52 protein-coding genes and 1 pseudogene (1 of these 53 only partly in view) are annotated in these 56,808 nt (G+C 65.0%); 22 read left to right on the plus strand and 31 right to left on the minus strand.

Going from position 1 to position 56,808, the window contains the following annotated elements:
- Positions 1–117: 117 nt before the first annotated feature.
- From U1737_RS18025 to U1737_RS18040, 4 genes are all read right to left on the minus strand, one after another.
- Positions 118–729 carry a septation protein A gene (locus U1737_RS18025; RefSeq protein WP_332797730.1) on the minus strand — a complete coding sequence of 204 codons (612 nt, stop codon included), beginning with the start codon at positions 727–729 and terminating at the stop codon, positions 118–120.
- 183 nt (positions 730–912) lie between these two features.
- A complete protein-coding gene (ftsY, locus tag U1737_RS18030; RefSeq protein WP_248521755.1) occupies positions 913–1,848 on the minus strand; it encodes a signal recognition particle-docking protein FtsY in 936 nt (311 codons plus the stop codon).
- A complete protein-coding gene (gene mtaB, locus U1737_RS18035; protein WP_332797731.1) occupies positions 1,845–3,092 on the minus strand; it encodes a tRNA (N(6)-L-threonylcarbamoyladenosine(37)-C(2))-methylthiotransferase MtaB in 1,248 nt (415 codons plus the stop codon). The genes ftsY and mtaB overlap by 4 nt, the downstream gene beginning before the upstream one ends.
- 312 nt (positions 3,093–3,404) lie before the next feature.
- Entirely contained in the window at positions 3,405–5,030 is a 1,626-nt protein-coding gene (locus U1737_RS18040; RefSeq protein ID WP_248521753.1) for a putative bifunctional diguanylate cyclase/phosphodiesterase, read from the minus strand.
- Between the two features lie 311 nt (positions 5,031–5,341).
- Between U1737_RS18040 and ffh the strand changes: the two genes are divergently transcribed.
- The 4 genes from ffh to rimM all read left to right on the plus strand — a co-directional run bounded on the left by ffh (position 5,342) and on the right by rimM (position 8,301).
- Complete coding sequence (gene ffh / locus U1737_RS18045; RefSeq protein WP_248521751.1) at positions 5,342–6,883, plus strand: signal recognition particle protein; 1,542 nt, start codon at positions 5,342–5,344, stop codon at positions 6,881–6,883.
- Between the two features lie 116 nt (positions 6,884–6,999).
- The gene (gene rpsP, locus U1737_RS18050; RefSeq protein WP_187504196.1) at positions 7,000–7,446 is read left to right on the plus strand and encodes a 30S ribosomal protein S16; all 447 of its coding nucleotides are present in this window, start codon (positions 7,000–7,002) and stop codon (positions 7,444–7,446) included.
- Between the two features lie 236 nt (positions 7,447–7,682).
- Positions 7,683–7,823: a hypothetical protein gene (locus U1737_RS18055; RefSeq protein WP_168371615.1), complete on the plus strand. Its 141-nt coding sequence runs from the start codon at positions 7,683–7,685 to the stop codon at positions 7,821–7,823.
- Complete coding sequence (gene rimM / locus U1737_RS18060; RefSeq protein ID WP_332797732.1) at positions 7,801–8,301, plus strand: ribosome maturation factor RimM; 501 nt, start codon at positions 7,801–7,803, stop codon at positions 8,299–8,301. Before U1737_RS18055 ends, rimM begins: the two co-directional genes overlap by 23 nt.
- Before the next feature lie 98 nt (positions 8,302–8,399).
- Here the strand turns inward: rimM and U1737_RS18065 are convergent, their stop codons facing one another.
- A complete protein-coding gene (locus U1737_RS18065) occupies positions 8,400–9,305 on the minus strand; it encodes an NAD(P)/FAD-dependent oxidoreductase (RefSeq protein ID WP_248521747.1) in 906 nt (301 codons plus the stop codon).
- Positions 9,306–9,413: 108 nt separating this feature from the next.
- Between U1737_RS18065 and trmD the strand changes: the two genes are divergently transcribed.
- A complete protein-coding gene (trmD, locus tag U1737_RS18070; protein ID WP_332797733.1) occupies positions 9,414–10,145 on the plus strand; it encodes a tRNA (guanosine(37)-N1)-methyltransferase TrmD in 732 nt (243 codons plus the stop codon).
- Positions 10,142–10,534 (plus strand): 50S ribosomal protein L19, encoded by a 393-nt coding sequence (gene rplS / locus U1737_RS18075; protein ID WP_055878492.1) that lies wholly within the window; start codon positions 10,142–10,144, stop codon positions 10,532–10,534. Before trmD ends, rplS begins: the two co-directional genes overlap by 4 nt.
- Before the next feature lie 335 nt (positions 10,535–10,869).
- Here the strand turns inward: rplS and U1737_RS18080 are convergent, their stop codons facing one another.
- The gene (locus U1737_RS18080; protein WP_332797734.1) at positions 10,870–11,409 is read right to left on the minus strand and encodes a pseudouridine synthase; all 540 of its coding nucleotides are present in this window, start codon (positions 11,407–11,409) and stop codon (positions 10,870–10,872) included.
- Between the two features lie 331 nt (positions 11,410–11,740).
- On the opposite strand from U1737_RS18080, the gene U1737_RS18085 reads away from it, so the two are divergent.
- Positions 11,741–12,796, plus strand: coding sequence for a DUF5677 domain-containing protein (locus U1737_RS18085; RefSeq protein ID WP_107961788.1), 1,056 nt, complete (start codon positions 11,741–11,743; stop codon positions 12,794–12,796).
- 141 nt (positions 12,797–12,937) lie between these two features.
- Here U1737_RS18085 and rpoD read toward each other — a convergent pair whose 3' ends face one another.
- From rpoD to U1737_RS18105, 4 genes are all read right to left on the minus strand, one after another.
- On the minus strand, positions 12,938–14,965 hold the full coding sequence (gene rpoD, locus U1737_RS18090; protein WP_332797735.1) for an RNA polymerase sigma factor RpoD: 2,028 nt from the start codon (positions 14,963–14,965) through the stop codon (positions 12,938–12,940).
- Complete coding sequence (gene dnaG / locus U1737_RS18095; RefSeq protein ID WP_332797736.1) at positions 14,965–16,827, minus strand: DNA primase; 1,863 nt, start codon at positions 16,825–16,827, stop codon at positions 14,965–14,967. The genes rpoD and dnaG overlap by 1 nt, the downstream gene beginning before the upstream one ends.
- On the minus strand, positions 16,818–17,234 hold the full coding sequence (locus U1737_RS18100; protein ID WP_332797737.1) for a GIY-YIG nuclease family protein: 417 nt from the start codon (positions 17,232–17,234) through the stop codon (positions 16,818–16,820). Before U1737_RS18100 ends, dnaG begins: the two co-directional genes overlap by 10 nt.
- A 210-nt stretch (positions 17,235–17,444) precedes the next feature.
- Positions 17,445–17,897, minus strand: coding sequence for a GatB/YqeY domain-containing protein (locus U1737_RS18105; RefSeq protein ID WP_332797738.1), 453 nt, complete (start codon positions 17,895–17,897; stop codon positions 17,445–17,447).
- Between the two features lie 141 nt (positions 17,898–18,038).
- Between U1737_RS18105 and carA the strand changes: the two genes are divergently transcribed.
- From carA to U1737_RS18130, 5 genes are all read left to right on the plus strand, one after another.
- On the plus strand, positions 18,039–19,340 hold the full coding sequence (carA, locus tag U1737_RS18110) for a glutamine-hydrolyzing carbamoyl-phosphate synthase small subunit (protein WP_332797739.1): 1,302 nt from the start codon (positions 18,039–18,041) through the stop codon (positions 19,338–19,340).
- A 40-nt stretch (positions 19,341–19,380) separates the two neighbouring features.
- Positions 19,381–19,974 carry a hypothetical protein gene (locus U1737_RS18115; protein ID WP_332797740.1) on the plus strand — a complete coding sequence of 198 codons (594 nt, stop codon included), beginning with the start codon at positions 19,381–19,383 and terminating at the stop codon, positions 19,972–19,974.
- Position 19,975: 1 nt separating this feature from the next.
- Entirely contained in the window at positions 19,976–23,308 is a 3,333-nt protein-coding gene (gene carB / locus U1737_RS18120; RefSeq protein ID WP_332797741.1) for a carbamoyl-phosphate synthase large subunit, read from the plus strand.
- A 75-nt stretch (positions 23,309–23,383) separates the two neighbouring features.
- On the plus strand, positions 23,384–23,860 hold the full coding sequence (gene greA / locus U1737_RS18125; RefSeq protein ID WP_056052861.1) for a transcription elongation factor GreA: 477 nt from the start codon (positions 23,384–23,386) through the stop codon (positions 23,858–23,860).
- A gap of 5 nt (positions 23,861–23,865) precedes the next feature.
- On the plus strand, positions 23,866–24,516 hold the full coding sequence (locus tag U1737_RS18130; RefSeq protein ID WP_332797742.1) for a rhomboid family intramembrane serine protease: 651 nt from the start codon (positions 23,866–23,868) through the stop codon (positions 24,514–24,516).
- Between the two features lie 640 nt (positions 24,517–25,156).
- On the opposite strand, the gene U1737_RS18135 is transcribed toward U1737_RS18130, so the two are convergent.
- The 5 genes from U1737_RS18135 to U1737_RS18155 all read right to left on the minus strand — a co-directional run bounded on the left by U1737_RS18135 (position 25,157) and on the right by U1737_RS18155 (position 27,185).
- The gene (locus U1737_RS18135; RefSeq protein ID WP_332797743.1) at positions 25,157–25,387 is read right to left on the minus strand and encodes a DUF4170 domain-containing protein; all 231 of its coding nucleotides are present in this window, start codon (positions 25,385–25,387) and stop codon (positions 25,157–25,159) included.
- Between the two features lie 81 nt (positions 25,388–25,468).
- A complete protein-coding gene (locus U1737_RS18140) occupies positions 25,469–25,948 on the minus strand; it encodes a hypothetical protein (protein WP_332797744.1) in 480 nt (159 codons plus the stop codon).
- Positions 25,949–26,051: 103 nt separating this feature from the next.
- Entirely contained in the window at positions 26,052–26,324 is a 273-nt protein-coding gene (locus U1737_RS18145) for a phosphatase (RefSeq protein ID WP_332797745.1), read from the minus strand.
- The gene (locus tag U1737_RS18150) at positions 26,321–26,671 is read right to left on the minus strand and encodes a phage holin family protein (protein WP_248521721.1); all 351 of its coding nucleotides are present in this window, start codon (positions 26,669–26,671) and stop codon (positions 26,321–26,323) included. The genes U1737_RS18145 and U1737_RS18150 overlap by 4 nt, the downstream gene beginning before the upstream one ends.
- A 4-nt stretch (positions 26,672–26,675) precedes the next feature.
- Positions 26,676–27,185: a hypothetical protein gene (locus tag U1737_RS18155; RefSeq protein WP_332797746.1), complete on the minus strand. Its 510-nt coding sequence runs from the start codon at positions 27,183–27,185 to the stop codon at positions 26,676–26,678.
- Between the two features lie 175 nt (positions 27,186–27,360).
- Here U1737_RS18155 and eno point away from each other — a divergent pair, with 175 nt between their 5' ends.
- Both eno and U1737_RS18165 read left to right on the plus strand, forming a co-directional pair.
- Positions 27,361–28,641, plus strand: a complete 1,281-nt coding sequence (eno, locus tag U1737_RS18160) for a phosphopyruvate hydratase (protein WP_107961796.1) — start codon at positions 27,361–27,363, stop codon at positions 28,639–28,641.
- A gap of 131 nt (positions 28,642–28,772) precedes the next feature.
- Entirely contained in the window at positions 28,773–29,099 is a 327-nt protein-coding gene (locus U1737_RS18165; protein ID WP_055878455.1) for an FtsB family cell division protein, read from the plus strand.
- A gap of 7 nt (positions 29,100–29,106) precedes the next feature.
- On the opposite strand, the gene U1737_RS18170 is transcribed toward U1737_RS18165, so the two are convergent.
- Complete coding sequence (locus U1737_RS18170; protein WP_248521715.1) at positions 29,107–29,760, minus strand: hypothetical protein; 654 nt, start codon at positions 29,758–29,760, stop codon at positions 29,107–29,109.
- 148 nt (positions 29,761–29,908) lie between these two features.
- Positions 29,909–30,733 (minus strand): alpha/beta fold hydrolase, encoded by an 825-nt coding sequence (locus U1737_RS18175; RefSeq protein ID WP_248521713.1) that lies wholly within the window; start codon positions 30,731–30,733, stop codon positions 29,909–29,911.
- 123 nt (positions 30,734–30,856) lie between these two features.
- On the opposite strand from U1737_RS18175, the pseudogene U1737_RS18180 reads away from it, so the two are divergent.
- Positions 30,857–32,599: pseudogene (locus U1737_RS18180) on the plus strand (DUF885 domain-containing protein).
- Positions 32,600–32,912: 313 nt separating this feature from the next.
- On the opposite strand, the gene U1737_RS18185 reads toward U1737_RS18180, so the two are convergent.
- On the minus strand, positions 32,913–34,307 hold the full coding sequence (locus tag U1737_RS18185) for an MFS transporter (RefSeq protein WP_332797747.1): 1,395 nt from the start codon (positions 34,305–34,307) through the stop codon (positions 32,913–32,915).
- Positions 34,308–34,527: 220 nt separating this feature from the next.
- On the opposite strand from U1737_RS18185, the gene U1737_RS18190 reads away from it, so the two are divergent.
- Positions 34,528–36,582: a prolyl oligopeptidase family serine peptidase gene (locus U1737_RS18190; protein ID WP_332797748.1), complete on the plus strand. Its 2,055-nt coding sequence runs from the start codon at positions 34,528–34,530 to the stop codon at positions 36,580–36,582.
- Positions 36,583–36,735: 153 nt separating this feature from the next.
- Here U1737_RS18190 and U1737_RS18195 read toward each other — a convergent pair whose 3' ends face one another.
- From U1737_RS18195 to U1737_RS18215, 5 genes are all read right to left on the minus strand, one after another.
- On the minus strand, positions 36,736–37,287 hold the full coding sequence (locus U1737_RS18195) for a glycine zipper 2TM domain-containing protein (protein ID WP_132740412.1): 552 nt from the start codon (positions 37,285–37,287) through the stop codon (positions 36,736–36,738).
- Between the two features lie 104 nt (positions 37,288–37,391).
- Entirely contained in the window at positions 37,392–37,685 is a 294-nt protein-coding gene (locus U1737_RS18200; protein WP_332797749.1) for a hypothetical protein, read from the minus strand.
- Positions 37,686–37,829: 144 nt separating this feature from the next.
- Positions 37,830–38,396 (minus strand): DUF6680 family protein, encoded by a 567-nt coding sequence (locus U1737_RS18205; RefSeq protein ID WP_332797750.1) that lies wholly within the window; start codon positions 38,394–38,396, stop codon positions 37,830–37,832.
- Entirely contained in the window at positions 38,393–38,716 is a 324-nt protein-coding gene (locus U1737_RS18210; protein WP_332797751.1) for a hypothetical protein, read from the minus strand. Before U1737_RS18210 ends, U1737_RS18205 begins: the two co-directional genes overlap by 4 nt.
- A 55-nt stretch (positions 38,717–38,771) precedes the next feature.
- Complete coding sequence (locus U1737_RS18215; RefSeq protein ID WP_332797809.1) at positions 38,772–41,063, minus strand: ATP-dependent helicase; 2,292 nt, start codon at positions 41,061–41,063, stop codon at positions 38,772–38,774.
- Positions 41,064–41,281: 218 nt separating this feature from the next.
- On the opposite strand from U1737_RS18215, the gene U1737_RS18220 reads away from it, so the two are divergent.
- From U1737_RS18220 to U1737_RS18230, 3 genes are all read left to right on the plus strand, one after another.
- Complete coding sequence (locus U1737_RS18220; protein WP_332797752.1) at positions 41,282–41,608, plus strand: UrcA family protein; 327 nt, start codon at positions 41,282–41,284, stop codon at positions 41,606–41,608.
- 152 nt (positions 41,609–41,760) lie between these two features.
- Positions 41,761–43,431: an inorganic phosphate transporter gene (locus U1737_RS18225; RefSeq protein WP_248521704.1), complete on the plus strand. Its 1,671-nt coding sequence runs from the start codon at positions 41,761–41,763 to the stop codon at positions 43,429–43,431.
- A gap of 259 nt (positions 43,432–43,690) precedes the next feature.
- Positions 43,691–44,557: a glycosyltransferase family protein gene (locus U1737_RS18230; RefSeq protein WP_332797753.1), complete on the plus strand. Its 867-nt coding sequence runs from the start codon at positions 43,691–43,693 to the stop codon at positions 44,555–44,557.
- Here U1737_RS18230 and U1737_RS18235 read toward each other — a convergent pair.
- Complete coding sequence (locus tag U1737_RS18235) at positions 44,473–45,705, minus strand: glycosyltransferase family 4 protein (RefSeq protein WP_332797754.1); 1,233 nt, start codon at positions 45,703–45,705, stop codon at positions 44,473–44,475. The genes U1737_RS18230 and U1737_RS18235 overlap by 85 nt on opposite strands.
- Positions 45,706–45,846: 141 nt before the next feature.
- Here U1737_RS18235 and U1737_RS18240 point away from each other — a divergent pair, with 141 nt between their 5' ends.
- Together U1737_RS18240 and U1737_RS18245 are read left to right on the plus strand one after the other, a co-directional pair.
- Entirely contained in the window at positions 45,847–47,949 is a 2,103-nt protein-coding gene (locus tag U1737_RS18240) for an HAD-IIB family hydrolase (RefSeq protein ID WP_332797755.1), read from the plus strand.
- Complete coding sequence (locus U1737_RS18245; protein WP_248521696.1) at positions 47,946–48,803, plus strand: glycosyltransferase family 2 protein; 858 nt, start codon at positions 47,946–47,948, stop codon at positions 48,801–48,803. The genes U1737_RS18240 and U1737_RS18245 overlap by 4 nt, the downstream gene beginning before the upstream one ends.
- 72 nt (positions 48,804–48,875) lie before the next feature.
- Here U1737_RS18245 and U1737_RS18250 read toward each other — a convergent pair whose 3' ends face one another.
- The 7 genes from U1737_RS18250 to U1737_RS18280 form a co-directional block, all read right to left on the minus strand.
- Positions 48,876–49,976: a glycosyltransferase gene (locus tag U1737_RS18250; protein ID WP_332797756.1), complete on the minus strand. Its 1,101-nt coding sequence runs from the start codon at positions 49,974–49,976 to the stop codon at positions 48,876–48,878.
- Positions 49,973–50,731, minus strand: a complete 759-nt coding sequence (locus tag U1737_RS18255; RefSeq protein WP_248521694.1) for a hypothetical protein — start codon at positions 50,729–50,731, stop codon at positions 49,973–49,975. The genes U1737_RS18250 and U1737_RS18255 overlap by 4 nt, the downstream gene beginning before the upstream one ends.
- A 133-nt stretch (positions 50,732–50,864) precedes the next feature.
- On the minus strand, positions 50,865–51,203 hold the full coding sequence (locus tag U1737_RS18260) for a hypothetical protein (protein ID WP_332797757.1): 339 nt from the start codon (positions 51,201–51,203) through the stop codon (positions 50,865–50,867).
- A 180-nt stretch (positions 51,204–51,383) separates the two neighbouring features.
- Positions 51,384–52,043 carry an alpha/beta fold hydrolase gene (locus tag U1737_RS18265; protein ID WP_332797758.1) on the minus strand — a complete coding sequence of 220 codons (660 nt, stop codon included), beginning with the start codon at positions 52,041–52,043 and terminating at the stop codon, positions 51,384–51,386.
- A 40-nt stretch (positions 52,044–52,083) separates the two neighbouring features.
- Positions 52,084–53,385, minus strand: coding sequence for a CitMHS family transporter (locus U1737_RS18270; RefSeq protein WP_332797759.1), 1,302 nt, complete (start codon positions 53,383–53,385; stop codon positions 52,084–52,086).
- A gap of 236 nt (positions 53,386–53,621) precedes the next feature.
- Positions 53,622–55,103, minus strand: coding sequence for an OprO/OprP family phosphate-selective porin (locus U1737_RS18275; protein ID WP_248521690.1), 1,482 nt, complete (start codon positions 55,101–55,103; stop codon positions 53,622–53,624).
- A complete protein-coding gene (locus tag U1737_RS18280; protein ID WP_332797760.1) occupies positions 55,100–56,179 on the minus strand; it encodes an ABC transporter substrate-binding protein in 1,080 nt (359 codons plus the stop codon). The genes U1737_RS18275 and U1737_RS18280 overlap by 4 nt, the downstream gene beginning before the upstream one ends.
- Positions 56,180–56,270: 91 nt before the next feature.
- Between U1737_RS18280 and U1737_RS18285 the strand changes: the two genes are divergently transcribed.
- Positions 56,271–56,808 carry the 5' portion of a response regulator transcription factor gene (locus U1737_RS18285; protein ID WP_187502981.1) on the plus strand. The gene runs 128 nt beyond the window's last position, so the window shows 538 of its 666 coding nt (coding positions 1–538); its start codon is at positions 56,271–56,273; its stop codon lies off the right edge, out of view.

The raw sequence follows: 56,808 nt of genomic DNA on the forward strand, positions 1-56,808 counted from the left end.
GAAAACCATCCGTACCGCCCGCTCGCGGACTTCGGGCGCAAACTTGTTCGTCGTCTTGCTCGTCATGGCTCCACCTTCTCAGGAGTTGGAGCCTCCGACAAACCCGGCGCGGTTCAGTTACCCTTCGGGCGGCAGGTCGGTCACGGCTTTGTCGCCCGTTTGCAATCCGTGCTTCAACAGCATCGGGATGTTGGCGAATGCGAACAGCAACGTCAGCGGGATCGCACCCCAGAGCTTGAAGCCGACCCAGAAATCCCAGGTCGTGTTGCGCCACACCGCTTCGTTCAGCACCGCCATGAAAACGAAGAACACTGCCCAGTTGCGCGTCAGCTTGCGCCAGCCATCGGCGGATAGGCCGGGATAGGCGGTGCCGAGCAGCGACTGGAGCAGCGGGCGGCCGGTGACGAGCCCGAAGGTCAGGATGGCGGCGAACATCGCGTAGATGATCGTCGGCTTCATCTGGATAAAGCGCTGGTCGTGGAAATAGATCGTCAGCCCGCCGAATACGACGATCAGCGCGCCCGACAGCCACAGCATCGGCGAGATATGGCCCGCCTTCACCTTCGACACGATCATCGCGGCGACGGTGGCAATGATGAACGCGGTGGTCGCGGCAACGACACGAACGATCGGCAGGCCAGGGGTGAGGAAGTTCACCGCGAAGAAGATCGCCAGCGGGCCATAGTCGATGGCCATGCGGAGGCCGGGGGATAGGGGGGGCTTGGTCACTGGGTTTTTGGTTCCTGGCGGAGAGGTGTGCGTGCGGGCATGTACCTCGATACAGGCTCTCGACAAGCTCGATCCTTACTCAGCACGAACGGGATGGGGGTAGGCATGTGAGTCCAACCACCCGTTCGTCCCGAGTAGCCGTCGAGCTTGTCGAGGCGGCGTATCGACGGACAGTTCCGCGCGTTACTTCCGAACGCTTTCGACGCCCGCGATGATCCGGCTGACCTCGTTGGCATCGAACGGCCGCAGATCCGTCATCCCCTCGCCGATGCCGATCGCATGGATCGGCAGGCCGTATTTCTCCGCCGCCGCGACCAGGACGCCGCCGCGCGCGGTGCCGTCGAGCTTTGTCATCACGAGACCGGTGACGCCCGCGACCTCCTTGAAGACCTCGATCTGCTGGAGCGCGTTCTGGCCGGTGGTGGCGTCGAGCACCAGGACGATATCGTGCGGGCTCTCCGGGTTGATGCGGCCGAGGACGCGGCGGATCTTGGCCAGTTCGTCCATCAGCTCGCGCTTGTTCTGGAGGCGGCCGGCGGTGTCGACGATCAGCACGTCGATGCCGGTTTCGGTCGCCTTCTTGACCGCGTCCCACACCACGCCCGCCGCGTCGCCGCCCTCGGGGCCGGTGACGATCGGCACGCCGACGCGCTCGGCCCAGGTGCGGAGCTGGCCGATCGCGGCGGCGCGGAACGTGTCGCCCGCGGCCAGCATCACACCGTAATCCTGCTCCATCAGCAGATGCGCGAGCTTGGCGATCGTCGTGGTCTTGCCCGATCCGTTGACACCGATGACGAGGATCACCTGCGGGCGCGGGAAGGCGTCGATCTCGATCGGCTTGGCGACCGTGGCGAGGACCTTCTCGACCTCTTCCGCGACGATCACGCGGATGCCGAGTTCCTCCATGTTGCGCTCGAACGTGTCTTCGGCGAGGCGGTGGCGGATGCGGCCGGCGGTCTCGGGGCCCAGGTCCGACGCGATCAGTGCTTCCTCGATGTCGTCGAGCGTCGCGTTGTCGAGCCGCGCGCCGCCGAGGCCGGCGAGGTTGCCGACGAGCCGGTCGGAGGTGCGCTTGAAGCCGCCGATCAGCTTGTCGTGCCAGGTTGGGGTGGTGCTCATGATGGTTCTCGTGTTGCGCGGAGGCGGTCGGATGTGGCGCCGGTGATCGTGATGCGGACGATGTCGCCGGGTATCGAGGGTTCGTCCAGTACGACTTCTGCGAAATTGCCGATATGGCCGCGGTCGCCGGGGCGTTCGACGAGCATGTCCTGGTGGGTGCCGACCAAGGTTTGCAACCAGGTGGTTCGCGATCTTTCGCCGGCCTCCCGGAGAAGCGCAGCGCGGTGGCGGCGAACTTCGGGCTCGACCTGCGGCATCCGTGCGGCGGGGGTGCCGGCGCGGGGCGAATAGGGGAAGATGTGCGGGTGGACGATGTTGCAGTCGTCGATTAGCGCAAGCGTGTTGGCGAACATCGTCGCGTCTTCGGTCGGGAAGCCGGCGATCAGGTCCGCGCCGATCGCGATATCGGGGCGCGCGGTCTTGAGGCGCTCGACCAGAGCGACGCTTTCTGCACGCGAATGCCGCCGCTTCATCCGCTTGAGGACCATGTCGTCGCCGGCCTGGAGCGAGAGATGGACGTGCGGCATGATCCGCGGCTCGCCGGTTAGCAGGGCGAACAGGCGGTCGTCGATCTCGATGCCATCGAGCGAGGATAGGCGCAGGCGTTCGAGCTTTGGCACGTGGTGCAGGATGCGCTCGACCAGCTGGCCTAGCGTTGGCGTACCGGGAAGGTCGGGGCCATAGCTGGTGAGGTCGACGCCGGTGAGGACGATCTCGCGGTGCCCGGCGTCGACAAGGCCCGAGATCCGATCGACGACCGCGCCGGCGGGGACCGAGCGGCTGGGGCCGCGGCCGAACGGGATCGCGCAAAAGGTGCAGCGGTGATCGCAACCATTCTGCACCTCGACGAAGGCGCGGGCGTGCGCGGAGAAGCTGGCGGCAAGATGCGGCGCGGTCTCGCGGACCTGCATGATGTCGGACACGACCACCGCGTCGCGGGTCTGCCATGCCGAAGACTGCAGCTTGTCCGCATTGCCGACGACGCGGTCGACCTCGGGCATGGCGGCGAAGCTGGCGGGGTCGATCTGCGCGGCGCACCCGGTGACGACGATCTGGGCCTCGGGGCGGTCGCGTTTCGCACGGCGGATCGCGACGCGCGTGGCTTTCACGGCGGCGTTGGTTACCGCGCAGCTGTTGACCACGACCATGTCCCGCCCGGCGACGAGCGCGCGAATGGTCTCGCTTTCGGCGATGTTGAGGCGGCAGCCGAGGCTGATGACCTCCGGCAGCGGGGCAAATGGCATGGAGCGCGATTTAGGAGGGGTGGGGGGCGAAGTCCACGCTTTGCGTTGCGGCGCCAGGGTGTCGGACTTTCCGTTCTCCTGCGAACGCAGGAGCCCAGGGTACCAACCGGACCACTGCTTGGCCCTGGGCTCTCGCCTGCGCGGGAGAACGAGAATTAGGGAGCAGCTTTATACACGGCACACCACCCCGGCGGAGGCCGGGGCCCAATTGGGAGACAATGGTGGTGAAGGACGGTCCTTCGTTACTGCGACCTGTCCAACTGGGGCCCGGCCTCCGCCGGGGTGGTGGCGTGTGAGAGGGCGAAAAAAACCTTACCCCGCCAATCGCGGTGCAGTCCCCCGGGGCGGCGGTACATCGCGATCCGGCCGCTGCGCCAGCAGGCGCTTCTCTGCCAGCAACCGCCGGACCTGCGCCGCGCCGAGCGGTCGCCCGTAGAGATACCCCTGGCCCTTCGCGCACCCGATCGCGCGCAGGCGTTCCTCGATTGCGGCGTCCTCGATGCCCTCTGCGGTGGTCGGTAGGTTGAGGCTGTCGCCGAGCCGCGCGATGGTGTTCACGATCGCCATGCTCTCCGGATTATCCAGAATCGAGGTGACGAAGCTCTTGTCGATCTTGATCCTGTCGAATGGCAGTGCCCTCAGATGCGCGAGGCTCGAATAGCCGGTGCCGAAATCGTCGAGCGCGAGGCGGATGCCCTGGTTCTTCAGGCTGCCCACGATCGACTGCGCCAGCGGAAGGTTGTCGAACAATGCGCTCTCGGTGATCTCGATCTCGAGCCGGCTGGCGGGGAAGCCCGTCTCGACCAGCGTCTTGATGATCTTCTGCGCCAGCCACGCATCGCGCAGTTGCAGCGGCGAGACGTTGACCGACAGGCTCAGTCCCGCGTCCCAGTCCCGCGCGGCGGCAAACGCCTGGCGCATGATCGACAGCGAGAGATCGCCGATCAGCCCGATCTCCTCGGCGATGGGAATGAAGACGTCGGGCGCGATCGTGCCCCGTGTCGGATGTTCCCAGCGTGCGAGCACTTCGAAGCCGGTGATGCGGCCGGTGGTCAGGTCGACCTGCTGCTCGAAATAGGGGACGATTTCCTGCGCAGGGATGGCGTTGCGCAGGCCGGATTCGAGCTCGCCGCGCAGTTGCAGCGAGCGCTCCATCGAATGGTCGAACCAGGCATGGCGGCTGCGTCCGGCGGTCTTGGCGGCGTGGAGCGCGATGTCGGCGTTTCGCAACAGCGCGTCGACCGAGGCGCAGTCGACGTCCGAGCGGGCGATACCGATCGACACGCTCATATGGATGTCGACGCCGTTGGCGCGGAACGGGAGCGCGAGGCCGGTCACCATGCGCTCGGCGATCCGGTCGGCGACGTTCTTGTGCGCGGCGTCGAACACGAAGGTGCAGGCGAATTCGTCCGCGCCGAGCCGTGCGAGCAGGCTGGCGCCCGGCGCGATCGCCGCGATCGTCTCCGCGACATAGGCGAGCAGCAGGTCGCCGACCGCATAGCCGTGCAGGTCGTTGACGCCCTTGAAGTGATCCACGTCGATCGTCAGCATGGCCATCGCCTTGCCGCGGCGGCGGGCACTGGCGAACAGTGTTGCGCCGTCCTCGGACAGGCTGCGGCGATTGAGGAAGCCGGTGAGCGGATCGCGTTGCGCCAGGGCTTGCGCGCGGTGGCCGGCGTCGGTGAGATCGCTCAGTTCCTCGGCGAGTGCACGGTAGCGGAACCAGCCGAACAGAATCAGCGCAATGTTGAGAAGCATCGCCGCGATCAGCGTCCGGTCGATGACCGCGGTGCTGCCGTGCAGGTGCGCGATCGCTTTGCCCAGGACCGCTCCGCCGGTGCCGACGAGTAGCAGAACCGCGGCGCCGGTTACGGCGCCGGTCATGAATTCCCGACTGATGTTGCGGGGCGCACGCGTCGCCGCCGACTTTGCGGTCATTGGGGTGTCCGGTCCTTGATTGGTTGCCGGTGTGCCATGCGAGAGGTGTAGGAGATGTTAAGGCGGCGTTAGCGCGGGACAGGGCGTGGCGTGGCTGCGATTGGTTGATCACGTCGCGGGAGAACAAGGAAGTGAGCGCTCGATAATTCTAACCCACGCCCCGATCTTGCATCTCCGGCGGCATTCCAGTAAGTGGCCCATCACGTTCCGTTACGGAGCGCATAGGACGAGCATCCAAGGATGCACGCTGGCCGGCGAGGTTTCGCCCGCCGGCGCTTTTGCGTTTGGTAGCGGTGTATGGGAGTATTTCGATGTTCGAAAGCCTGAGCGATCGACTTGGCGGCGTCTTCGACCGCCTTCGCGGCCGGGGTGCGCTGACCGAAGCGGACGTGCGTTCGGCGATGCGCGAGGTGCGCGTCGCGTTGCTCGAAGCCGATGTCGCGTTGCCCGTGGCGCGCGAGTTCGTCGACAAGGCGACCGAGAAGGCGATCGGCCAGAATGTCCTCCGCTCGGTCACGCCGGGGCAGCAGGTCGTCAAGATCGTCAGCGATGCGCTGGTCGAGATGCTCGGTTCCGAGGCTTCCGAGCTGGAGCTGGGCGTCACCCCGCCGGCCGTGATCATGATGGTCGGCCTCCAGGGCTCGGGCAAGACGACCACTACCGCCAAGATCGCCAAGCGGCTTGCGGCAGGACAGGCCAATTTCGGGCAAGGCAGCCGCGAGCGTAAAAAGGTGCTGATGGCGTCGCTCGACGTCAACCGCCCGAACGCGCAGGAGCAGCTGGCGACGCTCGGTACGCAGATCGATGTCGCGACGCTGCCTATCGTGCAGGGCCAGCAGCCGGTCGATATCGCCCGCCGCGCGATGCAGGCGGCCAAGTTGCAGGGCTATGACGTCCTGATGCTCGACACCGCGGGTCGACTCCATGTCGACCAGGCGTTGATGGACGAGATGAAGGCGGTCGCCGACGTCGCGAAGCCCGCCGAGATCCTGCTCGTCGTCGACTCGCTGACCGGTCAGGACGCGGTCAACGTCGCGCAGAACTTCTCGGATCAGGTGCCGCTGACGGGTATCGTGCTGACCCGCATGGACGGCGATGCCCGCGGCGGCGCGGCGCTGTCGATGCGCGCGGTCACTGGCAAGCCGATCAAGTTCGCGGGCACCGGCGAGAAGCTCGATGCGCTCGAGGCGTTCCATCCCGAGCGCGTCGCCGGCCGCATCCTGGGCATGGGCGACGTCGTCAGCCTGGTCGAGCGCGCCGCGGAGTCTATCCAAGCGGAAGACGCCGAGCGGATGGCCGCCAAGATGGCCAAGGGTCAGTTCGACATGAACGACCTGCGTGCCCAGCTGGCGCAGATGCAGCGGATGGGCGGGCTCGGCGCGCTGGCGGGGATGATCCCCGGCATGAAGAAGGCGCAGGGCGCGGTCGCGTCGGTCGGTGGCGAAAAGGTGCTGGTGCACATGGACGCGATGATCGGATCGATGACGATCAAGGAGCGCAACAAGCCCGAATTGATCAACGCCAAGCGCAAGATCCGCATCGCCAAGGGCTCCGGGACGACCGTTCAGGAGGTCAACAAGCTGCTCAAGATGCACCTCGAAATGTCGACCGCCATGAAGAAGATCAAGAAGATGGGCGGCATGAAGGGCATGATGGCGATGCTCGGCAAGGGCAGCCTCGGCGGCGGCCTTGGCGGCATCGGCAACGCGATCGGCGGGCCGCAGATGGGCGACATGCTCAACAAGGCTGGCGCTGGTGGCCTTCCGGGCGGTAGCGGCGGTTTGCCAGGGCTTGGTGGCCCCAAGATGCCGCAGATGCCTGCCGGTTTCGAAGATTTTCTGAAGAAGAAATAACCTGCCCATGTCCGTCATCCCAGCGAAAGCTGGGATCTCATGCGGATAGGGCGCGACACCAACCACAAGACCCCAGCTTCCGCTGGGGTGACGAAATCCAAGAAGGAATTACGACAATGGCAATCAACATTCGCCTCGCGCGCGGTGGCTCCAAGAAGCGTCCTTACTACAAGATCGTCGTTGCCGACGCGCGCAGCCCGCGTGACGGCCGCTTCATCGAGAAGATCGGCAACTACAACCCGCTCCTCGCCAAGGACAACGAGCAGCGCGTGCAGCTCGACGCCGATCGCGCGAAGCATTGGCTGAGCGTCGGCGCGCAGCCGACCGACCGCGTCGCACGCTTCCTCGACCAGGCTGGCGTGCTCGAGCGTTCGGCGCGCAACAACCCGAACAAGGGCAAGCCCGGCGAGAAGGCCACCGAGCGCGCCGAAGAGCGTGCGACCAAGGCGGCTGAGGCTGCCGAGGCCGAAGCGGCTGCAAAGGCTGCACCTGCGACCGGCAGCAACGAAGAGACCGAGCAGGTCGCCGCTGCTGAGATCGAAGACGCTACGAGCGCTTCGTAAGATCCGGGGGCGGGGGGCTTAATCCCTCCGCCTCTCTTCTCTGTCATGCCGGGCTTGTTCCGGCATCCACCGGTCAGCGAATCCGAGAGCATTGGGTACGCGGAACAGTGGACCCCGGAACAAGTCCGGGGTGACGCAGGGCGGGAGGCTTCTCCCGTTCCTACTACGGGTAGCCAACCGCACCCGATCGGCGCGTCATGCGTTCTCCTCTCGGTAACCCCGAGCAGGAGCGCATGATGGCCCCCGAATCCGACCCCCGCACAGCCCCCGCACCCGAGGACATCGAAGATGCCACCAACCAAGGCGTCTCCGCCGACGACCCCGCCGAAGGCTCCGACGACACCCCCGGCCGCGATGAAGGCTCCGCGCAAGGATGACGTGACGCTCGCCGTCGTCATCGGTGCGCACGGTATCGGTGGCGAAGTGCGGCTGAAGGTCTTCGCCGAGAATTTTGGAAGCTATAAGAGCTTCAACAATGGCGCGCTGTCGCTGAAGTCCGCCCGCAGCGGCAATAACGGCATGATCGCGCGCTTCGGCGAAGTCGCCGATCGCAATGCCGCCGAGGCGATGCGCGGGACCGAGCTGACCGTGCCGCGATCATCGTTGCCGCCACTCGACGACGGCGAATATTATCACACCGACGTGATCGGGCTCGATGTCGTGTCGACGGATGGTGAAGCGATCGGCCGAGTCGTCGCGATCGACAATTTCGGTGCGGGCGACGTGATCGAGATCGAACGCCTTCCCGTGGACGACAAGCCCGGCAAGCGCTTCATGGTGCCGATGCGGGTCGAAGCGGTACCGAAGTGGGATGCCGACCGTCTCGTCGTCGAAGCGTCTTTCGCAGCCGAATAACAGGCTTTAGCGACCGCTTCCTTGCTCTCCCGCGAAGGCGGGAGCCCAGTCTGGGTCCCCGCCTTCGCGGGGAAACAATCCTCCGTTGTAGTGTCTGACTACCGCCGCAGCGGCCGCTGGTCGGCAAGCATGTTCCGAATCGTCGTGGCGGCGACGCCGGCCTCGCCCATCGCATGGCTGATCTGGTCCAGACCCTTCACGACGTCACCGGCGGCGAACAGGCCGGGGATCGAGGTGCGCTGGTGCGAGTCGACCTCCAGGCACCCATCCTCCGAAGCCCTTGCGCCGGCCGCGACGGCCAGTTCCGACCGGATGACCGAGCCTAGCGCCGGATAGACGCTGTCGAACGCCAGCCGCCCCTCGACCGTATCGAGAGCCAGCTTGCCCCCTTCGATCGCATAGTTGCCGCACGGGCCACCGACCCGGACGATCCCGGCGTCGTCGAGCGCCGCTTCGCACTTCGGATCGAGATCGTGCCCACCTTCAGGCGCGATCAGCGTCACGTCCTTGGTATATCCGCGCAGGAACAGCGCCTCGCGCATGCCGTGGTCGCCGGTGCCGATCACCCCGACGCGCTTGTCGGTGACCTCGTAACCGTCGCAGATCGGGCAATAGCGGAAGAGGCCGGCTTCGAGTGCTTCGTCGTGGATAGCGTCGGGCATGTCCGGACGATTGTTCACGACCCCGGTTGCGAGCAGGACACTTCGGGCTCGGGCGCGGCGATCGCCCAGCCGCACGGTGAAGCCGTCGTCGTCGACCTCTATCGCATCGACCCGCACGCCTTCGCGCACCGCTCCATAATTCTCCGCCTGCGCCAGCATGCGCGCAAGCAGATCTGTCCCGCGGATACCTTCCGGATATCCTGCATGATTATGCGTGCACGGGATCAACGCTGCGCGGCTGCTGCCGCAATCGAACAGCCGGATCGAGAGATGGAATCGCGCAAGATAGATGGCCGCGGTCAGCCCCGCCGGGCCGGCGCCGATGATGATGCAATCGTCCATTCGCCGCGAGCGTTTCGCCAGCGTAATTGTTCCACTGCGCCGATCCGTATAGGTGCTGGGGGCATTCGGCGCTGCACGCTGGCGCAAACGCATAGAGAATTGGACGCTGTGACTTTCGCTGCCACGATATTGACGCTGTATCCCGAGATGTTTCCTGGGCCGCTGGGGACGTCGCTTGCCGGGCGCGCATTGGGCGAGGGGCGGTGGTCCTGCTTGCCGGTGCAGATCCGGGACTTTGCTACGGACAAGCACAAGTCGGTGGACCATACGCCGGCGGGGGGCGGGGCTGGGATGGTGCTGCGGGCCGATGTGGTGGCCTCCGCGATCGACAGCGTTGCGGACGGGCGCCCGGTGCTGGCCATGACGCCTCGGGGGAAGCCTCTCACCCAGGAGCGGGTTCGCGAGCTCGCCAAGGGGCCTGGCGTCACCATTCTTTGCGGCCGGTTCGAGGGGTTCGACGAACGGCTGTTCGAGGCGCGCAATATCGAGGAAGTCTCGATCGGCGACTACATCCTGTCGGGTGGCGAGATGGGGGCGCTGGTGTTGCTCGATGCTTGCATTCGGCTGCTGCCCGGCGTAATGGGCGCGGCTTCTAGTGGGGATGACGAGAGCTTCGAAACAGGGCTGCTCGAATATCCGCACTATACCCGACCTCAGATATGGGAAGGGCGCACGATCCCGCAGGTGCTGCGATCGGGGGATCATGCGAAGATCGCGGCATGGCGCAAACGCCGTGCGGAGATCGATACACGGTCACGGCGACCGGACCTTTGGGAGCGCCATGAGGGTGCTCGGGTTCAGTCGCCCTCTGGCGCGCAGCGACACGAGGACGAGACATGAACCTGTTGCAGACGATCGAAGCCGAGAACATCGCGAAGTTCCTGGCCAACAAGACGATCCCCGATTTCCGCCCTGGCGATACGCTGAAGGTCGGCGTGAAGGTCGTCGAAGGCGAGCGCACGCGTATTCAGAACTACGAGGGCGTTTGCATCGCGCGCTCGAACAAGGGCATGGGCTCGAACTTCACCGTGCGTAAGATGAGCTTCGGCGAGGGCGTCGAGCGCGTCTTCCCGCTCTACTCGCCGAACGTCGATTCGATCGAAGTCGTCCGCAAGGGCGCCGTGCGTCGCGCCAAGCTGTATTACCTGCGTGGCCGCACCGGCAAGGCAGCGCGTATCGCCGAGCGTCGCGACACGCGCCCTGCCAAGGGCACCGCAGCCGCCGAGTAATCGGACGCTGTTAGAGTTGAAGAAGGGCGCGGGGGCGATGGTCCCCGCGCCCTTTTTCGTTGTGCGCGGGGGGGGGGGGGCAGTCAGCGCGGCACGAGCAATTGCAAGCGATCGGTGCCTAGCGCTGGCCGGGCATGACCCAACCCCACTCCGTCATCCTGACGAACGTCAGGACCCAGGGTCACGAACGTTGCGCTGTTTGGCTCTGGGTCCTGACTTTCGTCAGGATGACGGAGTGTGTGAGGGGGGCGATCGCGATCGCGAATATCGCGCCTGAAGGGGCGTACCGGTGTCTGGTGGCCCGCAGGCCGCCGTCAGCCCGCCTCAACCGCCCGTCAGGCGTCGCGCCATGTCCCCGGTGCCAGATCCGCCAAGGTCCACTCGCCGATGCTCCACCGGACCAGCCGCAGCGTGGGGTGGTCGATCGCGGCGGTCATGCGGCGGACTTGGCGGTTGCGGCCTTCGCGGATCGTTATCTTCAGCCAGCAATCGGGGATGCTCGCGCGGACCCGGATCGGCGGCACGCGCGGCCAGAGGTCGGGCGCGTCGATCCGCTCGACGTCGGCGCGGGCAGGGCCATCCTTCAGCACGACGCCCTGTCGCAACCGGTCGAGCGCGGCGGGATCGGCATCGCCCTCGACCTGCACGAGATAGGTTTTCGGCAGCTTGAACTTCGGGTCCGCGATCCGCGCCTGAAGGCGACCGTCGCCGGTCAGCAGCAACAGACCTTCGCTGTCCCGGTCGAGCCGCCCTGCCGGATAGACGCCCGGCACATCGACGAACTGCGACAGCGTCGCGCGCGGCGTCGGACTGTTCACGTCGGTGAACTGGCTGAGCACGTCGTACGGTTTGTTGAACAGGATTACCCGGGGCATGGTGAGGCTTTATGCCAAAGCTGACGTTGGGGTCGAGTGGTTACGTTGAAGCGAGCGTCTTGTTGCAGTTTAAAGCCTGCTTGCTCATGAGCCAGCCATAGCTCAGTTTAGAGCAACTGGCTGGAGGTCACTAGATTAAATTCAGATTTACTCTCTATTGTGACGCCAGTCCCGTCTCCTAGGGTTGGCGAAGCGGCACATCGTCACCTAGACGTGAGTGGAGTTGTCAGATTCAGAAAGCGAAACAGGTTGTGACTGAACGTTATTACGAGGCCACGTCGTTTTGAATGGCCGGGCTCAAGCACAAAAGCCGTACGATGCACCTTGGGCTATGGACGAAATTCAGCGTGGTTTCGAGCGCATTATTCAAGACGCCGAAAAAAGCGGACACGTACTGACCGCGAAGAAAATCGAGCGCATTGCCGAAAAGACGGTGAGAAGCGCAGGGCGTTCCGTTTACCGAACATTGATGGAAAACGCTCCGAAGATGCTCTTGGAGCGTCGGAAAGACGGGCTTGGCTTTGAGCGGCGGAACATCCGCCGGTGGCGCAAGGCTTTTGACCTGATTGAGACGATATGGGTGTCGTGTGAGGAGCTTGGTCGTGCCTTTAACGAACACTATCGCCCTGAAGCGGTAGAGGAGCAGGATTACGTCTTCGAGGCCATGACACATCTTCACGCGAAGGCGTTGCTCGTAACCTCGGAAATCATATGCCTACTAAAAGGTGGCTTCGCGGATGGAGCGTTGACACGATGGCGGACTCTTTACGAGGTCAACGTTGTCGCTGCACTTATGGTGCAGGAAGGGCAGGAACTCGCGTTGAGGTATCTCGCGCATTCTCGGGTACAAGCCTGGAATGACGTAAAAGATGATGTTCTTGAAGCAGGAGAATCGGAAGAGGATCGCGATTACCTCAGGGGCCAGGCGGAATATGCAATCGCAAGATTTGGTACAGAGCTGAACAAAAGGAATGGATGGGCTTGCGGTATAACTGGCAAGAAAAGCCCGACATTCGATAATCTTATAGAGCTTTCTGGGCGATCCGACGGTAGATCGCTATACAAGCACGCGTCACTTCATATTCACAGTAATCATCGTGGGCTAGACGAGCTTCTAGGAGTATGCGAATCTAAGAGTAGCGTTCTTCTCGTCGGGCAGAGTAACTCAGGAATGGTTATGCCTTTGACGATGGCTGTGTATAGCATCGTGGAAACTACGACGATGCTTATTCTAACTAAGCCAAACCTGGATCGCGGGGTATTGCTAAATTCGATTTTGCGTATGGCAGGGCGGATGAACCGGCTCGCGGGTGGCATTGAACGCCGAACATTTGAAGCGGCTAAAAAGCGCGAGAACGGTAAATCTGACGATCTGGCGGCAAATTGATCGCCTAATTGGCTGGATCAAAATGTGCTCATGCAAGGTAAACTCTAGCCGCTAGACAAGTTGTAAGGCACAGTCTTATTGCAAAAATGGGCTGCGTTATTAATCAACGCAGCCCATTCAACGATATTTACTTTCAAGTCATTACTGGTCGAGGAAGCTCCGCATTTTCCGTGACCGGCTCGGATGCTTCAGCTTCCGAAGCGCCTTCGCCTCGATCTGGCGAATGCGCTCGCGCGTCACCGAGAACTGCTGGCCGACTTCCTCGAGCGTGTGATCGGTGTTCATGCCGATGCCGAAGCGCATGCGGAGCACGCGCTCTTCGCGCGGGGTCAGCGATGCCAGCACCCGCGTCACCGTCTCCTTGAGGTTCGCCTGGATCGCGGCATCCACCGGGATGATCGCGTTCTTGTCCTCGATGAAGTCGCCGAGATGCGAATCCTCCTCGTCGCCGATCGGCGTTTCGAGGCTGATCGGCTCCTTGGCGATCTTCATCACCTTGCGCACCTTCTCCAGCGGCATGGAGAGGCGCTCGGCCATCTCCTCCGGGGTCGGTTCGCGGCCCTGCTCGTGGAGGAACTGGCGGCTGGTGCGGACCAGCTTGTTGATCGTCTCGATCATGTGGACCGGGATGCGGATGGTCCGCGCCTGGTCCGCGATCGAGCGGGTGATCGCCTGGCGGATCCACCAGGTCGCGTAGGTGCTGAACTTGTAGCCGCGGCGATACTCGAACTTGTCGACCGCCTTCATCAGGCCGATATTGCCCTCCTGGATGAGATCCAGGAACTGCAGGCCGCGGTTCGTGTATTTCTTGGCGATCGAGATCACCAGCCGCAGGTTCGCCTCGACCATTTCCTTCTTGGCGATACGCGCCTCGCGCTCGCCCTTCTGGACCATGTTGACGATCCGGCGGAACTCGGTGAGCGCCATGCCGGTCTGCTGCGTGATGTCGGCGATCTCGGCGCGGATGCGCTCGACCGCCTCGCCCTCGTTGACGACGAACGCGGTCCACTTCTTGTCGACCTTGTTGACCGTCGTCAGCCAGTTCTCGTCGATCTCGTGACCGATATACCGGTCGAGGAAGTCCTTGCGCGGCACCTTGTGGCGCTCGGCGAGGCGCAGCATCTGGCCGCCCAGCGCGGTCAGACGACGGTTATAGGCATAGAGCTGATCGACCAGATATTCGATCTTGGCGTTGTGGAACTGGACGCTCTCGACTTCCGCCGTGAGTTCCTCGCGCAGCTTCTGGTATTTGCGCTCGTCGGCCGCAGAAAAATCGCCGCCGATGCCCATCGCGTCGACGCGGCTCTGCTGGATTTTGCTGAACTTCTTGTAGAGCGCGGTGATGCTGGCGAACCGCTCGAGCGCGATCGGCTTGAGCTGTTCCTCCATCTGCGCGAGGCTGAGGGTGTTGTCCTCCTCCTCGTCGTCCGATGCGCGCGGGGCACGGCGCTCGCCGTCCTCGTCCTCGTCGGCGGACGGCTCTTCGGGCTCGGCCTCTTCCTTGAACGAGGGGCCGGCGTTCTTCTCGCTGATCTCGCCGTCGTCGGCTTCGCCGTCCTCGGCCATCGCCTCGGGCGCAGGGTCCTTCGACAGCATCGCGTCGAGATCCATGATCTCGCGCAGCTGCATCGTGCCCTCGTTCAGCGCGGTCGACCAGTCGATGATCGCGTTGAAGGTGATCGGCGATTCGCACAAGCCGAGGATCATCGTGTCGCGACCCGCCTCGATCCGTTTGGCGATCGCGATCTCGCCCTCGCGGCTGAGCAGCTCGACCGCGCCCATCTCGCGCAGGTACATGCGGACCGGATCGTCGGTGCGATCGATCGTCTCTTTCTTCTTCTCGATCGCGGGGCCTGTGTCGGCATCCGCGTCGGCGGCCTCCGGCTCGTCCTCGTCGTCCTTGGCGGGCTCGGTCTCGCCGTCCTCACCGGCTTCGTCGTTCTCGACGATGTTGATGCCCATCTCGCTCAGCGCGGCGCTGATGTCCTCGATCTGGTCGGACGACATCTCGCCTTGCGGCAGCGCTTCGTTGAGCTGCTCATAGGTGATGTAGCCGCGCTTCTTGGCGCGCGCGATGACCTTCTTGATCGACGCATCGTTCATGTCGATCAGCGGCGCATCGCCGGTTTCGTTCGTCTCGGCGGGTTCCGCCATGTTCGCCTTAGCCATCAATCGCCCTCGGTACCCAACGCTCGGGCGTCTTCGTTCGACTGTACAAGATTTGCAAGTCGGACTTCCAACGCCTGTTTCTCTCTTACCATAGCCACTTGTCGTTCGAACGCCTCTTCGGTGAAGTGCGTCTGCATCGCCGCGGTCGCCTGCTTCAATGCCGCGTCGACCTCAGGCCGCGCGACCATGATCGCGATCGCCTCGTCGAGGTCGGCACGGACGCGGGCTGGATCGGCCGTGGTCTGCGTGAACGAGTAGGGCATCGTATCGGCTCTCAACAGGTCACTCGCGACTGAATTGAAACCGGACCTCCCCAATATGGTGAGCAAGCGCCCGCTATCAAGCTTCTGGTCCTCAAGTGCAACATCTACGACGGCCTCGAACAATCGCCCGAGCGCGCCGTCGATCATTTGGAGCGAGCCGAGCACCTCCATGTGGCGGGCGATCTCGACCGGGTGGCGGATCAGGCCGGCGAGGACTGCCTTGGCCAAGACGCGGTCGATGCCGGTGGCGAGGAAGGCCTTCGCGTCTTCGGTGACGGGTGCGGCAGGGGGCTTCCACCCGCCCTTGGGGCGCTCGCCTCGGGGCACGAAGGGGGCGCGGACGGGTTTGAAATGCTCGTAGAAGCGGTTCTTGAACTCGGAATGATATTGCTGCTTCACCGACGGGTCGGCGATGCCTTCCGCGAGTTCGTGGAGGCGGCGCTTGAGACCGGCGCGCTGTTCGGGGGTGTCGAGTGCCTCGGCGGCGACTTCGGACGCCCAGAGGCGGTCGACGAGCTGTTCGGGGGTTTTCAGCAACGCCTCGAACGCGGCGGGGCCGCCCGAGCGGACGAGGTCGTCGGGGTCGTGGCCTTGTGGGAGCGTCACGAAGGCGAGGCTGCGGCCGGGCGCCAGTAGGGGGAGTGCGCGGTGTGCGGCTCGGAGCGACGCCTTCTGGCCGGCACCGTCGCCGTCGAAGCAGAGCAGGGGGACGTCGACCATCCGCCACAGCCGTTCGAGCTGCGCTTCGGTGAGCGCCGTGCCGAGCGGGGCGACCGCTTCGCCGAAGCCGGCCTGGGCGAGCGCGATGACGTCCATATAGCCCTCGACGACCAGCACGCGGCCGGATTTGCGCGAGGCGGGGGCTGCTCGATCGAGATTGTAGAGCGTGCGGCCCTTGTCGAAAAGCGGGGTGTCGGGCGAGTTGAGGTATTTCGGCTCGCCACCGTCGAGTACGCGCCCGCCGAACGCGATCGTCCGGCCGCGGGGGTCGCGGATCGGGATCATCAGGCGGCCGCGGAACCGGTCGTACGGGTCTTTGCCCTCGACCGATATGAGCATGCCGGACTCGACCAGCATCGGGTCGCCGTAATCCTTCAGCGCGGCCTTGAGCTTGCCGCGGCTGTCGGGGGCGAACCCCATCCCGAACGCGCGCGCCGTCTCGGGCTTGATGCCGCGACGGTCGAGGAGCGCGCGGGCGTCGGTGCCGGGGAGGCCGTTGAGTTGCTCGGTGAACCAGTCGGCGGCGTCGGACATGACCTCGTGCAGGCCCTTGGCGCGTTCGGCCTTGGCGGCGGACTGGCGGTCCATCGCCGGCATGTCCATCCCGGCGGCCTGCGCGAGTTCCTTCACTGCGTCCATGAAGGGGAGGCCGCGCTGGTCGGTCATCCACTTGATCGCGTCGCCGTGGGCGGAGCAGCCGAAGCAGTGGTAGAAGCCCTTGTCGTCGTTGACGTAGAAGCTTGGGGTCTTTTCATTGTGGAACGGGCAGCAGCCTTTGTGCTCGCGACCGGCCTTGGTGAGCTTTGTGGTCTTGCCGACGAGGGCCGAGAGCGAGGTGCGGCCGCGGAGCTCGTCGAGGAATTGTGGGGTTAGGGCCATGGGGTGAGCGGTTTCTCGACTTCGCTCGAAACGAACGACTTAGATATGTCAGCGGTAGGTAAGGTCGACGGAACGGTCGTATCACCCACCCCACCGTTCGTTTCGAGCGAAGTCGAGAAAGCCCGCTCCTTGGGGGGACGCGCGAGATGGGAGGCCAGCGACCAGTTCCCCGCGATCAGCGCCTCCTTCTTGCCGCGCGACCAGCCGCCGACGATGCGCTCGGCCTCCAGCGCTTCGAGGCGTGAGGGGAAGTATTCGCTCCAGACCAAGTTTATCGGACGCCTTGACGAGGTGAAACCGCAATGGCCGCCTGCGTCGTGCTGACTGATACGCCGCTCCAGATTATCGGTGTGGCCCGTGTAATACAGGCCGTCGGCGCATCGCAGCATGTATGTCCAGAAGACCATCTGTCGTCGTACCAAAATTGGGGGTGGTGGTCGACCGGTATCAGAGGGTTGGAACGAGTCGTCCGCCCGTTTTCAGGGTTTCTCGACTTCGCTCGAAACGAACGGGAAAAGAAGCGGCCGGTTGCGAGCGGGAGCGGCGAAGAAGGTGCCCACCCCTCGGTCCCCTCCCGCTTGCGGGAGGGGAGGAAGTGAGGGCTCGCCCTTATCCATTTACGACAGCGCTGCCTTTACCAGGCCGCTCGCCTTACTCATGTCCAGTTCGCTCGCGTGGCGTGCCTTCAGTTCGGCCATCACGCGGCCCATGTCTTTCATGCCGGTCGCGCTGAGTTCCGTCTTGATCGCCTCGATCGCCGCCGATGTCTCCGCCTCGCTCATCTGCTGCGGCAGGAAGCGTTCGATCACCGCGACCTCGGCCGTCTCCGCATCGGCGAGCTCCTGGCGGCCGCCCTTCGCAAACATCTCGATCGACTCGCGGCGCTGCTTCACCATCTTCTGGAGCACTTCGATCACCAGCGCGTTGTCGCTCTCGGGCGCTTTCCCCGTCCGCGCCTCGATGTCGCGGTTCTTGATCGCGGCCTGGATCAACGAGATAGCGTTGCGGCTCTGCTTGTCGCCGGCCTTCATGGCGGTCAGCTGCGCAGCCTTGATGTCGTCGCGAATCATGTACTGGTCTTTCAGGTGGTTCGTGCGTAGCCCGACGGGATAGCGCGTCCGCCGCCCGTTTAACAGATTGACGCTGCGGCACGCCGGCCTTAGCGGACACCACTTAGCGACATCGTCAACGTAAAGAGAGTGCCCAGCCTGATGGCCGACACCAATCCACTAGCCATGCCTGCTGGAGCGACCGGCGTCCTCGTCCTCGCCAATGGCGACGTGATTTGGGGTCGCGGGTTCGGCGCAGAGGGCAGTGCGGTCGGCGAAGTGTGCTTCCACACCGCGATGACCGGCTATCAGGAGGTGCTGACCGACCCCTCGTTCGCCGGGCAGATGATCTGCTTCACCTTTCCGCACATCGGCAATGTTGGCGCGAACCCCGACGACGTCGAGGCGGACGACCCGCACGCGCTGGGGATCATCGTCCGCGAGGACGTGACGCAGCCGTCGAGTTTTCGTGCGGTCGAGGGGCTGGATGGGTGGATGAAGCGGCATGCGCGGATCGGCCTGTCCGGGGTCGACACGCGCGCGCTGACGCGGCGGATCCGGGTTGCGGGGGCGCCTAATGGCGTGATCGCGCATTCGGCTAGTGGCGAGTTCGATGTGGCGGCGTTGCTGGCGATGGCGCGGGCGTGGCCGGGGCTTGAGGGGATGGACCTCGCCAAGGACGTGTCGACCGAGATGCATTATGGCTGGGGTGATGAAGCACCTGGCGGCACGTGGCGGCTAGGCTTCGGCTACGGGGACAGCTCGCAAGCAGGAAAGGGCGCTTCTGCTCCCCTCCCGCTTGCGGGAGGGGTCGGGGGAGGGGCTGACCAATCAGCGCCGACCCCGCCTGAGGCCATGCCCTCCCCCAACCCCTCCCGCGATGCGGAAGGGGAGCAGAGGGCCCGCCCCCACGTCGTCGCGATCGATTACGGCTCGAAGCGCAATATCTTCCGCAACCTTGTCGCGGCCGGCGCGAAGGTGTCCGTCGTCCCCGCCACCGCCAGCTTCGACGACGTGATGGCGCTCGCCCCCGACGGCATCTTCCTGTCGAACGGCCCCGGCGACCCCGCCGCGACCGCCGAATACGCCGTCCCGGTGATCCGCGAGTTGCTCGAAACGGGCAAGCCGCTGTTCGGCATCTGCCTCGGCCACCAGTTGCTCGGCCTCGCGGTCGGCGCGACCACGACCAAGATGTTCCAGGGCCACCGCGGCGCCAACCACCCGGTCAAGCGCCTCTCCGACGGCGCGGTGGAGATCACCAGCATGAACCACGGTTTCGCGGTCGAGCGGGAGAGCCTGCCGGCCAACGTCCGCGAGACGCATGTGTCGCTGTTCGACGGGTCGAATGCGGGGCTCGAGCTAACCGATAAGCCGGCGTTTTCCGTGCAGTATCATCCGGAAGCGAGCCCAGGCCCGCAGGATAGTCTGTACTTGTTTGAGCGGTTTGTCGGCATGCTGAGCTAGATGCGTGGAAAACAGGGAATTCCTTGTACTCAGCATATTGTTGACGCTCGTCGACAACCGCATTGGTACATTTCGCGACGTTGAAGATATGGAGCGGGCATTTATTTCCGCTGACGAAATTGAAGATTCACTTTTCCACTTGGAAAAAGATAAGCTGATTACTGCGTCGATGATCTCAAGCGTAGACGAGCCGCTCGCCGAGTCTGACATGATCGAGCTTACGCCACGCGGTTTAGGATACTGCATAGCGAACGAAGCTCGCGTGTTGTCCGCGGCGCTTGGCGGCAGTGTAGAACACATTGAAGAAGTTCGGCGTGCCTACCAATATATCCGCGACGAGCAGGGGCTCTCGATAGATAGCTCTAGATGGACTGGACTTACCGAGCGACTCGGCCCGCTAAAGATGGCCCAAATCCGGAGCGGTGCAAAAGTGTTGCTGCAAGTGGTCGAGCAGTCAGGACTAGATGGCGATGAGCGGGAAAACGCTTTGGCGTGCGCACGCGCTGTTGAAGAACTAGTTGGCTGTCCTGACCCGTTGTGGGGGCAAGTCATAAGCATACTCACGTCGAAGCCGCTGACTGCGTTCCTAAACGCGTCTGCACTGCTTACAATTATTCTGGGGTTCGGAAACTAAAATGCCAAAACGCACCGACATCTCCTCGATCCTCGTCATCGGCGCAGGACCCATCGTCATCGGCCAGGCGTGCGAGTTCGATTATTCGGGCACGCAGGCGATCAAGGCGTTGAAGGAGGAGGGCTATCGTATCGTCCTCGTCAATTCGAACCCCGCCACGATCATGACCGATCCAGAGCTGGCCGACGCGACCTATGTCGAGCCGATCACCCCCGCGATCGTCGCCAAGATCATCGAGAAGGAGCGCCCGGACGCGATCCTGCCGACGATGGGCGGGCAGACCGCGCTGAACACGGCGCTGGCGCTGTTCCATGACGGTACGCTGGAGAAGTTCGGCGTGACGATGATCGGGGCGGATGCCGATGCGATCGACATGGCGGAGGACCGGCTGAAGTTCCGCGATGCGATGGACCGGATCGGGCTGGAAAGCGCGCGCTCGGCTATCGCACATACTGTTGAAGAAGCCTTGGAAGGGCTTGAGAAGACGGGGCTTCCGTCGATCATTCGGCCGAGCTTCACGATGGGCGGCTCGGGCGGCGGCATCGCGTATAATCGCGAGGAGTTCATCGCGATCGTCCGCAACGGGCTCGATCTGTCGCCGACCACCGAGGTGCTGATTGAGGAATCGCTGCTCGGCTGGAAAGAATACGAGATGGAGGTGGTGCGCGATCGCAACGACAACGCGATCATCATCTGCTCGATCGAGAACGTCGATCCGATGGGCGTCCACACCGGTGACTCGATCACGGTCGCGCCGGCGCTGACGCTGACCGACAAGGAATACCAGATCATGCGCAACGCATCGATCGCGGTGTTGCGTGAAATCGGTGTCGAAACAGGCGGTTCGAACGTCCAGTTCGCAGTGAATCCGAAGGACGGCCGGCTGGTCGTCATCGAGATGAATCCGCGTGTTTCGCGCTCGTCCGCGCTGGCGTCGAAGGCGACCGGCTTCCCGATCGCGAAGATCGCGGCGAAGCTGGCGGTCGGCTACACGCTCGACGAGATCGAGAACGACATCACGGGGGCTACGCCCGCCGCGTTCGAGCCGACGATCGATTACGTCGTCACCAAGATCCCGCGGTTCGCGTTCGAGAAGTTCAAGGGCGCGTCGAACACGCTCGGCACCGCGATGAAGTCGGTCGGCGAGGTGATGGCGATCGGCCGCAACATCCACGAGTCGATGCAGAAGGCTTTGCGTGGGCTCGAGACGGGTCTGTCGGGCTTCAATCAGGTCGATCATCTGGTCGGCGCGCCGCGGGCGGAAATCGAGGCGGCTCTGGCCGTCGCGACGCCGGACCGGTTGTTGGTGGCGGCGCAGGCGCTGCGCGAGGGCTTCACGGTCGCCGAGGTGCACGCGATCGCGAAGTATGATCCGTGGTTCCTCGAGCGGATCGCCGAGATCATCGCGGCCGAGGCCGAGGTGATGAAGGACGGCCTGCCGATCGACGCGCCCGGCATGCGGCGGCTCAAGAGCATGGGGTTCAGCGACAAGCGGCTCGCGTGGCTGGCGCTGCAATCCGCCAATCTGCGCGGCATGAACCGCGGGATCGCGCGCGGATCGGGGCTGATCCACGAGGTCGTTAAGGCGATGACCGGTGGCGTGACCGAGGAGGAGGTGCGCCAGCATCGCCTGAAGCTCGGCGTGCGGCCGGTGTTCAAGCGGATCGATACATGCGCGGCCGAATTCGATGCGAAGACGCCGTATATGTATTCGACCTACGAGGCGCCGAGCTTCGGCGAGCCGGAGAACGAGTCCGAGCCGACCGACCGGAAGAAGATCGTCATTCTCGGCGGCGGGCCGAACCGGATCGGGCAGGGGATCGAGTTCGACTATTGCTGCTGCCATGCGTGCTTCGCGCTGGCGGATGCGGGCTATGAGACGATCATGGTCAACTGCAATCCGGAGACGGTGTCGACCGATTACGACACCTCGGACAGGCTGTATTTCGAGCCGCTGACCGCCGAGGACGTGCTGGAGATCCTGCATGTCGAGCAGCAGAACGGCACCTTGGTCGGCGTGATCGTGCAGTTCGGCGGGCAGACGCCGCTGAACCTTGCGCGTGCGCTCGAGGCTGCGGGTATTCCGATCCTGGGGACGACGCCGGACGCGATCGACCTGGCGGAGGACCGTGAGCGGTTCGCGGCGCTGATCACCAAGCTCGGGTTGTTGCAGCCGGCCAATGGCCTGGCGCGGAGCCGGGACGAGGCGGTCGCGGCGGCGGAGCGGATCGGCTATCCGGTGCTGATGCGGCCTTCGTACGTGCTCGGCGGACGGGCGATGGAGATCGTCGATACGATCGGGCAGCTCGAGCATTATATCGCGACCGCGGTGCAGGTGTCGGGCGACTCGCCGGTGTTGATCGACCAGTATCTGCGCGATGCGATCGAGGTCGATGTCGATGCGATCTGCGACGGCACCGATGTCGTGGTCGCGGGCGTGTTGCAGCATATCGAGGAGGCGGGCGTCCATTCGGGTGATTCTGCGTGCTCGATCCCGCCTTACTCGCTGTCGGCGGAAATCATCGCCGAGATCGAACGGCAGACGGTGGCGCTCGCGCATGCCTTGTCGGTGGTCGGCCTGATGAACATCCAGTTCGCGGTGAAGGACGGCCTGGTCTATCTCATCGAGGTGAACCCGCGCGCGTCGCGCACCGTGCCGTTCGTCGCCAAGGCGATCGGTGCGCCCATCGCCAAGATCGCCGCGCGCGTGATGGCAGGCGAGAAGCTGGTCGATCTGCCCAAGATCGACCGGCATATCGACTATTATGCGGTGAAGGAGGCGGTGTTCCCCTTCAACAAGTTCCCCGGCGTCGATCCGGTGCTGTCACCGGAAATGAAGTCCACCGGCGAAGTCATGGGAATCGATCCCGATTTCACGATCGCGTTTGCGAAGGCACAGCTTGGCGCGGGGACGATCCTGCCGACCAAGGGCAATGTTTTCGTCAGCGTGAAGGACGGCGACAAGGCGATGATCGTCGAGGCGGTGAAGGCGCTGGTCGACACCGGCTTCTCGATCGTCGCGACCGGTGGGACGGCGGATCATCTCGCGCTTGCCGGTTTGCCGGTCGAGAAGGTCAACAAGGTCGCGCAGGGGCGGCCGCATATCGTCGACCGGATCAAGGACGGCGATATCGCGCTGATCTTCAACACCACCGAGGGGTGGCAGAGCCTGAAGGACTCGCAGCCGATCCGGGCTTCGGCGCTCGGCCAGCGCATTCCGTACTTCACGACCGCACCCGCTTCGCTCGAGGCGGCGAAGGCGATTGCCAAGCTTTCGACGCACAGCCTTGAAGTACGGCCCCTGCAATCCTATTATTCGCAGTCGCACAACTGATCCCGACATAAGCGTGATGTGTGGGCGGGGCCGTTATGGCGCCCCGCGCGGGGAAATGAATTTGGGGACGAGATGATGGCGACCGTCGAAAAGATGCCGATGCTGCAGGAAGGCTATGAGACGCTCAGTGCGGATCTCAAGCGCCTGAAAGCCGAACGTCCGACGATCGTCGACGCGATCGAAGAGGCGCGCGCGCATGGCGACCTGAGCGAGAACGCGGAATATCATGCCGCGAAGGAGCGTCAGGGGCAGGTCGAGGCTTCGATCTCCGATATCGAGGACAAGCTGAGCCGCGCGCAGATCATCGATCCGAAGGACCTTTCGGGCGACAAGGTGGTATTCGGCGCGACGGTGACGTTGCTCGACGAGAACGACAAGCCGGTTAAGTATCAGATCGTCGGCCAGACCGAGGCTAACGCCAAGACGGGGCGGATTTCGTACAACTCGCCGCTGGGTCGCGGGCTGATCGGGCGGAAGCTCGACGAAGAGGTCGAGGTGACGGTGCCCGCTGGCGAGCGTTACTACGTCGTCTCCAAGATCGAGTTCATCTGAGCCTTATGCAATTCTTTGAGACGCGGGCGACGGCGATCATCACGATCGTGACGGTCATCGTCTCGGGATTCCTGGTGCTGAGCGGGTCGCTTGGCTACTGGGCGGTGAACGCCGGGTTCATTCCGTTGCGGATGACCGATATCGGTATTCCGAGCGATCATATGTTTGTCGTGCCATCCTGGGCGACGCCGCTGACCGCGACGTTGATCCACGGCGGCTGGGCGCATATCGCGCTGAACCTGGTGATGCTGGTGTATTGCGGGCAGTTCGTCGAGAAGGCGCTGGGGACGGTCGGTTTGGTCGTTCTGTATGTGCTGGGCGCATATGCGGCGGCGGCGGGGCATTGGGCGTTCGGGCCTGAGTCTACTGCGCCGATGATTGGCGCTAGCGGTGCGATTTCGGCGGTCGTTGGGGCTTATGCGCTTTTGTATGGCGAGCGGCGGGCGCAGGCGATCGGGCCGGTGCCGGCTGGGGTCGTGCATGTGGTGTGGCTGGCGGCGGCGTGGATCGGGATCCAGTTGCTGATGGGGCTGGCCGGGTTTGGCGCTTCGGTCGGGGCTAGTGGGCCGATTGCGATCGGCGCGCATATCGGCGGGTTTCTGGCGGGGCTTGTGCTGGCTCGGCCGTTGCTGCTCTGGCATTACCGGGCGGCTTGAGCGCTGGCGCTACGCGGATTCACCTCACGCGTCCGCGGGCGTATCTTGTCCCTCTCATCACATCCTCCTCGACATATTACTCCAAACCCCGTTCCTCCTGAGTAGCTGCTGGGCTTGTCGAAGCGGCGTATCGAAGGATGGGTTGGCGTGCGAAACCTGTGCTTCGATACGAGCCCTCGATACGCTCCTGACGGAGCTACTCGGTCTCTACTCAGCACGAACGGGGTGGGGAGGGTACGCTTGTGCGCCTTCGTCGGCTGTGTCGGCGTATCTCTACCCTATTCGGGCGGGCACAGCGCTTGAGCGGAATGCTTCAGTCAACTAGCCAGCGCGACGGATGCCGGGAGCACTGCTCGCGTGCCCTCACCCCTCGCCGCCTTCGGCGTCTCTCCCTCTCCCGACGGGAGAGGGAAGTGGCCCGCGGCTGCTCTGCCGTGGGAAGGGTGAGGGCAAGTTGTTTCGCCCTATGCTAGTTTCGCTAGTTTCGAGCACAAGCTTGAATCGACGAAGGCAGATGTGCTGTCGCTCAATATCGTCATCCCCGCGCAGGCGGGATCCATAGCCTATATCGCTGCTATCAGTTCGCGACGTTAGCCAATATGGGTTCCCGCCCCCGCGGAAAAGACGGCTCAGGGGTAGCTCAGGCCGCGGTCGAACCCGACAGGTTCGGCTCGAGCATGCGGTGCAGGTGCACCACGACGAACTTCATCTCCGCATCGTCAACCGTGCGCTGCGCCGCAGCACGCCAAGCCTTTTCGGCGCTGGCATAGTCCGGGAAGACACCAACGAATTCGATCGCGTTCAGGTCGTTAAAGTCCAGGGTGCGCGGGTCGCTGACGCGGCCGCCGAAGACGAGGTGGAGCTTGCTCATGCGCTGCTGTTCCTTGGGAGGGAGGTTGCAGATGCCCTAGCGTGTTCGACCCGCGCTTTGAACCCTTAGTCGGTGGTTCTTTTAGACCGCCGGCTTCTGCGAAACGGCCTTCGCACCTGCGGTACCCGCCGTGCTGAGCGCCTTCACCACGCCTTCGAGCAGGCCCTTTGCCTGACCGCGCGCATTGTCCTTCGTAAGGCCGAGCTCGCCCAGTTCCGACTGGCCCGCGGCCTTGGCGGCGGCGGTGGCGGCGACGACGGTCTCGCTGAGACGCTTGCCGACCGGCGCGAGCAATTCCTTCTCGCGCGCCGAACGCGGGATCAGCGCGCCAGCAAGCGCACCAACGGCGAGACCGCCGACGAGGATGCCGAGCGGGTTGGATTCGAGGTTGTTGACGACGCGCTTGGTCTTCTCGCGCGAGACTTCGAGAACCTCGGAGGCCTTGTCGCCGGCGTCGTGATAGACCTTCGATGCGGTCTCGCGGACGGTGTCGAGGCCTTCGCGCAGGCGGCTTTCAGTCTCGTGGGCGGTTTCGTTTGCGGTGGTCTTTGCGTCGGTCATGGAAATGTCCTTCTGGTGGCAAGCTGCTCGCCGTTCAATTCAATGGGGGTTCAACGCGAGCCGGGACTTCAAGGTTTCAATGCGGTGACCGCAGTCAGTGCAGTCAGCGCCCGCGGCGGAAGAGTCCGACGATCCGGTGCCGCGCGAGGAACAGCCCGGCAACCGCGGCGAACCCTGCGGTCGGCCCCGGATTGCGCTTCACCGTCTCCACGCTCGCGGTCAGCGCGGCGGTGCCGGCATCGGCGACGTCGCGGCTGGCGTTGAGCGCGAGCTTCCGCGGGTTGAGCCGGTCCTGCAACTGCCCGACCGTCATCATGACGCGCTGGCGGGCGATGGCGGCTTCGATCTCTGCGGCGGCGACTTTGGCGGATGTCATGATACGGGCTCGCTTTTGGTCTGAAGCTTCGACTTGCCGATCATCGCCAGGATGCCGGCCAGCGCCAGCACCGCAACGACGACGATCACGGTCGACCATCCAGGCCCTACCAGCGTTGCCAGCGTCAAGATCGCACCGACCAGCAGTGCGATCAGCGCGGCCAGCGCCAGCACGCCGGCGACCGCGAAGAACATCGCCGCCGACTTGTACGCGCTGGCGGTCTCGCCGAACTTCGCCTTGTAGACAGCGACTTCCGCGGTCGCGAGACTCTTCGTCTCGGTCGCCAGCCGGCCGACGATCGACGAAAGGCTCTCGTCTTCGCCGGTCAGCATCACGGGATCGGACAAGGCGTCAGGCCTTCGGGTTGGCGTCGACGCCCGACTGGACCAGTCGCGCGATGACGAAGCCGATGGCCGCTGCTGCGCCGACTGCGATCGCCGGCGACTTCCGTACGAGTTCACGGGCGTCGTCGACCAACTCGTCGATGTCCTTCGCCTTCACTTGGTCGGCGAAACCCGAGACGCTGTCGGCCGCGCTGCGGGCATAGCCACCGTATTGCGAGCCGAGCTTCTCGTCGACCTGGCCGGCGGCGTCGTTGAGAAGCTGCGCGATCTGCTCGAGCGCGCCGCTTGCACGGGCCTTGCCGTCCTCGGCGAAGGTGCGCGCCTTGTCGGCGGCCTGCGCGCTGTACTTGCTCGCGCCTTCCTTGATCGCCTGCTTGGCGTCGGCGGTCTTGGCCGAGAGATCGCTGGTGCCGTTGTCGCCCATCTTGTTATCGATCGTCTTGCTCACCTCGGTACCAACCTCGTTCGCGGTCGTTTTCAGGTCGTTGACGGTATCGTTTACGCTGGAGTCGGCCATGACGGTCCCTTTCAGAATTGTTACGCCCTCAACACCGCCGCCGGAGCACGGTTCCCGAACCGTCGCGCGATTGCACGACACTGTTCTCGGGTGTCCGCGCGATTGCCCGATATGGCGTGAGACGGTAGAGGCGGCGCGAACGACCCGGCACCGGGATTTGTAGGAGCATCGTTACGTGACCGCAATCATCGACCTTCATGCACGCCAGATCCTCGACAGCCGCGGCAATCCGACCGTCGAGGTCGACGTGCTGCTCGAAGACGGCAGCTTCGGCCGCGCGGCTGTCCCGTCGGGCGCCTCGACCGGCGCGCATGAGGCGGTCGAGCGCCGCGACGGCGACAAGACCCGCTGGGGTGGCAAGGGCGTCGATGGCGCGGTCGACGCGGTCAATGACGAGATCACCGACACCGTGCTCGGCATGGACGCGGAGGACCAGTCGGACCTCGATCGCGCGATGATCGAACTCGACGGCACCGAGAACAAGGGCAGGCTGGGCGCGAACGCGATCCTCGGCGTCAGCCTCGCCGTCGCCAAGGCCGCGGCCGAAGCGCGTGGCCTGCCGCTGTACCGCTATGTCGGCGGCGTGCAGGCACATCTGCTGCCGGTGCCGATGATGAACATCATCAACGGTGGCGAGCATGCCGACAACCCGATCGATTTCCAGGAATTCATGGTCGTCCCGGTCGGCGCATCGAACATCCTCGAGGCGGTCCGCTGCGGCTCGGAGATCTTCCACACGCTGAAGAAGGGTCTGAGCGAGAAGGGCCTGTCGACCAGCGTCGGCGACGAGGGCGGCTTCGCACCCAACATCGGCAGCACCACCGAAGCGCTCGACTTCATCATGTCGAGCATCGAGAAGGCGGGGTACAAGCCCGGCGAGGATGTGATGCTGGCGCTCGATTGCGCGGCGACCGAGTTCTACAAGAACGGCAAGTACGACATCTCGGGCGAGGGCCGGATCCTCGAGAGCGCCGAGATGGCGGAGTATCTCGCGGATCTGACGCGGCGCTATCCGATCTTCTCGATCGAGGATGGCATGGGCGAGGACGATTGGGAGGGCTGGAAGACGCTCACCGACCTGATCGGCGACAAGGTCCAGCTGGTCGGCGACGATCTGTTCGTGACCAATCCGAAGCGTCTGAAGCGTGGGATCGACCAGGGTATCGCCAACTCGCTGCTGGTGAAGGTCAACCAGATCGGCACGCTGACCGAGACGCTGGAGGCGGTGTCGATGGCGCAGCGGGCGAAGTATACCGCGGTGATGTCGCATCGGTCGGGCGAGACCGAGGATGCGACGATCGCCGATCTGGCGGTCGCGACGAACTGCGGGCAGATCAAGACGGGCAGCCTCGCGCGGTCGGACCGGTTGGCGAAGTACAACCAGCTGATCCGGATCGAGGAAGAGCTGGGCGACGCGGCGCGCTACGCGGGTCGCGACATCCTGATCGGCGGCTGATTGACCCACCCCATCCGTCATGCCGGGCTTGTTCCGGCATCCACGGTCCCGCATATTCGAGAGACTCGAGTGTGCGGAGCGGTGGACCCCGGAACAAGTCCGGGGTGACGGAGAACTACCGAAGGACGAGCATGGCACGCGTGACGACGAAGACCAGCAAGCTGCGGAAGACAATGCGCAAGGCCGCGTGGCCGGCGCTGGGGCTGACGCTGATGGCGTTCTTCGGCGCGTATGCCGTGCTCGGACCGAACGGGATGTTCGCCTATGGCGACTATAAGCGCCAGCTTGCGAAGCGCGAGCAGGACTATGCCGCGCTCGATCGCAAGCGCGAGGTTTTGAAAAACCGGGTCGCGTTGCTAAACCCGGATCATGCCAATCCGGACATGGTCGACGAGATGGTCCGAAAGGAACTGAACGTGGCGCATCCGGACGAGGTGATCGTCCCGCTCGGTAATTGACGACGGCTTACCACCACTGCGCATAGGACGGGCACGGGAATACCGTTTGTGGCCCGGAACGGCGTGAACGGGGTCGCCATACGCGAACCGCCTCGTAATTCGCCTGGCGCTTGAGGGCGATGCAATAGCGCCACGGCCGGCGGAGGGGGGCCCCGGTCCTCAGTACGTCATAGTCGCGTTTGGAGATGCGAATATCGTCGCGCTCACCCTCCGATCCGATCGATAGGAAGGGCGTCGCCTTGGCAAGGCCCACCGCGTGGATGGGGAAAATGGTGGTGACGACCGGCTCGTCGGATCGCCAGAAAAGGGCGACGTCGACCATTCGATAGGCGACCGTCGCGCCGACGATCACGCCAAAGACAAAGCCGATCGTCGCCATCAGACAGCGGACCACCCAAGGTCGCGCCTTCGCTTTGTGGCGGCCGACCGCGCCTTCGACCACACCGATCACGATGCCGGTCCGAAGCCCCGCCATACCGCCGAGCACGCTGATCGCGGTGACGAACCAGATGTTGATGGGTGAGACGACGATCGTCGAGGTGGCGTTAATCGTGACGACCCAGCCGAGGAAAGCCGCAACGGAAACACCAATGGCGGCTCGATAGGCTTGGCGTGTCGGCAAGACGCGACGAGGCGCGCGAGTTTGGTACGAGAGGGCCACGCGGATGTCGTAGCTGGGAAACTGTAAACAAGTTAATTGAGCGCGACCGAGGCTGGTTTCCGACCCTCGTTCCCGGTTCCACCCTAATCCAGGGTTACTGGCGAGCGCCAGAACCCTGGATCAGTACGATGTGGAGACCCGGAAAGCGTTACTTGCCCAGGAACGTCAGCAGATCGTTGGTAAAGCGATCGCTCTCCGTGATCGTCAGGCCGTGCGGTGCACCATCATATTCGACGAGCTGCGAGCCGGCGATGCCCTTGGCTGCGGCGCGCCCGGTGGCGTCGATCGGCACTGTCTTGTCGCTCGTCCCGTGCACGATGAGTGTCGGCACGCGGAACGCGGCCAAGTCACCGCGGAAGTCGGTGTGGCCGAACGCCTCCGCACAGCGCAGCGTCGGATGCAGACCTGCCTGCATCGCCAGACTCCAGGCCCAGTCGACGACCTCGTCGCTGACCGGCGAGGTGATGAACCCGACGCCGAGGAACTGCTGGAGGAAGGTCTTGAAGAACGCCGGGCGGTCGTCTTCGATGCCGGCGCCGATGCTCGCCAACGTCTCCGCGTCGACGCCATCGGGATTGTCGTCGGTCTTGAGCATGTACGGCACCACCGACGCGATCAGCCCGGCGGCGACCACGCCCTTGCCGTCGTAGCGGCTCATGTAGCGCGCGATCTCGCCACCACCCATCGAGAAGCCGACGATCGTCGCGTCGGTGTTCGCGCCGGTCGCTTCCATCACGTCGGCGAGATCGTCGGTGAGCGTGTCGTAGTCGTAGCCACTCCAGGGCTGGCCCGAGCGACCGAACCCGCGACGGTCATAGGCGATCGCGCGGAAACCGGCCTGTGCGAGCGCCATCGCCTGCGCGTCCCAGCTGTCGGCGTTGAGCGGCCAGCCATGCGTGAGGATCACCGGGCGGCCGGTGCCCCAGTCCTTGACGTAGATATCTGTACCGTCACGGGTTTTTATATAGGGCATCGGTGTCTCCAGTCGGTCGAAACAGGTGCGCAATCAACGGCTCAGCCTGGGCGCCGTTCCGCGCACTGGCGCAGCGGCGCTTCGACTGGCAGCATGGCGTCACGAATCGGAATTGGAGACGAGATGCGGATCGGACTTCTGGCCACGGTGGCGGCGGCTGCGCTGACGCTGAGCGCGTGCGGGCCTGCACAGACTACCTCGAACACACAGGCTGCGGCACCTGCGCCGACCCCTGCTGCGAAGAACGACTGGGCCGGGTTCCGCGACGGCTTCATCGATGGCTGGTTCAAGATCGATCCGGCCAACGCGGTCTATCAGGGCAAGCACGAGTATGATGGCGGGCTCGGCGATTGGAGTGCTGCGGGGCTGAAGCGACAGGCGGACTTCCTGCACGCCGCGATCGACAAGGCGGGGGCGTTCAAGGATTTGAAGCCTGCCGAGGCGTTCGAGCGCGATTATCTGGTGCAGGTCGCCAAGGGCAAGTTGTTCTGGCTCGAGGATGCCGACCAACCGCATCATAACCCCGCCTGGTATGTGAGCGCGGGGCTCGATCCGAACACGTATATCGCGCGCAACTATGCCGATGCGCCGACGCGGATGAAGGCGCTGACCGCGTTTTTCCAGAAGATCCCGGCGGCGGCGGGCAACATCAAGGCGAACCTGAAGGCCCCGATGCCGCTGAGCTATGTCAATTAAGGGACGGCGGCGTTCAACGGTTTTGCCGACTATTATGCGGGCGACGCGGTGAAGGCATTCGCAAGCGTCAAGGATGCGGCGGCGCAGAAGCAGTTGGCCGATGCGGCGAAGGCGGCAGCGGCGGCGATGCGCGATCTGGGGACGTGGACCGAGGGCCAGCGTGCCACCGCGACGCAGGATTTTGCGCTCGGGGCGGACAAGTTCTCGCGGATGGTGGCGATGACCGAGGGCGTCGATACGCCGCTCGACCAACTGGAGGCGGCGGGTGTTGCCGATCTGAAACGCAACCAGACGGCGCTGGCGCAGGCGTGCGGGGTGTTCGCCAAGGGGCTGTCGATCACGGCGTGCATGGACAAGATGAACGCGAACAAGCCGGTCGGCGGCCCGGTCGCGGAGGCGCGGCGGCAGATCCCGACCTTGCGCAAGTTTGTGGTCGATCACGACCTGCTGACGATTCCGGGGACCGAGCAGGCGCTGGTCGAGGAATCGCCGCCGTACAACCGGCAGAACTCGGCCTATATCGATCCGCCGGGGCCGTTCGAGAAGGGCGTGCCGTCGATCTACTACATCTCGCCGCCCGATCCGAGCTGGAGCAAGGCGGTGCAGGACGCGTTCGTGCCGGGCAAGAACGACCTGCTGTTCACGTCGGTGCACGAGGTGATGCCGGGGCATTTCGTCCAGTTCCTGCATGCGAACCGCTCGCCGTCGCTCTTCGGGCGGTTGTTCGTGGGATATGCGTTCGCCGAGGGGTGGGCGCATTATGCCGAGGAGATGATGTTCGAGGCTGGGCTGAATAACGGTGATCCCGAGACGCATGTCGGGCAGATCTCTAACGCTCTGCTGCGCGATTGCCGGTACCTGTCCGCGATCCGCATGCACGCGAAGGGGATGACGCAGGAGCAGTCGTTCCGGATGTTCGTCGACGAATGTTACCAGGACGAGGGGAACGCCAAGCAGCAGGCGGCGCGCGGGACGTATGATCCGGCGTATCTGAACTACACGATGGGCAAGCTGATGATCCGCAAGCTGCGCAGCGACTGGACCGCGACGCGGGGCGGCCGGAAGGCTTGGAAGGCGTTCCACGATCAGTTCCTGAGCTATGGCGGCCCGCCGATTCCTTTGGTGCGCAAGGCTATGATGTGGGAGGCTGAGGCGAGCGCGGCGTTTTGAGTTTGGGCTGATCCTCCCCGGAACGGGGAGGGGGACCAGCGAAGCTGGTGGAGGGGGCTCTCCCCGCCAGATACGGTTGTGATGCTCCGAGTTGCGTTCTACCATCGGCAGTTCTCGCCGAGTTCGCTCTTCGAGGCGGTACGCTCCGGGTGATCCCCCTCCACCCCCGCTCTGCGAGCGGCGGTCCCCCTCCCCGTGCCGGGGAGGATGGGTGTCCCCGCGACGGCAGGGACGCAGACTGGGCACCCGCCTTCGCGGGTGAACATGCTTTTTCCTGTTACTCCCTCTCTCCTGCGGGGAAAGGAAACAGAAATCACCGCGTCTGTTGCGCCGGCTGGACGTCCTGCGTTTCCTCGCTCGGCGGGTTGCGGATCGAGGGGCGGAGTCGGCTCAGGCTGCATAGGCCCGCCACCAGCGCGAGACCCGCGGCGACCAAAGGCGGGGTCATGCCGGCACCTACGCCCATCGCCAGCAACGCCGCGACCAAGGTGGCGCCGGTCGTCTGGCCGACCAGCCGGACGGTCGAGACGAGGCCGCCCGCCGCCGCCGCCCGCTCCCGCGGCGCACTCCCGATGATCAACCGCGCATTCGGCGCCATGAACATCCCGAACCCAGACCCGCACAACGCCATCCGCCACGCGATATCGAAATACCCAGGGTCCGCCGGCATGTAGGCGAGCAGCAGCAGCGCGCAGATCGAGACGCTCATCCCGATCCCGCCGAGCAGCCCCGCCGGATAGCGATCCGACAACCACCCCGACAGCGGCGCCACGACCATGTTCGCCAGCGGCCACGGCGCGATTGCCGCGCCGACTTCGGCGGCCGAGAACCCATACGCATGCGTCAACCGGAACGGCGTCGACAGCAACAACGTCATCTGCGCGATGAACGCGGTGTACGCACCGATCGCCGACAGCGCGAGCACCGGCCGGGCGAGCAGATCGATCGGCAGGATCGGCTTGGTCTCGCCCTGTTCGCGCTTCACGAAGAACCAGCCGATCACCGCGCCGGTCAATACGATCGCGGCCGAGACGATCGGACTGTCGCCGTGGACCGCGCTCTCCGCGCCGCCGATCACGAGCCCGATCATCGCCGCGCACATCACCGCGCCAAGCACGTCGAACGGCTCGTCACGCCGGTGCGGCTCGGGCAGCGCGCGGCCAAGTAGCAGCGACGCGATCGCGAACGGCACCGCGCTCGCGAACACCCAGGGCCACGGTGCGATCGCGAGCACCAGTCCGCCGATCGTCGGAGCCAGCGCCGCCGAACTCGACACCACGACCGAGTTGATCCCGAGCCCGCGGCCAAGCTGCTTGGTCGGATAGATCGAGCGGATCAGCGCCGACGAGACGCTGAGCGCCGCCGCTGCGCCCAACGCTTGCGCCGCGCGGACGACGAGCAGGAACGGCAGGCTCTTCGCGAAGAAACATAGCAGCGTCGCGACCGTGAACAGCAGCTGGCCATATTGGTACATCCGCTTCAGCCCGATCCGGTCGCCGAGCCCCGAGAACGGGAGCAGCGCCATCGCCAGGATCAGCTGGTACACCGTGACCACGGTCACCACCGCGCTGTTGCCGACGTGCAGGTCGCGCGCGATCGTCGGCAGCGCGACGGTGGCGATGCCGCCATCGATGATCGTCAGCGCCGTCCCCGCCGAAATCGCGGCGATCGCCATGAAGCGGCGGGGCTTGGGCAGGCCGTCCTGCATTTTCTTCAGCTCACTTCGTCACCCCGGACTTGTTCCGGGGACCACCGTGCCGCACAATCGACGCGATTTGTTATGCGGATCGGTGGACCCCGGAACAAGGCTCTCCTGAGCGAAGTCGAAGGGTCGGGGTGACGGTAGGGAGTTGGGTATGCGTGGTTTTTGCTTTTCGGCGGCAGCAGTGATGCTTGCGGGTACGTCGGCCATTGCCCAAGTCGCAACGATGACCAAAACTAATACCACCAAAACCGACACTGCCGCCGATCCGTATATCTGGCTCGAGGACAAGGATGGCGCGAAGCCGCTTGCCTGGGTCGAGGCGGAGAATGCGAAGACGCTCCCGCGGCTCCAGAACGATCCCCGCTACAAGACCTTTTACGCCGAGGCACTGGCGATCGCGTCGGCCAAGGATCGCATCCCGATGCCGAACCAGATGTTCGGGCGGATCTACAATTTCTGGCGCGATGCCGATCATCCGCACGGCCTGTGGCGCTGGACCAGCGCGGCGGATTACGCATCGGCGACGCCCAAGTGGACGACCGCGCTCGATCTCGATGCGCTGGGCAAGGCCGAGGGCAAGCAGTGGGTGTGGAAGGGCTCGACCTGCCTCGAGCCCGAGCAGCGGCTGTGCCTGGTCGCGCTGTCCGAGGGCGGCGAGGATGCGGTGACGTATCGCGAGTTCGATCTGCAGACCGGCGCGTTCGTCGCGAACGGCTTCATGCTGCCCAAGTCGAAGCAGGACGCGACCTGGGTCGACAAGGATACGCTGCTGGTCGCGCGCGACTGGGGTGCGGGCACGACGACGCAGTCGGGCTATGCATTCGTGATGAAGCAGCTGAAGCGCGGCCAGCCGCTCGCCGCCGCGACCGAGGTGTATCGTGGTGCCGCGACCGACCAGGGCGGCACTGCGGCTAATGTGCTGACCGACGAGAAGGGCAACCGCCTGATCGTGATCCAGCGCCGGAAGACGTTCTTCGGCGCGGACAAGCTGGTGTGGACGCCAGCCGGTGCGCGGCCGCTTGCGCTGCCTGACCGGACGTTCCCGGCAGGGATGATCGACGGGCAGGTAATATTCTCGACCAGCGATCCGTGGGGCAAGATTCCTGAAGGCGCGATTGCGTCGGCGCCGCTCGCCGAGGTGGAGAAGGGGGCGATCAACCCGACGATCGTGTTCGCGCCGGGGCCGCGCCAGTCGGTCGACGGTATGGGGCTGACGAAATCGAAGCTGTTGCTGGTCGTGTCGGACAACGTCCGCGGCCGCGCGTCGGTCTATACGCATGGGGCGGGGGGCTGGAGCGCCAAGCCGATCGCGCTGCCGGACAACGCCTCGATCGACGTCGTCAGCACGACCGATCGCAGCGACGACGCCTATCTGACGGTGACCGGGTTCCTGACGCCGACCTCGCTGTATGCGCTGGATGCGGCCTCGTCCGCTGCACCAAAGCCCATCAAGACCTTGCCGCCGAAGTTCGACGCGTCGAACGACGTCGTCGAGCAGTTCGAGGCGACGTCGACCGATGGGACGAAGGTGCCGTATTTTGTGGTCCACAAGAAGGGCATCGCGCTAGACGGCACTACGCCGACGATCATGACCGCCTATGGCGGGTTCGAAGTGTCGATGACACCGAGCTATTCGGGGAGCACCGGCAAGCTGTGGCTGGAGCGCGGCGGGTCCTACGTGCTCGCCAACATCCGCGGCGGCGGCGAGTTCGGGCCCAAATGGCATGACGCCGGGCGGAAAACCAAGCGGCAGGTGATCTATGACGACTTCGCCGCGGTGGCGAAGGACCTGTTCGCGCGGAAACTGACGAGCCCGGCCAAGCTCGGCATCTATGGTGGGTCGAACGGTGGTTTGCTGATGGGGGTCGAGTTCAACCAGCATCCCGACCTGTGGAAGGCAGTGACGATCCAGGTGCCGCTGCTCGACATGATTCGCTACGAGGGGATCGCCGCAGGGGCGTCGTGGGTCGACGAATATGGCTCGGTCAGCGTGCCCGAGGAGAAGGCGTTTCTCGAAAAGATCTCGCCGTATCAGAACATCAGGAAGGGCGTCGCGTATCCGGAGCCGTATATCTGGACGACCACCAAGGACGACCGCGTCGGGCCGCAACATGCGCGCAAGTTCGCGGCGCGGCTGAAGGAGTACGGCCTGCCGTATCTCTACTACGAGGATACCGCGGGCGGTCATTCGGGCGATGCGGACATCGAGCAGGGGGCCCGGTTGCAGGCACTGCAGATGACCTACTTCACGCAGAAGCTCGTCGGGCCGGCAAAGTAGGGATGGGGCAGAAGGTTCTGCAATCCTCCCCCGCCAGGGGGAGGTGGCAGGCGTCAGCCTGACGGAGGGGGAGGGCGCGACAACCTGCGTTCCGTGTCCTCCCCCTCCGTCACCTCCGGCGATACCTCCCCCTGGCGGGGGAGGATCAAGCCATCAACGGCAGCGAACCTGGTTGTTGCTCTGCTCCACCGCACGCCCCGCAAGACCACCCGCCGCGGCGCCCAGCAACGAGCCGACGATCCGCGAACGGCCACCGTCGATCACGTTGCCGAGGATGCCGCCACCGGCCGCACCGATGATCAGCCCGGTCGTGCCGTCGTTGCGCTTGCAGTAATAACGCCCATCCTGCCCCGCATAGACGCGGTCGTTGGTCGCCAGCGTACGCTCCTGGTAGTTCGGACCCGCACGATAATAGCGCGAGGGATCATAATTTCCCTCGTCGCGCTCGTCCGGATACGCCTCCTGATAGCCGCCGCTGCGATCGGGCGCGGTACGATAGCCGGTCTGCGGCGCATAACCGCCGCGATTGCCGCGGACCGACTGGTAGCGATCGAATTCCGTGCGGAAGATCTGCAACTCGCTGTCGAGCCGCGCCTGCGCCGCCGCGAACCGCGCATCGTCGGCCTGCGACTGGGCGAGTGCCGGCGTGGCAACGGAAAGGCACGTCGCCGCAATCACCGCAGCCGTACCGAAGAAACGCTTCATGATCCAAATCCTCGTCAAAGGGTCACATGCAGGGACGGATGGTGGCGTCATGCCACCGCCCGCCTGGTGCCGACGCACCATAGTACGCGCCGGCTCGGCTTACATCAGCGGCAGATCTGCACGCGACGATGGTTGCGCCATTCGGTGCGGCAACGGCGACTGTTGTTCCAGCTGCGACGATCGTTGCCGCGGCCGCGATAGCGCCGGTCGTCATGGCGATCGCCACGATGATCGTTGCCGCGGAAATCGCGCCGATCGCCACGGTGATCCCCACGATGATCGTTGTCGCGATACTGCTGGCTATACCCGCGATCGCGCTGCGCCTCGGCAGGAGCGGCGGCACCGAGGCCGAGCGTTGCAAAGGCCAACCCGGCCGCGATGAGATGCGTAAACTTCATGAGATGTCCTCTCGAACCCGACGATCGGGATGCGCCGGTGATACGGCTGTCGAGAGACATCGTTCCTGAACGGGGTTGTCGGCTGCGGTACAGGTTTGGGGGCGACGTCGCCCGGGGCTATACCGAAAAGAGAATATGAAAACGCTACAGAGGTTTTGGAGGCCACTTTTGCAGTTCCGTCGAGACTTCAGCGCTGTTCGCCGCAGGTGATATGTTGCCAGTAAGTCTGGCTAATGCTGCTTTCCGTTCAAGTTGGCGAACGTTTCGCTCTTCTAGCAGAGCTGTTGGGAAGTATACGCGACCGAAGTCGTCCTGCCGTAAAGAGTCTGATAACCCAAGATTTAGCGACATGGCTTTCAGAAGGCGCCTAAGCCTTTCATCAATCACGTGGTCAGGAGCCACTGGCGATAATGCTTGAAAGAGTTCGGACCAGCACTCGCGCACTTTCGTATCGTCTGAAAAGGCTACATCAATAAAATTTAGAGCTCTAACTGTGTCTTCGGAATATATCTCGGCTCGTCCCTGCATTATCGTAGCAAATACGTTCAGTCTAATTTGCCTTGAATTTGCAGACTTATCAGAGTTTACGCGCAACGCATCGGACATTTTTGCAGCGGTCAAAGGGCCGCGCCAGGCTGCAACGGCGGCGGCAATGGCTGCAACGGCGCTAAGAAATGCAGCAGATTCAGCGGGATCAGACCACGACGTCATATATCCACCCCGTAATCGTCCAATTTTTCTAGCTTGTAATTTACCGGACCTAAAGGCGTCTCAAGTCGAATGTAGTCGTTATCCAGCGAAGCGCGCGATACAAATAATTTTACTTCGTATGTCAGGCCATGGACGCCGGCGGTAACGCCTTGGACAACAGTATCTGACGAGGGAACGGTAACACGCACAGTGCCGTCCAACGACCCGTCATCGTCGACTTTATACAGTCCGCTAAAACGAACTCCCAAAGGATCCGCGCCGTGAATCTTGCCCTCGCGAAAGCTGAACATGGCAAAACCCTGTCCTTCAGTGCCGCTCATATACACGGCATAAATGCCATCCCACGAGTTCATAATAGCGCCCCCCAACAAGAGCCTATCCTAGAGTCACGAAGCTATCCATCACCCGTTTGCGCCCCGACTGCTCGAAGTCTATCTCCAGCTTGTTGCCTTCGATTTCGGCGATCGCGCCATAGCCGAACTTCTGGTGGAACACGCGCATGCCGAGCGACAGGTCGTCGCGGCCCTTGTTGCCGAGGCTGATCGCGCTGGAGCGGCTTTCGACGATGCGGGCAGGCTTGGTGGAGAAACTGCTTCCGGTGCCGGCGGTGCTGCCTGACGCGCGCTGCCAGCCGGGGCCGCGGCCGGTGGCGCGGGCGACGTCCGCGAAGGGATCGGCGCGGTCGGACCAGTTGGCCTGCCAAAGGCTTGCGCCGCCGGACATCGTCGTTTCCGTATCGATATGCTCGGCGGGGAGTTCGGCGACGAAGCGCGAGGGGATCGACGAGTTCCACTGGCCGTAGATGCGGCGGTTGGCGGCGTGGATGATCACGGCCAGACGTCGGGCGCGGGTGATCGCGACATAGGCGAGGCGGCGTTCCTCCTCGAGGCTCTTCACGCCGCCCTCGTCGAGCGAGCGCTGCGACGGGAACAGGCCTTCCTCCCAGCCGACTAGGAAAACCGTGTCGTATTCGAGGCCCTTGGCGGCGTGGATGGTCATGATCGTGACCTGCGGGTCCTGCGCGCCACCCTCGTTGTCCATCACCAGCGACACATGTTCGAGGAACGCGCCGAGCGAATCATACTCCTCCATCGCGCGGACGAGTTCGCTGAGGTTCTCGAGGCGGCCGGTGGCTTCGACCGACTTTTCGGCCTGGTACATCGCGGTGTAGCCGCTCTCGTCGAGCAATTGCCGCGCGAGCTCGGCGTGCGGCAGGCTGGTCGCCATGTCGCGCCAGCGGGCGATATCGCCGACCAGCCGGCCGAGCGACTTCTTCGCCGCCCCGGTCAGTTCGTCGGTGTCGAGGATGCGCGCGGCGGCGGTGGTCAGCGGGGTGCCGGTGGCGCGCGCGAGCTGGTGGATGCGCGCGACCGCCTTGTCGCCGAGTCCGCGTTTGGGGACGTTGACGATGCGTTCGAAGGCGAGGTCGTCCGCCGGCTGGTTGACCACGCGGAGATAGGCGAGCGCGTCGCGGATCTCGGCGCGCTCGTAGAAACGGAAGCCGCCGACGATCTTGTACGGCATGCCGATCGCGATGAAGCGGTCCTCGAACTCGCGCGTCTGGTGCTGCGCGCGGACCAGGATCGCGACCTCGTCGAGCGACTTGCCCGAGCGGCGGACGATGTCGATCTCCTCGCCGACGCGGCGCGCTTCCTCCGGGCCGTCCCAGACGCCGATGACCTTGACCTTTTCGCCGACGTCGCGCTCAGTCCACAGCTGCTTGCCCAGCCGCCCGCCATTGTTCGCGATCACGCCCGATGCGGCGCCGAGGATGTGCGGCGTGCTGCGGTAATTCTGTTCGAGGCGGATGACCTTCGCGCCCGGAAAATCGCGCTCGAACTTCAGGATGTTCTCGACCTGCGCGCCGCGCCACGAATAGATCGACTGGTCGTCGTCGCCGACGCAGGCGATGTTCTTGCGCTCCTGCGCTAGCAGCCGCAGCCAGAGATATTGCGACGAGTTGGTGTCCTGATACTCGTCGACCATGATGTATTTGAAGCGCTGCTGATACTGCGCCAGCACATCGCGGTGCGTCTTCAGAATGACGAGCATGTGGAGCAGCAGATCGCCGAAATCGCACGCGTTCAGCGCGATCAGCCGGGTCTGGTATTGCTGGTACAACTCGCCGCCGCGGCCGTTGGCGTAGCGTTCGGATTCGCCCGCATCGATATCGGCGGGGACGAGCCCCTTGTTCTTCCACTGGTCGATCAGCCCGGCGAGGCTGCGCGTCGGAAAGCGCTTCTCGTCGATGTCCGCGGCGAGAATGAGTTGCTTCAGCAGCCGCAGCTGGTCGTCGGTATCGAGGATCGTGAAGTTCGATTGCAGCCCGACGAGCTCGGCGTGGCGACGCAGCATCTTCGCGGCGATCGCGTGGAACGTGCCGAGCCACGGCATCCCCTCGACCGCATCGCCGACGAGCCGGCCGACCCGCTCGCGCATCTCGCGCGCGGCCTTGTTGGTGAAGGTGACGCTCAGGATTTCCGACGGCCACGCCTTCCTGGTGAAGATCAGGTGCGCGAGCCGGGCGGTGAGCGCCGCAGTCTTGCCGGTACCCGCGCCGGCGATGATCAGGACGGGGCCATCGGTGGTCAGCACCGCCTCGCGCTGCGGCGGATTGAGACCGCGGAGATAGGGAGGCTCTGCTTGCGGCGCGGACGTTTGGGCGATCTGGTTCACCGGTGAACAGGTAGGGAACGGGGGGCGATCGGGCAACCTTTGAAACGTCGCTGAACCGTCGCGCGGACGTCACGAAGCACGTCTAGGGGATGCGCAGCGACGAGGTTCGTCGTCGGAGATGCCGCAACCAGAAAGGCGTCCCGACGCACTGGCGCCGTCGCCCGCAGGCCGGGGCCTGCGGACCGCAGGACCAATCGAGGAACATCATCATGAAGCTTTTCATCAGCGTCGCTTCGGCGGCGATCGTCGGCGCGTGCCTGTTCTCGGCGGGCGCATCGGCCAGTTCCGTGCGCGAACCGGTGTCGGTGCGCGTATCGCTAGCCGGACTCGACCTCACCAGCGACGCCGGACGAACCGCGTTCCAGCGCCGGTTGCGCTCGGCGATCGCCAGCGCCTGCCAGCCGCGTACCGGTGGCCTCGACGCGCTCGCCGATTCGCACCAGTGTCGCAAGGAGATGACCACGGATGCGAGCGTGAAGCTGGCCGCGTTGCTGAATAGCGGGACGCAGCTCGCCAGCATCGACGCGGTGCGCTGAACTAGCGCGCTGATCGGGGAAGGACGTCGGTTTTTATTGATCCTCCCCCGCAAGGGGGAGGATGGTTAAGGCGGCTCCCAAATCAGGCCGAGCCATCGCTTGATCTGCATCTGTCATAAGATTGTCATCGTAAGGGCCGACTGCACATTCCCATGGCAACCTCCACATTTGCACCCGACGCGCTAACGGCTGATTCGAGCGCTGCGGCGTCGGCACCGCACACTGGTCCCAGGCTCGACCATGCGCTGCACCCGGCGGGGCGCTGGCTGTTCCTCGCCGTGCTGATCGGTGGGCTCGCCTATGCCGGGTTCAGCATCGCCTTCGACACCGCGCAGGTCGGCGAGAGCCTGGCGGGCGGCGCCTTCGCGTTCCTCGCGCTCGCGCTGCTGATCGCGCTCGGGTTCGAGTTCGTGAACGGCTTCCACGATACCGCCAATGCGGTCGCCACCGTCATCTACACGCATTCGATGCCCGCGCCGCTTGCGGTCGTGTGGTCGGGGTTCTTCAACTTCCTTGGCGTGATGTTGTCGTCGGGCGCAGTGGCGTATTCGATCGTCACGCTACTGCCGGTCGACCTGATCCTCAACGTCGGTAGCGTCGGCGGGTTCGCGATGATCTTCGCGCTGCTGCTCGCGGCGATCGTGTGGAACCTCGCGACCTGGGCGGTCGGGCTGCCCAATTCGTCGAGCCATGCGCTGATCGGCTCGATCCTTGGCGTCGGGCTCGCCAATCAGCTCATCAGCGGCGGCGGGGCGGACGGTACGTCCGGCGTCGATATGGCGCAGGTCTGGAAGGTTCTTTCCGCGCTCGCGTTCAGCCCGATCGTCGGGTTCGTCGGCGCGCTGTTGCTGCTGCTCGTGATGAAGCGCTTCCTGCGCGACAAGGCGCTGTACGAGGCCCCCGAGGGCCAGACGCCGCCGCCACGCGGCATCCGTGCGCTGCTGATCGGCACGTGCACCGCGGTCAGCTTCGCGCATGGCAGCAACGACGGGCAGAAGGGGATGGGGCTGATCATGCTCATCCTGATCGGCTGCGCGCCGACTGCCTATGCGCTCAACCGGACGATGCCCGAGAGCGCGACGCCGGCGTTCGTCCAGACCGCGCAGGCGGCGTCGGCGGCGTACCGCGCGCATGCCGATGGCGCACCGACCGACGTCGGCGCGGCGCGCGCGCAGGTCACGCAGGCGCTGAAGAGCAAGCATGTCGCGGACCCGGTCGTCTATGGCGCGCTCGCGACGTTGTCGGACGACGTGTCGAGCCGGATCGCGGGCTATGGGTCGCTCGGGAAAGTGCCCGCCGCGGCGACGCCGAACTTGCGCAACGACATGTATCTGGTGCTCGATACCACCAAGCTGATCGCCGCCGACAAGGCCGCGCAGGGTCGGTTTACCGCGCAGGAGATCACCACGCTCAAGAGCTATGATAGCGGGCTCGAGCAGGGCACGCGCTATATCCCGACCTGGGTGAAGGTGACCGTCGCGCTGGCGCTCGGGCTGGGCACGATGGTCGGGTGGAAGCGGATCGTCGTCACGGTGGGCGAGCGGATCGGCAAGACGCATCTGACCTATGGCATGGGCGCATCGGCCGAGCTGGTCGCGGCGTCGACGATCCTGCTGGCGGTGAACTTCGGGATGCCGGTGTCGACCACGCATATCCTGTCGTCCGGCGTCGCGGGTGCGAGCGTTGCCAATGGCGCCGGACTGCAGCGGCGCACGGTGATGAACATGGCGCTGGCGTGGGTGATGACGCTGCCGGTGGCGATGCTGTTGTCGGGCGGACTGTACTGGCTGCTGCTGACGCTGGCGCATACGCTGGGGTATTGAGCGTTCTAAAATCCTCCCCTGTGAGGGGAGGTGGCTGGCTCTTGCCAGACGGAGGGGTGCCGCCCCTCAACTTGGGGCGGATACCCCTCCGTCAGTCCCTCCGGGACTGCCACCTCCCCCGATGGGGGAGGATCGAGTTCGGCGGAACCCCTAGCCCGCCCTACGGGTTGCCGGGCCCATGCGATTGCGATGCTCGATCTGTAGCAACTGGGACTGGCTCCCGCATGAGGACTGGTCCGAATGTAGCCACTGCCGCCTGATGGTGCGCCACGTGGGCGAGGTTGGCGAAGTGGCCCGCGACATCGTCGCCGGGCTCGAAAGCGGTGTCGTCGATCTGGAACGCGAGCCCGCCGAGCGCTGGACGCTCGACCCGGCAGGATTGCGCAACGTGGCGTGGCGGTTCGGGTTCGAGGTCGAACCGACCGCCGTCGCGCCAAATGCGATCCGCTTCCCACACGACTACCGACCTGCACACGCGGAGGCGGTCCCTGCGCAGACCGTGCCGCACGCAATTGGCCTCGGCATCATCGCGCGTGCCGCCGACACCGCCGATCTCGTCGACATCGCAACACACTATCGCAGCGCGTTTGCCCGGATCGTCGTCCTCCTCGACGCCACAGCAGACGACGCGCGCGAACTTGCCGCACAGTTTCCGTGGGTCGAGGTCGCGCACCACCCACTCGACGGCGATTTTGCCGCACAGCGCAATCGGCTTCAGGACATGATGAAGACCCGCTGGGTGTTGCAGATCGACACCGACGAGCGCCCCGACGCTGCCTTGCTCGATGCGCTCGGCTGGTTGGTCGCGGCGGCGGATCGCGATGGGCTGCGTTCGCTGGGACTACCACGCCGCAACCTCGTCGACGGCGTGCAATCTGCATCCTATCCGGACATCCAGTACCGCCTCAATCGCAGCGACATCCGCTTTGCCGGCCGGGTCCACGAACGCCCGGTCGTACCGTTCGTCGAAAGTTCGCTGGCGCTGGCCGGCGCGCTCGATCACCGGCTCGATGGCGAGCGGGTACGCGAGCGGACGCGGATCTACGAAGCGATGTCGACCGGCGCGGGCAGGCCCGAGGACGAGGCGTTGTTGCTCGCCCGCTTCGATCCCGTGGCGGTGCGGTAGACCGCGGCCGTCTGCGCGGCGAGCGTGTCGCGCGTGAACATCCCTGCGGCCCTGCGGCTTGCAGTGGCATAATGCGCGCGTAACACCGGGTCTTCGACCAGCCGCTGGATCTGCGTCGCGAGATCGTCCCCGGTGCAGGTCTTCGCGAGCAATCCGGCACCGCTCTCGCCAATGAACAGCCGCGCGCTCGGATCCTCCGCACAGGCGACGACCGGGCGGCCGAACATCATTGCCTCCTGATACACCAGCCCAAAGCTCTCGTACCGTGACGGCGCGACGATCACGTGCGCCGCCTCCATCAGGTCGTGCAACATGGCCTCGTCGACGCGGTGGTGGCAGGTCAACCGCGCACGCGCCGACGCCGGGATTGCGCCGACGTCTTCCGCGCGTACGCCGACGATCGTCAGCCGGAAATCACGCATCCCGGCATCCGCGCGGCGCGACAGGATACGCAGCGCCATGATCAGCGCGTCGAACCCCTTGCGGTGCTCGTCGCGCCCGACGAACAGCAGGTCTATCGGTTCGCCGAGCGGGTAGGTCGCCGCAGAGCCGCGCGCGACGATCTCGGGCGGGAGGCTGAGGCCGATCACCGCATGCCGCGCTCCTTCGCCGGGCGACGCGACGCCGTACAGCGCCGCGATCTTATCGCCGTGAAGCTGCGTGTTCGAGATCAGAGCCTTGCTGAAGCGCGCGGTGATGCGTTCCGCCAGCATCGCGGCGCGGCGATCGAACCGGTCGCGCAGGCTCGTCACGGTCTCCGCCGAAGTTGCCGCCGGGGTCGAGTTGCGCGTCACCAGGCGCGCGGGGCCGGCAAGCGCGATCGCCAGACCGGGCGCGTACCAGTTGGTCGCCTCGACGATGTCGAACGGTGCGCGGCGGTGCTCGCGCGCAACCGCTCGGCGGAACGCGAACGGCGCCACAAGATGCCCGATCCCGGCGATCTTGCGCAGGCGCGCGGGCAAGGACCCTTCGCGCAAACCGCAGCCGAACACCGAAACCCTGCCGTCGCGGCTGTCTTCGCGCCGATCCATCGTAAATACGCTGACGTCATGGCCTGCGCCCGCCAGCGACTGCGCGATCTCCCGTGCGGCGCGCGTAAGTCCGCTCTTTTCAGGGGGATACGCCCAAGTGAGTAGAGCGATCCTCACGATGCACCGTCACGCGGCAGATGGAACGCAGAATAGAACGTACTAATCTGTGTCAATACAAGGGTTTCGAGTGTCATCGGCCCGGAACTCGGCAACCCCGCGGGGGGTTCCTTGAGTGAATCGCAGATGAACGGGGGAAGGGTGTTCGTACTACATATCGCGTTACAGGGGTGTTTGCGCGCAACCGACGTCGAATACGGACTCACCGCGGATACCGGCGGGCATATCCGCTATCTGCTCGATCTCGTCTCTGCCAGCGGTCGCCATCCGGCGATCGACCGGATGGAAATCGTCACCCGCGCCTTCCGGCGCATGGCCTATGCCGAATGCTATGCCGAGCCGATCGAGACGATCGACGGCACCACGCGGATCGTCCGCCTGCCGACCGCATCCGATGCATATCTGGTCAAGGAAGACCTGTGGACCGAGCATGACAGCCTCGTCGAGGCCCTCATCGCGCACATCGCCACGCTCGACCAAGTGCCCGATGTCATGCATGCACATTATGCCGATGCCGGGCTGATCGCAGCGCGTGTCTCGGCGCGTACCGGCATACCCTATGTCTTCACCGCGCACTCGCTGGGGCGCGTGAAGCTGGCCGCGTTCGACCGCGACTGTACGGAGACCGCCGGTCTTGATCGCCGGATCGCGATCGAGGAAGAGGCGATCGCCGCCGCCGCCGCGATCATCGCGTCGTCGCGCGACGAGGCCGAGGTCCAGTACGCGGATTATGCGAACTACGATCCCGGCAGGATCCGCGTGTTCGCGCCCGGCAGCGACCTGAAGCAGTTCGCGAACTGCCGCACCGACGCGCGCGTCGATGCGTTGATCGACCGGTTCCTCGACGATCCTTCCAAGCCGGTGATCCTCGCCATCGCGCGTCCTGTGACCAAGAAGAACCTCGCCGCGCTCGTCCACGCTTATGGCCGCTCGCCCGCGTTGCGGGCCGCGGCGAACCTTGTAATTCTGGCGGGTACGCGCGACGACAGTGCGACGCTTGAGCCGGAGATCCGCGACAACATCGCCGAACTGCTGCAATTGATTGACCGCTACGACCTGTACGGCAAGGTCGCCTATCCGAAGCAGCACCGTCCCGACGATATTGCTGCGGTGTATGCCTACGCGCGCACCCGACGCGGTATCTTCGTCAATCCGGCGCTCAACGAACCGTTCGGTCTGACCCTGCTCGAAGCGGCGGCGAGCGGCCTGCCGGTGGTCGCGACCGACAGCGGTGGTCCGAACGACATCGTCGAGACATGCGGCAACGGCATCCTCGTCGATCCGCGCTCGTCGACCGCGATTACCGATGCGATCCTCAAGATCCTCGACGATCTCGCGCTCTGGTCGCGCTATTCGGCGGCGGGATCGGTCGCGATCCGGGCGTATGATTGGGACCGTCACGTACAGCTTTACGTGGGCCTGCTTGATGAGGTCGTCGGCACCGCCGCGCTGCCGGTCGCCGAGCGCGAACCGGCATTGCTGCTGGTGTCGGATATCGACGGAACGCTCATCGGCTGCGCGCAAGGCGTCGGCGATTTCGCGGCATGGCACGCGGCGCAGACCGACGTCGCGTTCGCGATCGCCACCGGGCGGAGCTTTCATAGCGCGATGGCGGTGCTTGGCCAGCATGACGCGCCAAGGCCGGCGATCCTGATCACGTCGGTTGGTTCGGAGATCTATTACCGGACGGTGCGCGGGGCGGTGTACGACCGCGATACCGAGTGGGACGGCATCATCGCAGCGGGCTGGGATCGCGAGGCGGTCGCCGCGCTGATCGGGCAACATGCCGGCCTGACCCCGCAAAGTCCGCTCGAGCAACGCCGGTTCAAGCTCAGCTATTTCGCGGACGGCGACATGGCGGCGGCGGAGCGCGTGCGCGCGCTACTTGCGGAACACGGTCATAGCTGTTCGATCATCCATAGCCATGGCCGCTATCTCGACGTGCTGCCGCATGCTGCGTCGAAGGGCACTGCTGTCGAGCATGTCCGTCGCCGCCTCGGCCTCGAACCGCGCCAGGTGATCGTCGCGGGTGATAGCGGCAACGATATCGAGATGCTGCGCTCGTCGCGCCACGCGATCATCGTCGGCAATTACTCGGATGGCCTTGGCACGCGTGCCGACCTCGCGCATGGCTATGTCGCGGTCGGCCATCACGCGCGCGGGGTGATCGAAGGCGTGGCGTATTTCCGCTCCGCGGCCGAACAGTCGGAGCCGCTGGCCGCGGTACGGAAGCGGGCCTCGTGAGCGTCAGCGTCCTCACGCTCGTCCGCGGGCGTCGCGCGCATCTGGCGAACCTGATTGCCGGGTTGAACGCGTCGCGGCGCAAGCCCGACGAACTGGTGATCGCCTATATGCAGCCGGCGGCGCATATCGATCTAACCTCGACCGACTTTCCGATCCGGGAGGTGTTCGTATCAGGCGACGCGATGCCACTTGCCGCGGCGCGCAATCGTGCCGCGGCCGCGGCGTCGGGCAAGCAACTTATCTTCCTCGACGTCGATTGCGTGCCATCACCGACTCTGGTCGAACGCTATGTCGAGACGGGATCCGAGCCAGGCGGCATTCGGTTGGGAGAGGTTCTGTATCTTCCTGCTGGTGTCATCGCGGACGGTATCGATTTCGCTGCGCTCGACCGGATCGGCATGCGCCACCCCGACAAGCCGCCGATCGCTATCGACGAGATCCGTCCGACGCCGAGCCATGGCGAACTTTGGGGCTTGTCGTTTGGGATTTCCGCCGCGGATTGGACGCGAGCCGGGGGGATGGACGAACGCTATGTCGGCTATGGCGGGGAGGAGACGGACTTCGCCGCGAGACTGGAGCGCGCGGGCGTCGCGATGTGGTGGGTTGGAGGCGCGCGCGCGTATCATCAGCACCACATCGTCCACACGCCGGCCTATCAGCATTTCGACGCGATCATCCGAAATGCGCGCCTGTTTCGTGCGACATGGGGGCGGTGGTGCATGCAATATTGGCTCGAGCAGTTCGCGGAGAATGGTCTGATCGCATGGGATGCGGATACGATCACGGCCTTGCGACCGCCGACCGAGGCGGAAGTGATTGCGTCGAAGATGCCACCGGAGACGCTGTTCAGCTGAGGCCAGGTGCCTGCCCGACTTACCCGTGTAGGTCGTCAATATTCTTCCGACGGGGCTGGCGCCGGGACGCGCTTATCCCGTCGCCCACAGCGAAACCGCCAGTCCTTCCAGATACTCTGCCGCCACCTTTGCCGCGTCGTCGTCGTAAAGTTCGGCAAGTGCCGTCGAGTCAAGTGCCTTGGCCGCATCGAGGATCCCGCGCCATGGTGCCAGCGCGCCTGGCCACGCCGGAAGCGCAACCGCCGCACCCAGTTCCGCAAGTCGCTCTGCCTTGCGAGTCTGCTCACCGAAATACCGCCATTCGGGCGCACACACATAAGGTCGTCCGACGCGCGCGATCTCGTGCACCGTGTTGTCGCCCGCCGACGCGATCACCACGTCCGCCGCGGCGATGTGGTCGGTCACGCCGGATACCCAGCCTAGCTCGACCAGATTGCCGAAATCGGTCTCGTGTCCCTCGCGGTGGACTGGTCCCAGCACCAGCCACAGCGCATCCGGCACCGCCCGCGCCGCCATCGTCAGCGGCGCATACGGCGTGCCTGCGCCACCGCCGCCGGTGAGTACGACGATAATCTCCTGGTTCGGATCAAGCCCGAGTTTCGCACGCGCTTCGGCCTTGGTCGGGACCGGATCGCCGGTCGTGCAAAGGCCGCCTGCGTAGCATGTCTTTGCGCGCACCCAGTCGGGGGTGTCGCCTTGCTCAAGCGCTTCGCCGAACGGTGCGAGCAGGCCGACGCTCGCCTGATAGGCGCCGAGATGCCCCGGATCGAGCCGGTCGCCGTGCATCCGGATGCTGATCGCCGGGACGCTGGCGATCCGCGCGAGCAACGCGATCTCTGCGGAGACGTCGACCACGAACAGCGCCGGATCGACGTCGTCGAGATGGTCGATGATCGTCCGCATCGTCGCCCGCGTCTTCGCCACCCCGAGCGGGACGCAGTGCATCACCTCGGGCGTGGCCTGTGCGAACAGGCCGGGCGTCGGCACCGGCGCACCGATCATGTCGGGCAGCGCCGCGATCGTAATCGGCCGCTCGAACCCGTCGAACAGCGACGGCTTGGCGGTCAGGATCGTCACCATGCGCTCGGGCGGCAGTTCGCGGATGATCGCCATCGCGCGGTTCGCATGTCCGCGGCCCTGGTGATGGATGAAGAACGTGATCGGCTGGCTCATGCCGGTTGCTGTACCGGAGCCGTGCGCGAAGGCGATTGATGTCGATCAGCATAGTCGGCGCTTAACCCGAACAAGGCCTCGACCTCGGGATCGAGCCATGCGGCGATGTGCGCGGCATCCTCGGCCGCCAGATCGGGATACGCGGTCGGCACATAGGGCGCATGGCCCTGTCCCTTGTAGCTGGTGATCGGCACGTAGGGCGCGCGCCGCTCCAGACCGGCCGCCGCCGCCAGCGCCGTCACGAACGCCGCCGGATCGCGCGCGAACGCATCGTAACCCAGCAGCGCGACGTTGTGCGCGCGGTTGGTCAGCGACGACCAATGGCGCAGCTTGGCGGTTCGCTTGGCGATGCAGTTTGCGAACCGTTCGCCGGTCTCGGGATCGCGCTCGTGCAGCATCTCCTCGCCGTGCATCGGGTGTCCGGGCTCGATATGCCCGAAATGATCGTCCCAATAACTGTGCCAGTCGCTGCGGATGAACGCGTCGAACGGCTTGGCCTTCAGTTCGGGATGCGCATGCCAAGGCTGGCGGTGCAGGCTGCGCGCCCAGTCATACGCATCGCGCGCCACGATCAGCACCAGCGTATCCTTCACGAACAGCGTTTGCGGCGGCACGAACCAATGCTTGAACCCGAACGCCTCGGTGATCGCGACGCCAGGCAGGTTCGCCTCGATCGCGCGCGTGACGAGGTTGGTCCCGCTGCACCGCTGGCCATAAATCTGGACCCGCGCGATGGGTGTTTCCCCGCGCTTCACGATCCGCAATCCTGGCAAAGGTTGCAACCAGTCCAGGGACTTGGCGGGGCGGGGTGCGGGAATTGACATGACCGATTGCCGCTAGCGTCGGGCGGGACGGCGTACAACCAACTACCGAGCAACTACCGAGCAACTACCGGATCTGGCAGGCGATGCGATCAGGACCTTGGGCAGGACTTGGAGCCATTGCCACGACCCCGGTATCGTCGGGCCGACGAGTGCGGCGGGCGATCGACCGCCACGCGACGATCACGCCGACAGCGAGCACCAAGACCGCGCCGGCAATGAAGGCAAGGTAGAAACACGGTGCACGCCACGGTGAGGCGGCTGTTCCGACCGGATCGTCGAGGTCGGGCCCCGGATGGGTGGGCGTTCCGACCGCAATGTCGGTGGCCGGAGCCGGTGCGAGCCATGGCAAGCCGAACCCGTAGTCGGCGCCGCGCGCGGTGGACTTGGCTGCAATCACGGTCATCACGTGCCTCCTGCGCTCGGCCGGTCCCGGGGCAGCGCGCGACTCGGCTGAGGGCCGCGCGTCGTCCGATCCGATCGTTATGGCGGACAAGTGTTGCACGGCCGCGTCACGTCGAGCGATCTGCCGCCGCTGTTGGCCGATCCGGCTTGCGCCCCGCCGATCCGCGCAGGCGGGGCCGGGTCAGCGTACCCGAAGCCAGTCGCGTAGAACTGCGGTGACTTCGCCGGGGCGTTCCAGCGGGGACAGGTGGCCGCATCCGCGCAGCAGATGGAAGCGTGCGCCCGGAATCCGCAAGCTCAGCGACAGCGCGTCGTCGGGGGTGCAGATCCGGTCGCGATCGCCGACCGCGACTAGCGTAGGCACGTGGATCGCGGCGATCGCCTCGCTGATGTCGGGCCGGGCTAGCAGCGCGCGTTGCTGGCGTTCGAACACCACGGGCCCGACGCGGTCGGCCATCGCCTGCGCGGGACCGCTGACGATCGCGCTGAGCAGCGGATCGGCGTGCGGTGCGGTGGCGAGCATGCCTTGCCCTGCGACGGTACGCGGACGGACGTCCATCGACCCGCGCGTCCCGAACAGCGCGATCCGCTCAATCCGGTCGGGGGCCTGGCGGACCATCTCCATCGCGACGTAGCCGCCGAGGCTGACGCCGGCGACCGCGAACCGCGGCGGTGCGGCGGCGAGCACCCGCGCGGCCATCGCCGACAGCGTATCGTCCTGCGACAGGTCGCCGAACTCGACCTGCGCGACGGCGGCGAGGTCGACGATCTGCCGTGCCCATAATTGCCCGTCGCAGCCCATCGCGGGGAGCAGCATCAACGGTGTACGCGGTCGGACCATGCGAAATCTCCGGTAGCGGCGGGTTGCGGGGATGCTCACGTCAGGCGACGAACGGGAAGGCGAGCGCGATCATCCCGACCAGCGTCATCACCGTGCAGACGGCGATGGCCGGCACGAGCGTGAAGCGCTGGTGATCGGCGAGGTCGATGCCGACCAGGCTGACCAGCAGATAGGTCGACGGCACCAGCGGGCTGAGCAGATGGACCGGCTGGCCTATCAGCGAGGCACGGGCGATCGCTTCGGGTGCCACGCCGTAATGCGCGCCGGCCTCGGCGAGGATCGGCAGCATCCCGAAATAGAACGCGTCGTTAGAGATGAAGAAGGTGGCCGGCATGCTCAGCACTGCGGTGATCGGCGCCATGTACGGCCCGAGCGCCGGCGGGATCACGCCGACCACCGCCTTGCTCATCGCCTCGACCATACCGGTGCCGCCGAGGATCCCGGTGAAGATGCCCGCCGCGAAGATCAGCGACACCACCGCCAGCACGTTGCCGGCATGGGCGGAGATTCGCTCCTTCTGGTCGGCGACGCCGGGATAGTTGACGATCATCGCGATCGCGAACGCCAGCATCATCAGCACCGACAGCGGGAGAATCCCCCAGACCAGCAACGTCAGCAGCGTGACGACGAGCGCCGCGTTGAACCAGATCAGCTTGGGGCGGCGCGCTTCGGGATATTGCGAGACGGCCATGCCGGTGAACTCGGTGTCCGCGGTGATGCCCGCTTCACCCATCCGGACGCGCTCCTTACGCCCGAAATACACGGCGAGGCCGATCAGGAAGGCGAGCCCCGCGATCATGCCGGGGATCAACGGCAGGAACAGCGTGGCGGGGTCAAGTTTCAGTGCACTCGCTGCGCGCGCGGTCGGCCCGCCCCACGGCGTCAGGTTCATGATCCCGCTCGTCGTCATCAACAGGCAGACCAGGTACAGCCGGTTCATGTTGAAGCGCTTGTAGAGCGGCAGCAGCGCGGCGATCGTGATGATGTAGGTGGTCGAGCCGTCGCCATCGAGGCTGACGAGCGCACACAGCACGACCGTGCCGATCAGGATGCGCATCGGATCGCCGTGGACCATCCGGATCAGCCGTCCGACCAGCGGATCGAAGAGCCCCGTGTCGGTCATCGTCGAGAAGAACAGGATCGCGAACAGCAGCATGACGCCGGTCGGCGCGAGGTTCTTGATGCCGTCGATCATCATCGGGCCGAGGCCCGCGGCCTCGCCCGCGAACACGCCGAAGAGCGACGGGATCACGATGAGCGCGACCAGCGGCGTCATCTTCTTGGTCATGATCAACGTCATGAACGTGGCCACCATCAGGAAGCCGAGCAGGGCAAGATTCATCGCATCGTCCTAGGAAAGGGCGTGAAAAAGGGGGGTGGGGGCGGTGGCGAGAGCCGTCGCAGTCAATGTCGAGCGGGCTGCCACAACCACTCCGTCATCCTGACGAAAGTCAGGATCCAGGGTTACGGGGGGCCGTGCTGCGTGGCTCTGGGTCCTGACTTTCGTCAGGATGACGGGGCACGGGAGGCGCTTTGCAGGGCCCAAGACAGCGCCAAACATGGGACCGACTGTCAGCATCAGAACGTCACGCCGACACGGGCGCTCACCGTCTGGCCGCTGTCGTTGCCGACATAGTCGCCGGCGCGGTTGTCGGTGTTCCACTGGATTGCGTTCACCTGGAAGCGGGTGAAGCTGTTGAGGTACCAGTTGACGCCTACAGTCGCCGCCCAACCGTCGCCGCCAGTCAGCAGATTGTCAAAATCGAGGCTTTCGTAGCGCGCGGTCAGTTCGATCGCGCCGACACCGCCGTCGAACGTGGGCTTCAACACCTTGGGCTGGCCGAAGCTGCCGAGCCGCGGATTGTACGGCGGCAGGTCGCCGGTCAGGAACAGCCCGCCCGAGACGCTCCACGCCTTGCTGACGAAATCGGGACGCCCGCCGTCGAGCCGCGCGTTACGGCGGCCCGCTTCGCCCATCACCCACAACGGCCCGCGATAGCCGCCGAGCTCGACGCCGTAGCCGGTCGTGCCGGTGCCGCCGATCAACGGCCCGGTCGACACGCGGAGCGCACCGTTGAAGCGGCCGCCGATCACGGTGTTGCGCGTCAGCGTGCCGGCCACGGACGACAGCGATTCGTCGAAGCCCCAAGCGCCGATGTGGAGCACGCCGGTATCGGACTTGATCGGGTTCCAGTGGGCGCGGCCGAGCACCGTGCGGCTGTCGCCGACCGTCTGCGTGCCGTCGATCCGGTCGCCGGTTACCGTCACCGACGCGTGGCCGGTCTTCCAGAAGATGCGCGGCATCACGCCGATGCCGTAGAAGCCACGCTGTGGGATGATCGCAGTCGAGACGGTGGAGCGTTCGAGGAACGGCGTCGAATCCGAGCCCGTCGAGCCCTCGAAGCTGCGGTCGTTGAACAGGTGACCGGCGCGGACGTCGTAATCGAGGCCGGGCTTGATCTTGTTGCGCCAGCCGACGAACGCGGTGACGACGTCGACCTCGTTCTCCGAGAAGTCGCTCTCGAACTGGTAGAAGAAATGCGTGCCGACGCCGCCTTCGAGCCCGAGGCGCAGCGCGCGCATGCCCGTCGTGGTGATGTTGCGACCGTCGTATTTGGAGCCGAAGCTGGAGCTGACGTCGGTCAGGATGCGGCCGCGCGGCTTGAACGTGTAGACGCCGTCAGCCGAGTGGAAAACGGGCAGGCCGGCGCCCCATTCGGTGGTCACGCCCGATGGATTGTCGCGCGCGGCGACCGCCTGCGCGACGCTGCGATCGGCCGGGCCAGGGGGCGCGAGCTGCGGCGCGAACGGCACCGTGCGGCGCGGTTCGGTGGTCTGCGCGACCGCCTGCGGTGCTGGCTGCAACGGCGCGACCGGAGCAGACGCCTGCGCGACGGCCGCGTTGTTCTCCAGCCGGTCGAGCCGCGACTTCAGCGCGGCGATCTCGGCAGCCTGCGCTCGTACGAGCGCGGCGAGGTCTGCGTCGCTCGGAGTCTGCGCGAGTGCCGGGGTTGCTGCAATCAAGGCGAGTGCGGCGCACCCGGTACGGAAGAGAGTCATTTTTGGGCTCCGGTGGCGAGAATCGCGGTCCAGTCGCGCAGGAAACGCTGGCGCTTGACGCGGTCGAGGTTGACGAGAAGTTGCGGGCCCACGCGGATCGGCCGGGCCTGCGCGGTGGGAAGGCGGCGGGCGGAAACGTCGGTGCGGACCGGCCACAGGCTGCGCTTGGCGAGTAGCGACTGGCCCTCGCGCGATAGCAGGAAATCGAGGAACAGCTTCGCCGCCGCCGGGTGCGCCGCCTCGCGCGCGATGAACGCGATCCGCGACGTGACGATCGTATAGTCCTGGAGGAACGCGACGCCGATGCGGGGGTCGGTCCGCGCACGTTCCAGCGCGTAGGAGCCGATGACGTTGTACGCGATCGCCTGTCGGCCCTCGGCGACCCCGCGCAGCATCGGCTCGCTGGTCTGCGACAGCACGGGCTTGGTCGCGGCGATCGCCTCCAGCAACGAGCGTGTGTCGCGCGTGATGGCTAGGTCCTCCGTCAGGTACAGATAGCCGACATTGGAGCGCGCCGGGTCGAACGTCGTGACGCGGCCGGTCAGCGCTGCCGCGTTCCGCCGCAGCCAGGTTTCCAGCGCGGCATGCGTGCTTGGCACCTGTACAGGCGGCACCAGACGCTTGTTATAGACGATCCCGATCGGCTCGGCGGTAACGCCGAAGCCCATGTTCTTCCACACCGACACTGGCGGCAGTGCGGGCTTTTCGGGGCTCATGTAGCCTTGCGCGAAGCCGTCGTTGATCAGCTTGACCTGGAGGTCCATCGCCGACGACCAGACCAGATCGGCGGACAGTTTCCGTGCGCGGGTTTCGGTGACGAACCGGCGATACATCTCGGTCGAGCCGAGGTCCGCGTACAGCACGGTGATGCCCGGATAGCGCTTCCGGAACGCGGCGACGACCGGCAGCAACTCGGCGCGATCGGCATTGCCGTAGATCCTAACCTGTCGCTCGGCGCGCGCCTCGTCGATCAGCTGGTCGTAGGATCGCGGATAGCCGGCCGGGCGTTGCGCCACGACGGCGGTCGCGGTGAAGCTCGTGGCCAGCAATGCGATATTCAGAAAAATTCGTGCCATCATCACTCTCCTCGCCTTCCGTCTCTGTGTTCGGATAGACTGCAGGGGTGGAGTACGAATTGAAGCTGTCACCAACCTTTCACGGGTTTCCATGCGGATCCTGGTGATCGAGGACGACGCCGCGCTGGCGCGCAGCATCGGCGCGTTGCTGCGCGCGGGCGGCAATGCGGTCGATCACGTTGCGACCGGCGAGGACGCGCTGTCGGTGGTCGCGGGGGAGCCCTATGCGCTGGTGATCCTCGACGTCGGCCTGCCCGGCATCGACGGCTTCACCGTTCTGGAAACGCTCAGGCGGCGTGGTGAGCGCGTGCCCGTATTGATGCTTACCGCGCGCGATGCGCTCGACGACCGGGTGCGCGGGCTCGATCTGGGTGCCGACGACTATCTGCGCAAACCGTTCGAGCCCGAGGAACTGGAAGCGCGGGTGCGGGCACTCGGGCGGCGGCGGGGCGGCGATCCGCTGCCGGTGCTCAGCGTCGGTACGCTGACGATCAACCGCTCGACCGGCGACGCCGACATCGCCGGCCGCGCGCTAGACCTGCGCCGGCGCGAGCGCGCGGTGCTGGAGGCGCTCGCGACGCGCGCAGGCCGCGTGGTGCCGCGCGCGTTGCTGATCGGCGAGGTGTTCG

This window comes from Sphingomonas fucosidasi (assembly GCF_036663855.1).
GTDB classification, from domain to species: Bacteria; Pseudomonadota; Alphaproteobacteria; order Sphingomonadales; family Sphingomonadaceae; genus Sphingomonas; species Sphingomonas faeni_B.

Excerpts from the sequence above, each read along its gene's own strand:
- carA (WP_332797739.1), top strand. The coding sequence starts at position 18,039 with ATGGCCGACACCAATCCACTAGCCATGCCTGCTGGAGCGACCGGCGTC.
- U1737_RS18040 (WP_248521753.1), bottom strand. The coding sequence starts at position 5,030 with ATGACCGCAAAGTCGGCGGCGACGCGTGCGCCCCGCAACATCAGTCGG.
- U1737_RS18175 (WP_248521713.1), bottom strand. The coding sequence starts at position 30,733 with ATGCCCTATATAAAAACCCGTGACGGTACAGATATCTACGTCAAGGAC.
- U1737_RS18280 (WP_332797760.1), bottom strand. The coding sequence starts at position 56,179 with ATGGCACGAATTTTTCTGAATATCGCATTGCTGGCCACGAGCTTCACC.
- U1737_RS18230 (WP_332797753.1), top strand. The coding sequence starts at position 43,691 with ATGGTGCGCCACGTGGGCGAGGTTGGCGAAGTGGCCCGCGACATCGTC.
- U1737_RS18185 (WP_332797747.1), bottom strand. The coding sequence starts at position 34,307 with ATGCAGGACGGCCTGCCCAAGCCCCGCCGCTTCATGGCGATCGCCGCG.
- U1737_RS18135 (WP_332797743.1), bottom strand. The coding sequence starts at position 25,387 with ATGAGCAAGCTCCACCTCGTCTTCGGCGGCCGCGTCAGCGACCCGCGC.
- U1737_RS18250 (WP_332797756.1), bottom strand. The coding sequence starts at position 49,976 with ATGAGCCAGCCGATCACGTTCTTCATCCATCACCAGGGCCGCGGACAT.
- dnaG (WP_332797736.1), bottom strand. The coding sequence starts at position 16,827 with ATGGCCCTAACCCCACAATTCCTCGACGAGCTCCGCGGCCGCACCTCG.
- U1737_RS18155 (WP_332797746.1), bottom strand. The coding sequence starts at position 27,185 with ATGGCCGACTCCAGCGTAAACGATACCGTCAACGACCTGAAAACGACC.
- U1737_RS18210 (WP_332797751.1), bottom strand. The coding sequence starts at position 38,716 with ATGAGCGGCACTGAAGGACAGGGTTTTGCCATGTTCAGCTTTCGCGAG.
- U1737_RS18190 (WP_332797748.1), top strand. The coding sequence starts at position 34,528 with ATGACCAAAACTAATACCACCAAAACCGACACTGCCGCCGATCCGTAT.
- U1737_RS18165 (WP_055878455.1), top strand. The coding sequence starts at position 28,773 with ATGGCACGCGTGACGACGAAGACCAGCAAGCTGCGGAAGACAATGCGC.
- U1737_RS18260 (WP_332797757.1), bottom strand. The coding sequence starts at position 51,203 with ATGACCGTGATTGCAGCCAAGTCCACCGCGCGCGGCGCCGACTACGGG.
- U1737_RS18200 (WP_332797749.1), bottom strand. The coding sequence starts at position 37,685 with ATGAAGTTTACGCATCTCATCGCGGCCGGGTTGGCCTTTGCAACGCTC.
- U1737_RS18270 (WP_332797759.1), bottom strand. The coding sequence starts at position 53,385 with ATGAATCTTGCCCTGCTCGGCTTCCTGATGGTGGCCACGTTCATGACG.
- rpoD (WP_332797735.1), bottom strand. The coding sequence starts at position 14,965 with ATGGCTAAGGCGAACATGGCGGAACCCGCCGAGACGAACGAAACCGGC.
- mtaB (WP_332797731.1), bottom strand. The coding sequence starts at position 3,092 with ATGCCATTTGCCCCGCTGCCGGAGGTCATCAGCCTCGGCTGCCGCCTC.
- ftsY (WP_248521755.1), bottom strand. The coding sequence starts at position 1,848 with ATGAGCACCACCCCAACCTGGCACGACAAGCTGATCGGCGGCTTCAAG.
- U1737_RS18055 (WP_168371615.1), top strand. The coding sequence starts at position 7,683 with ATGGCCCCCGAATCCGACCCCCGCACAGCCCCCGCACCCGAGGACATC.
- rimM (WP_332797732.1), top strand. The coding sequence starts at position 7,801 with ATGAAGGCTCCGCGCAAGGATGACGTGACGCTCGCCGTCGTCATCGGT.
- U1737_RS18205 (WP_332797750.1), bottom strand. The coding sequence starts at position 38,396 with ATGACGTCGTGGTCTGATCCCGCTGAATCTGCTGCATTTCTTAGCGCC.
- U1737_RS18225 (WP_248521704.1), top strand. The coding sequence starts at position 41,761 with ATGGCAACCTCCACATTTGCACCCGACGCGCTAACGGCTGATTCGAGC.
- U1737_RS18140 (WP_332797744.1), bottom strand. The coding sequence starts at position 25,948 with ATGACCGACGCAAAGACCACCGCAAACGAAACCGCCCACGAGACTGAA.
- U1737_RS18085 (WP_107961788.1), top strand. The coding sequence starts at position 11,741 with ATGGACGAAATTCAGCGTGGTTTCGAGCGCATTATTCAAGACGCCGAA.
- U1737_RS18130 (WP_332797742.1), top strand. The coding sequence starts at position 23,866 with ATGCAATTCTTTGAGACGCGGGCGACGGCGATCATCACGATCGTGACG.
- U1737_RS18105 (WP_332797738.1), bottom strand. The coding sequence starts at position 17,897 with ATGATTCGCGACGACATCAAGGCTGCGCAGCTGACCGCCATGAAGGCC.
- ffh (WP_248521751.1), top strand. The coding sequence starts at position 5,342 with ATGTTCGAAAGCCTGAGCGATCGACTTGGCGGCGTCTTCGACCGCCTT.
- greA (WP_056052861.1), top strand. The coding sequence starts at position 23,384 with ATGGCGACCGTCGAAAAGATGCCGATGCTGCAGGAAGGCTATGAGACG.
- U1737_RS18220 (WP_332797752.1), top strand. The coding sequence starts at position 41,282 with ATGAAGCTTTTCATCAGCGTCGCTTCGGCGGCGATCGTCGGCGCGTGC.
- carB (WP_332797741.1), top strand. The coding sequence starts at position 19,976 with ATGCCAAAACGCACCGACATCTCCTCGATCCTCGTCATCGGCGCAGGA.
- U1737_RS18145 (WP_332797745.1), bottom strand. The coding sequence starts at position 26,324 with ATGACATCCGCCAAAGTCGCCGCCGCAGAGATCGAAGCCGCCATCGCC.
- U1737_RS18100 (WP_332797737.1), bottom strand. The coding sequence starts at position 17,234 with ATGGTCTTCTGGACATACATGCTGCGATGCGCCGACGGCCTGTATTAC.
- U1737_RS18275 (WP_248521690.1), bottom strand. The coding sequence starts at position 55,103 with ATGACTCTCTTCCGTACCGGGTGCGCCGCACTCGCCTTGATTGCAGCA.
- U1737_RS18065 (WP_248521747.1), bottom strand. The coding sequence starts at position 9,305 with ATGGACGATTGCATCATCATCGGCGCCGGCCCGGCGGGGCTGACCGCG.
- U1737_RS18080 (WP_332797734.1), bottom strand. The coding sequence starts at position 11,409 with ATGCCCCGGGTAATCCTGTTCAACAAACCGTACGACGTGCTCAGCCAG.
- rplS (WP_055878492.1), top strand. The coding sequence starts at position 10,142 with ATGAACCTGTTGCAGACGATCGAAGCCGAGAACATCGCGAAGTTCCTG.
- rpsP (WP_187504196.1), top strand. The coding sequence starts at position 7,000 with ATGGCAATCAACATTCGCCTCGCGCGCGGTGGCTCCAAGAAGCGTCCT.
- U1737_RS18195 (WP_132740412.1), bottom strand. The coding sequence starts at position 37,287 with ATGAAGCGTTTCTTCGGTACGGCTGCGGTGATTGCGGCGACGTGCCTT.
- U1737_RS18265 (WP_332797758.1), bottom strand. The coding sequence starts at position 52,043 with ATGGTCCGACCGCGTACACCGTTGATGCTGCTCCCCGCGATGGGCTGC.